Consider the following 40,656-nt stretch of genomic DNA (forward strand, 5'->3'; position numbering starts at 1 on the left):
GGCTATGTAATTCCCGCTATTAGGGCTTACTCGGGACTTCCACCCGTTAGAAAATGCTCATGCCGAGCGTACAATAATAAATGAGGCACATTAGTATAAAAAATAATGTGCCTCATTTTTTTTATGTGAACTTGTTTATAGATAGAATTTCATAGCAGTACATATAAAAAACATATATACAGGAAAGTATTAGTTTATAGTATAACGGTAAACAAAGGCTTTTTTGATAAATAAAAATAGTCGTTGATAGAAGGATAAAGAATGTATAAGGACTAAAAATAAATTATTTTTAGTCCGTTTTTAATTTATTTTTGTATTAAAAATAAATTATTTTTATTTTAAGTAGGTGTTATTTTCCCTTTTTATATATGATGTATCTTAACCCTAAAACTTATTGTTTCTTTTTAATAGTGTATATATCTTTCATATTACTCAAGAGATTTCCTAAGAGTAACAATTCTATATGTGTTAATTTAATAGATGTGTTATTAAAATCTTAAATGCCTTTTGCACAGGATTAAGCAAGATAAATATATTTAAAATTAAAACTCACTGGTAAAATGGAACTTGATATGTTCAAAGTCTTGCTGTGCCATGCTAAGAACATAGCCGGAGTCTGCTAAGAAGACATCTCGTCCCTCTGTATCTTTTGCCATGTATTGATATTTGCGCTTTTTGAAGTTTTCAAGTTCTTTTTCATCGTCAGCTTCTACCCAACATGCTTTATATAGGTGGACAGGTTCCCAACGACATTTTGCGTTATATTCGTGTTCTAAGCGGTATTGTATAACTTCAAACTGTAGCTGACCCACTGTGCCTATGATGCGACGGTTGTTAAACTGGTTAACAAACAGCTGTGCCACACCCTCATTCATAAGCTGCTCAATGCCTTTTAAGAACTGTTTAGACTTCATAGGGTCGTCGTTTTCTATGTATTTGAAAAGCTCAGGAGAAAAACTTGGTAAGCCTTTAAAATGTATGCGTTCGCCCTCTGTGAGCGTATCGCCAATTTTAAACACTCCACCATTATCGGGCAAGCCTACAATATCTCCGGGATAAGCCTCTTCTACTGTGTTTTTACGTTGTGCCATAAACTGTGTTGGCGAAGAGAAGCGCATAGTCTTATTATTGCGGACATGTAGGTAAGGCTGATTTCGTTGAAACTTACCAGAGCATACTTTGCAAAAAGCTATGCAAGAACGGTGGTTAGGATCGATATTGGCAGTTATCTTAAATATGAAACCAGTAAACCGCTCTTCTTTAGGGTCTACTATTCTTTCTTCGGCTTTAACAGGTCGTGGGCTTGGAGCTATCTCTACAAAGCAGTTAAGCAACTCTTGTACACCAAAATTGTTTAGTGCAGAGCCAAAAAACACAGGTGCTACTTCTGCTTTACGATAGCTTTCTTTTTCAAACAGAGGGTATACTCCTTCTACAAGTACTAATTCTTCACGTAGCTTTTCTGCAAAATCGGTTCCCACCTGCAAGTCGAGCTCTTCAGAATTGATGTCCACTTCCACTTTTTGTGTAACACGTTGTTTGTTAGGTGTGAAGAGATTAAGCTGCTTTTCGTAAATGTTATATACTCCTTGAAATCGTTGTCCTTGTCCAATGGGCCATGACAGCGGGCGCACTTTAATGTGTAGTTCTTGTTCTAACTCGTCAAGGATATCGAAAGGATCGCGCCCTTCACGATCCATTTTGTTAATGAATATTATAACGGGAGTGTTGCGCATACGGCATACTTCCATGAGCTTTCGTGTTTGTGTTTCTACACCTTTTGCAGCATCGACAACGATAATGGCAGAGTCGACAGCGGTGAGAGTACGATAAGTGTCTTCAGCAAAATCTTGGTGACCGGGGGTATCAAGTATGTTTACTTTATAGTTGTTATAATCGAACTCCATTACAGATGTCGACACAGAGATGCCACGTTGTTTTTCTATATCCATCCAGTCCGATGTAGCACTCTTCCTTATTTTATTACTTTTAACAGCTCCTGCTACTTGTATTTGTCCTCCAAAGAGTAAAAACTTTTCAGTAAGTGTGGTCTTTCCAGCATCAGGGTGAGAAATAATAGCAAAAGTGCGCCTACGTTGTATTTCGTTCATATTGTTATCTAATATGTTCTTATAGTTTTTATATATATGTTTTATATTATATATCTTGTATTCTTTGTGGCAAGTTTATATGCCTTATAGCAAGAATAAATGTTATAATTCTGAGATACATTTTTTAAGTGAGCTAACCCAGTATGGTATCTTTAAGCCAAATGTATCTTTTATTTTTGTTTTATCCAGTACAGAATATGCAGGACGTTTTACATTAGAGGGAAACTCATTGCTATGGCATGGAAGTATTTCACAAGCAGTATTACCCGAGAGCTCGGCTATTTTTATGGCAAAGTCGTACCAGCTGCAAACACCTTCATTAGAATAGTTGTATATTCCTGTATGGTTTTCATAGAGTCTATGTTCTATGATATTAAAAATAGCTTCAGCCAAATCGCCTGCATAGGTAGGTGTGCCACATTGGTCGAACACTACTTTTATTTGTGGTTTATTAGCTGTAAGATTAATCATAGTCTTTACAAAGTTATGTCCAAACTTGCTGTAAAGCCATGCTGTACGTATGATGATATGTTTTACCTTAGTGAGTTTTATTTTTTCTTCCCCATGCAGCTTAGTGAGCCCATATACTCCTGTTGGCGTACCTTCTTGGTTCTCGAGGCATGGAGTGTTGTAAGGGTCGGCACCAAAAACATAGTCGGTACTTATATGTATGAGTAGCCCCTCTACCTCTTTCATAGCTTTAGCAAGGTTTTCAGGGGCAGTGGCGTTGAGTGCTTCTACTATGGGTCCTGCAGTTTCGGCAGAATCTACATTAGTCCATGCAGCACAATTTATTATGCACCTTATGTCTTTTTCTTTTACTATTTTACGGATAGCATCAATATTTGTAATATCCAGATGGATGTAACCTTCACATATATCAGTAAAGATATAGTTGTCTTTACTTTTTTTAGATATTAATTGTATTTCGTTACCAAGCTGTCCATTAGCTCCTGTTACAAGAATATTCATGTTGTGTGTGTTTTTAGTTTTGCTGACCAAAGTCTATTCCTTCTGTTTTGTCTTTTATATAATAGTCGGATAACATTCCTATGAAAGTAGTTATCTCTTTAAGTGCAATATTAGTTTCTGAGGTAATTTCCTTTTTTTGCAAACGAAGCATCATCACGCCATATAATAGGTCAAAGCATGTTTCTATTTCGCTATGAGATAAAGTAGCAGCAATTGGTTTTAGGTTTTCATCACCTTTGCGTGCCATAGTGTCGGCTACTCTCTTTGTTTTTCCTCTGAGCTCTACAATAAAGGGCAATACGCGATAATATTCTGCTGAATAGAAAGGAAATTTAGAAGAGTGTAATAGCTCAAAGTGAAGCTCTGTGAGTGCTTGCATAACAACTTTGTTTATTTGTAAGTGTCCAGATTTTGTGCAGCCTTCTTGCTTCATCATGCGCACTAAATTGCCAAACCAGTCTTCCTCATCTTCTTTTTGCTCTTCTGTATAGTTAAAGCTTTCTATATATTCTTTACGGATGCGTGTGAGAGAGCAGTCGTATGCTCGTATAACATCTTCTATTTGCCACATATATAGCAAATACTCTGCAATGCTTTTTTTACGTAATTGTTTAGCAACAAACATAATTTATTTTGCTTTGAAAGTGTAGTTTTTAATAAAAGGAAGGAAGATGATATAGATTGAATATTATTCCAAACAATATAATTAAAGAGAATAATATAACTATAGCTCCAATAATCTTGTTTATTATGATAATTCCTTTTTTGTTAAACTTTCCTTTAATTTTACTAATAATCCATGTAAGACCATACCACCACATCATAGCCCCTATGGGTATGGCTATAAAACCTGCTATCATCTCAAAAGTGTGTGCAGGCTGTATAAAGGCAAATTGTGCAAAGGTGGCCATGAAAAGAAATATAATAAGTGGATTAGAAAAGGTTACAGCAAAGGCTGTTAAGCCGTTATGAATAATACTTCCTTTACTTTTGCCAGACTTGTGCATGTTCTTAGTAGGGTCTGAAATGAAGCAATAAATGCCAAATAAGAGCAGCAGTATGCTGCCTACCATCTGTAATATGAATTGGTACGAGGGATTAGATAAAGGTTTCATTATAAAGCTCATGCCAAAACCTACTATGAGCGCGTATATAACATCGCTTAGGGTAGCTCCTAAGCCTGTAATAAAACCATACCAACGCCCTTTGTTAAGTGTACGCTGTATACAAAGTATACCAACTGGCCCCATAGGAGCTGAGGCTATAATACCTATAAGAAGACCTTTAAAAATAAAATCTAATATATCTAACTGAACAGGAAAATCCATTATTGTTATTATAATTGAACTGCAAAATTGCGAAAAATATGTGAGATAGGCAAAAATAAGCATTAAAAGTTTGTAGACTTAGGCTTTTTTTCTACCTTTGCGAAAAGATTTTTTTGAACTAAAAACTACAGCAATATGGAAATGCAAGAACAAAAACCTTTTGTAATAGGGTTAGATTTAGGCGGTACTAATGCCGTTTTTGGTATTGTTGATCAGCGTGGTCATGTGTTAGCTACCAATTCTATCAAGACTCAGGCATATAAGACAGTAAACGATTTTGTTGACGCTGGTATAGAAGCTCTAAAGCCTATTATAGCTAAGGTGGGAGGTATAGACAGCATCAAAGCTATGGGAATAGGTGCTCCTAATGGTAATTTTTATCGTGGTACAATAGAGTTTGCACCTAATTTGTCATGGGGTCATACAGGAATAGTTCCTTTAGCAGATATGTTTGCTAAACGGCTGAATATTAAGGTAGGCTTAACTAACGATGCTAACGCTGCGGCTATTGGTGAGATGCAGTACGGAGTGGCTCGTGGTATGAAGAATTTTATTATGATTACTCTTGGAACAGGGGTAGGCTCTGGTATTGTTGTTGATGGTAAGATAGTATATGGTTCTGATGGTTTTGCAGGCGAATTAGGTCATGTTATCATGGTGCGCGGGAAGGAAGGCCGTAGCTGTGGTTGTGGTCGTTTGGGCTGTTTAGAGGCTTATTGTTCGGCTACAGGTGTGGCACGTACAGCTCGTGAGTTTTTAAAGAAGTCGGAAGAATATTCTCTCTTACGTGAGATGAATCCTGAAGACATTACTTCTCTTGATGTTTCTATTGCAGCAGGTAAGGGCGATAAGATAGCTCTTGAGGTATATTCTTTTACGGGTAAGATGCTTGGTGAGGCTTGTGCTGACTTTGCTAACTTCTCTTCTCCAGAAGCATTCATCTTCTTTGGTGGGTTAACAAAAGCTGGCGATCTTATTATGAAGCCTATAGTAGATACTTATAGAAAGAGTGCTTTGCTTATCTTTAGAGATAAGCCAAAGTTTTTAGTAAGCTCACTTGATGACGCTGCAGCAGCTGTATTAGGTGCTTCTGCTATAGGTTGGGAGCTTTAAGAAATTTGTTTATTTTCATTCATAGTAAGCCTCTTTGATGAGAGGTATATTTTTAAAAGCGAAAAGTATATACTTATAAAAGTATTTTCTTTTCGCTTTTTTTATTTTGCTCTTTCGTTTTGCTCTTTCGCTTTTTTATTTTATCTTTGCGTGTATTTATATTTTTAAGAGTATGAAAAGAGAAGATGATATAAAGAAAGCAATAGAAGTAATGCGAAAAGGTGGCATAATCCTTTATCCTACTGACACTGTTTGGGGTATCGGTTGTGATGCTACTAATGCTGATGCAGTGGCAAAGGTTTATAAATTAAAACGTAGAGACGATTCGAAAGCTCTGATTTGTCTTGTCGATTCGGAAGATCGTTTGCAAAGATATGTAAGAAATGTTCCTCAGGTGGCATGGCAACTTTTAGAAGCTGTTACAAAGCCTACAACACTTATACTTGATAATGCAGTCAATTTAGCATCTAACCTTATAGCTGAAGATGGATCTATAGGTATGCGTATTACTAACGAGCCTTTCTCAAAAGAGCTTTGTTACCGTTTTCAGAAAGCCATAGTAAGTACTTCTGCAAATATTAGTGGTGAGCCAGCAGCGCAAAATTATCGTGATATTTCACAAGAGGTATTAAATGGAGTAGATTACGTTTGTTTTGCACATCGTCAGGAACATGAGCCCCACACACCTTCAAGTATTATAAAATTGAGTAAAGATGGTACTGTAAATATCATTCGTAAGTAAAACATAAACTTCCACATCCAAATGGATATTTTGGAAAATAGTAGTACTTCAAAGCATTTAGGCATAATAGAACGTTTTGATAAATGGCGGTCAGACTTTATCTCTGATAAGCAGTTTGTATATATTCTTGCGTTTTGTGTAGGCTTTTTAGCTTCTGTGGCAGCATACGTTCTGCACACGATGATACGTGAAATAGAAGCTCTTCTTACTTCAGGCTTTAAGATTACCAATGTTAACTGGCTTTATTTACTTTATCCGGTTATAGGTATATGGCTTACTTCTTTGTTTATAAAATATGTGGTTAGAGATAGCATTTCTCATGGTATTACGAGAGTGCTTTATGCTTTAGCTACTAATAAATCGAAGATAAAAGGTCATAATACATGGTCTTCTATAGTAGCATCTGCAATAACAATAGGGTTTGGAGGGTCTGTAGGAACAGAAGCTCCTATTGTTCTTACAGGTTCAGCTATAGGTAGTAACTTGGGAAAGTTATTTAAGTTAGAAGATAGAACCTTAATGCTGCTTGTTGGCTGTGGTGGTGCAGCTGCCGTTTCAGGCATATTTAAAGCTCCTATAGCAGGTCTTGTTTTTACGCTTGAAATACTTATGGTAGATCTTACAATGGCTTCGCTATTACCAATATTGATAGCTACTGTAACGGCTACATGCTTTTCTTATCTTTTTACAGGAACTTCTCCTATGTATGCCTTTCATGTAGATTATGAATGGCAGCTTAACCGCATTCCTGCAACAATACTATTTGGTGTTTTTTGTGGCTTTTTATCGCTTTATTTTATACGCGTGATGACATGGTGTGAAAACTGTTTTGGCAAGCTTTCTAAATATCCTTACACCAAGCTCCTTGTTGGTGCTTTGATATTGTCGTCTTTAATATTCTTATTTCCATCTCTTTATGGTGAGGGATATAACTGTTTGCGTGTGTTTATAGAAGGTAAGACTATAGAAGAGTGGCAAACTGTTATGCGAGGGTCTTTGTTTTCAGGCCATTCGCAGCTATTAGTATTGTATGTAGGGTTAGTTATGATGACAAAAGTGTTTGCCACAAGTGCTACTAATGGTTCGGGAGGCTGTGGAGGAACGTTTGCTCCTACACTTTTCATAGGTGGTTTTGCAGGATTTTTCTTTTCTCGTATATGGAATATGCAATTGATAGGTTTGTATGTTCCTGAAAAGAATTTTGCTCTTTATGGCATGGCAGCCTTAATGTCGGGGGTGATGCATGCTCCGCTAACTGGTATTTTTTTGATAGCTGAGCTAACTGGTGGCTACCAGCTTTTTATACCATTACTAATAGTAAGCATTAGTTCTTACCTAACTATAAACCTATTTGAGCATCATAGTATTTATGCTATGCGTTTAGCAAGGCAAGGTAAGCTGCTTACCCATCATACCGATCGTTCAGTGCTGACACTTATGACAATGGATAAGATGTTAGACCGTAGCTATACCCCTGTTCACCCAGACATGGATATGGGTAAGCTAATACAAGTTATAAGTGGTAGCTATACAGATTATGTCCCAGTATTAAATGATAGTGGGGTGCTAGTGGGGGAAATAGATATAGTAAAGATACGTCATGTATTGTTTCGTACAGAGCTATACCATCGTTTTATAGTAAGCCAACTGATGACACCGCCTTTAGCTACGCTTGGCGTAAACGATCCTATGAAAGATGTAATGAAAGTGTTTGAAAAAACAGGTGCCATCGCCCTGCCGGTGGTAGATGTAAATAATTGCTTGGTAGGCTATATATCGCGAGTAAAACTCTTTGATAATTATCGTAAGCTTGTGGCTGATTATAGTACAGAATAGTAAGAAAGAAACTGTTATTTAACAATTTTATTAATATAGACATTGATGAGAAAAGAAGATCTTCGTATTGTTTTTATGGGTACTCCAGAGTTTGCTGTAGAGTCGTTGAAATCATTGGTAGAAAACAATTTTAATGTTGTAGCAGTGGTAACACAGCCAGACAAACCTGTAGGTAGGCATCAGGACCATTTACAGTCTTCACCTGTAAAACAATATGCCTTAGCTCATAATTTGCCAGTATTGCAGGCAGAAAAGCTAAAAGAAGAGCAGTTCCTTTCTACGTTAAGAGCTTATAAAGCCGATATACAAATAGTAGTAGCATTCAGAATGTTACCAGAGGTAGTATGGGCTATGCCTCGTTTGGGTACGTTTAATGTTCATGCTGCTCTTTTACCACAATATCGTGGAGCAGCACCGATAAATTGGGCAATTATAAATGGAGAGAAAAAGACAGGTGTTACTACGTTTTTTTTAGATAAGAATATAGATACAGGTAGAATGATACTTCAGCGTGAGTTTCCTATACCTGATGAGGCTGATGTAGAATATGTTTATAATGGATTAATGCGCTTGGGGGCAGAAATAGCAATAGACACGGTTAGTTATATTTTAAAACAACTTCCAGATAACTGTTTGGAAGGTATAAACTTTTCTAAAGTACTTGATAAGATAAGTACTCCTCAGGTTAATGAAGAATCTCTTCATAAAGCTCCAAAAATATTTAAGGAAACATGTCGTATTTGTTGGAATGCAGAAGCAAAGAAGATTTATGATTTTGTGCGTGGTTTAAGTCCATATCCGGGTACTTGGACTACGATGCTATTACTTGATGATGATCTTAAAACATCTAAGAATAATATTGTTTTAAAGGTGTTTAAAACGTCAAAGACAATGCGTATAGCAGAGTCCGAGCCAGGTACCTTGTTAGTAGAGAAGGGCCATTTGTATGTAAATACTACCGATTATCTTTTAGAACTGCTTGATATGCAGCTACCAGGCAAAAAGCGCATGGATGTAAAATCGTTTTTAAATGGTTTTAAGATGATAGATCACTACAAGTTAGAGTAATGGCTTAAGTTATCTTTTTATTATATATTAACTGCGCTAAAAGATAGTTGTCCTTGTAATTTACAATGTGATCTGGAATAAAATTTAAATAGCAAGTTTAAGAATATTGTCCTCCAAAAAACAGCAAGTTTACTATTTTTATTTTACTTAGTATTAATACAAAGCTATAGCTTATTAACAAACCTACAATACCTATAAGTGGGCTTACTATATAATCATATAAAGGGAAATCGGCTCTTGAGATAGGTGTTATTTTAAAAAACATTCTTCCTATTTGTTCTATTAAGAAAAATTGCATTACAAATATTCCTAAAGTATATTTTCCTATATCACCAAGTTTTGTTAAAATATAATTATTTCCATATTTTTTTGAAAAGAACATAACTATTCCTATGATGGTAAAAGAACCTGTTAAACCTATTAAATATTCATATGCTATAAGTAAAGGATAATTTATTAAAAGTTTATATGTAAAAGGCATATATAGAGTAGGATTTTTAAAATAGAACAAAGTGCAAAAGCCAAAAATAACGCTACTCAGCGGTGTTATCCACCACTTAAAGCTCCCCCCCTCTATAATGTATTTTCTACAGAAATATCCTGTCCAAAACATCGGTAGAAGGCTGTTTATGCTCATGATGTAGCCTTTAGGAATTATTATAAAAAGTAAGGAGGTTGTTATGGCAAGATATATATCTGGAATATTCTTTAGTCGTTTAAATAAATATACAATAAGATAGCATATAAATAAAGTTTTTAAAAACCATAGTAAAGCAATAGCTATCTCTATAAGCATATTTATATCAATAACAAAATGGCATATTATTATATGATATAATGATAGTATAACATAAAATGTTATAAATGGTAAAAGTAGTTGTTTTGCTTTTGCTTTTATAAAAGGTATAAAAGGCAATTTAAAGGAATTTATAGAAAAGAAGCCACTTATAATCATAAAAAGAGGCATATGGAACAAGTATATTATGCTGCGCACATTGCTTTCTGTTCCAATAGTAAGGTAATAAGCGTGTCCTATACATACTAAGCATATAGCAACAAATTTAGTAATATCTAAGTATAATATACGTTCTTGTTTCATTATTTGACAAAAAAAATTATATAGTACTAACTTTCATTAGCATTTTTGTAGCTGTAATAGAAAAAGTTATTTACTATTTTATAAGATACATAATTGTATAGAGTGCTATTTTAAGAGTTGTAGATATTATTACTCTTATTGCAAAGGTACAAATAATATAAGTAATAATAGGCTTTACCCTAAAAGAAAGTTTGTTTTTATTTCTCTTTCTTTTTTTATTTATATAAGCAATAACAATAGTTAGTATAAATAGAGTTAGATATTTTTCTTTGTGTAATGATACCATTATACATTAGTGTAAAAGTTGTTTTTAAAGAGGGATTTACTTATTTTTAGGTATTTCCTAAAGGTTTTTGTATGCTTACCTTTACACCTTTAAAAAGGATTGGTAAATGAAACGAACAAGAATATTATTTTTTATATGTTGTATTTTTAACATACTAACTATTTATGCGCAGAATAGAATAAAAAGTCTTGTTCTTGAGGAGTCAACTAATCAGCCTGTTATAGGAGCTACGGTAATGTTAGAAGATAGCAAACGTGTACTGGCAGTAACCGATGAAAATGGGCAGTTTTATGCTGAAAATATTCAGGGTAAAACTATTCGTATAAGTTATATAGGCTATAAGCCTTTGATAGTAAAAGCAAAAAGGAATGCTACCTATTATTTAGTAGGCGATACAAGTGCATTAGCAGAGGTAGTAGTAACAGCACAAGAATCTCAAGGATTAGTAACGGCTTCTACAATAGGCAAACAAGCTATGGAGCATTTGCAGCCATCAAGTTTTACAGACTTGTTAGAATTGTTGCCGGGTGGTCGTTCTTTAGATCCTAATTTGAGTGTTCCTAATTGCATTCGTTTACGCGAAGCAATGCCTTATGGAAGTGTAAATTACAGTACATCTTCGTTAGGGACAAGTTTTGTGTTAGATGGTGCTCCTATATCAAATAATGCTGATAAGCAATATATATCAGGAGCATGGGAGCCACAAGTAACTAATAGGACATTTATAAATAAAGGAGTTGATATGCGAGCTATATCAACAGATGATATAGAAAAGGTGGAAGTGGTACGTGGAATACCTTCTGTAGAATATGGAGATCTTACATCAGGCTTGATAAAAATAGAACGTAGGCATGGGGGACATGATACTAATGCTCGCCTGAAATCAGATATGAGTAGTAAATTGTTTTATTTAGCCAAAGGTTTTGAGTTAGGAAAGCTATGGACACTTAATCTTAGTGCAGACTATTTAAAAGCTAATAACGATCCTCGTAACACCCTTGAGGGCTACTCTCGTGTAACTTTTTCTCTTAGGAGTGATGTAAAGTGGAGAAAAGAAAGCTATAATATAAGGTGGGCAAATAATTTAGATTATAGCGGTTCGTTTGATGGAGAGAAGTTAGATCCTGATCTTAACAAAGGTAAACGTGATATATATAAGTCAAGTTATAATCGTTTTGCTTTTAATACTTCATTGAACTTTATTTTACAAAAGAAGTTCTGGCTAAAAAGTGTGAACGCTGTTGTTTCAACAAGTTATCAACACAATTTTACTTCACGTTTGCGCTTAGTGCAACTATCACGTATGATGCCTGCTCTTTCTACTACAACAGAAGGAGATCATACTGTTTCTATTTTACCTTATACCTATTATGGGCAACATGACGTAGACGGGAAACCGCTTAATGTGTTTGGTAAAGTGAATGTTCATTTACAAATTCCACTTTATAGAATAAGCAATAATCTTTTATTAGGTTCTGATTTTTCCTTAGATAAAAATTATGGTAGAGGACAAGAGTTTAATCCTTTAGCTCCACTTTATACTGGTACATCTGTAAGACCACATAAGCTATCGTTAATACCTGCAATGAGCATGATAGCTTTTTATGGTGAAGAAAAATTACAGCTTCCAATTGCTCGTAATATATTCTTTTTAGAAGGAGGTGTTAGGATTAGTCAGATGCTTAATTTGTCAAGGGTATATGCTATGCATGGGCAATGGTATGCCGACCCTCGTATAAATATAGGGTGGTTATTCCCACAAATAAACATAGGAAAACGTACTATTAATATACGCTTACATGGAGGGATAGGGCAGCACACAAAGTTTCCTACTATGGATTACATATATCCAGATAAAAACTATTTAGATATTATTCAGTTAAGCTATTATCACCCTAAGGAATATTTAAGGACAATTAATGTGCGTACATTTGTACTTGATGTGACGAATAAAAATATACATCCTGCTTGTAATCTTAAATGGGAAATGGGTACAGATATAAGTTTTGCAGGTAATAAGCTGTCTGTGATATTTTTTCATGAAGACATGAAAGATGGTTTTCGTCCTAATATTATATATAGACCTTATAGGTTTAAGCAGTTTAACACATCTATAATAGATGGTAAAAATATAACAGCACCTCCAGATGTAAATAATCTTCCTTACACAATGGAACAAGAACTGTTAGGATCGACAGAATATTCAAATGGTAGCAGAACGTTAAAGAAGGGTTTGGAATATACTTTTTCTACTCGGCGCATTCCTTCTCTATATACTCGATTAACTATAAATGGAGCGTGGTTTAAAACTATTTATACCAATTCGCAATTAGTAGCTTATCGTCCATCTGAAGTTATAAATGGAAAACAAATACAGTATGTGGGCTTATATAGAGATAATGATGGTTTGAAAACAGAAATGGCAAATACTAATTTTACGTTCGATACCAATATTCCTAAGCTTAGATTGGGGTTTTCGTTGTCTGCTCAATGTCTTTGGTTTACATCTTCACAGCGTTTACCTTTAAGTAATGAGCCAGAACGATATATGGACTCTGATGGAACCTTACACGAATGGAAAACAGAAGATAAAGATAATGTTTTCTTATATTATCTTATTCGTAATCATAATGAAAAAGAATATATTAAATATACAGTGCCTTTTTCTATGAATTTAAATTTGAAGGTAACAAAGAAGTTATTGAATGATCGTTTAAACATAGCTATGTTCTGTAATAGAATGTTAGATTATACACCAGACTATAAGCAGGATAAAATAACTATTCGACGTAGTGTGCGACCTTATTTTGGATTAGAAGTGAACTTAAAGTTATGAAAAGATATTTTTTTATTATATGTTTTGCTTTTATTGCTTGCATATTAATATCGTGTGATAACAGAACAGAAGAATATATGGCTAACGTTACAATTATTGTAAATTGTGATGACGCTAAAGATATAGATAGAATTCAGGCTACAGCTACAATTACTAACTTGAATAGTAAGCAGGTATTTAGGTCAGTAAAGTTTATAAAAAATACTCTTACAGAAGTGGTTTTACGTGGTGCATATAAGATAACACTTGATGGAGTAATACGTTATATTGATAAAAATAATAAAGTTAGAGTACGAACGTTTCGTAGTACAACCAATTTTGTTAGTATAACAGGGAGTAATGATACTCATCTATTAATGCAAACTATATTTACCGACTAAATGAGACATCTTCGTTTTTTACATATTATCTTTTATATAATGTATGCAACAAGCTATAGTGTTGCACAAGATTCTGCACGTATAGAGCGGGCTACTTTAAAAGAAACAAGTTGGCAAAAGGATTGGGAAAATCCTGCAAGTTATGGAGATACATATAAATATAATCTTTCCGAACTTACACTTACAGGCAATTTTAAAAGTAGCACATCTCCTTTTATTCTTGAAAATGGAAAAGGAAATAAAGATATTGAGGCAAAAGTAATATCATATCTTCATCTTAATAAGCATATAACCGTATGGGGTAATGCTTCGTATGTTGCTGGGCATAGGTTAAATGTAAGCTGGAATTCTACTGCCGACTATAATTTGCTTGCACCATATATACTTGCCGATTCTGTAGGAGGGGATACAGAACGTGAAAGATACAATTTCTTAGGAGGGTATGCCAGAAGATCAGGGAACTGGAGAATTGGAACAGAATTACAATTTCGTGCAGAACAAGAATGGAGAAGGCAAGATCCACGTATGAGGGGGATTGTTTCAGATTTAAGTATTAAGCTGGGAGCTTCTTATTTATTAAATAATTATAGTATAGGAGTAGTAACTTTAGTAAATATCTACAAACAATCTACAGGTGTAGACTTTTATAATGAATTGGGAGGGGTGCCAGAATATATCATGACAGGATTAGGAACATATTATAAACGCTTTTCAGGTACTAATACAAATATTAGTTACAAGGGGAAAGGTGTTGCTTTCTTATTTTCAGTAACACCAGTTTTAGAAAAAGGATTTTTTAGTAAAATAAGCTATTCTAAACAAAGTTACAATGAAATATCTGATGAGTATAACTCATTACCATTGACAACATTTAACAATAACAAAGCAGTAATAATAATAGGATATAATTTTAAAAAAGCAAGAAATATGTTTTCTATATATGGATATTATAAAGATTTACAAAAGCATGGTATAGAGCATATAGCTGGCGATGCAAAATTGGGAGACTATCCCATAATAGCTAATCTTACAATGTATAAGCATTATATACGAACAGCTTATCTTGGGGCTAAATATATTGTGAGAACGCAAAGTGAGTGGACTTTTGGAGGTAAAGTGGGTTTTGTTGATAATAACTCCAAATATATATATCCGTATAGGGAAATAGGTGTTTCCCATTTCTTTAGTGAGCTTTCAGTAAATTATATATATTCTTTTGCAAAGCAATGGTTGTTAGATTGTGGAGTTACAACTATTTATTTTAGAAAAAGTAATAACAAAATAGATATGCCATACGCAGATATAGAAAAGTCTTTTGTTAAGTATATAAACTATAACTATGCTCAATTGAAGAGTAACACGGCAGAGTTAAAAGCCAATATGCGTATCGATTACAAGTTAAAAAATTCTCGCTATGGTGTTTTTGCTGATATTTATGGCGGTATAATATCTAATTCTGAACATGTGAAAGGTGTAACAACAAGTCTAACATTAGGTTTGCGGTTTTAAAATAACAAATTAATAATAATTCAAAGAAAATGAAAATGACAAAGAAAGTTTTATTTAGTATTACGTTGCTGCTTAATTTATGTTTCTTTTTAGTATCTTGTTCTACCGAGAACGAGCCTGAAACGGTATCTAAAACATCTGTAAAAATTAATCTTGAAACACCTATTAATATTCAGGTGAAAGAACTAACAAACACAGTTGTTTTGCTTACAAACAAGCAGACAAAAGAAGTTTATAGTATAAAAGATTTTAGTAAGACTGAAAAAGGTTATACAGCAGAGCTTAAGGAAATACCTGTAGGTTCTTATTCTGTTAAAGCTTCAGGGAAATTAACTTATGAGGCAAATGGAAAAGAGGCGTTTATGGAGGTAAACAGTGTAAACGAAAACGTAGAAATAGCAGGAAATAGTGCTAATGAGATAAGCCTTTTATTAAATGGGTACACCGGGAAAGAAGGTTTTGTTATATCTGAAATATTTTTCCGTGGCACACAAACTAAAGCAGGTAAACCTTATTTTGCCGATCAATATATTAAAATAGCTAACAATACAGATAAAGTAATGTATGCTGATAGCTTAGTTATAATGGAATCTATTTATACAAATGGGAACAAACATGAATATATTAAAGATTATAGAAATGAAGGTTTCGCAGCTCAAGCTATATATATGATACCGGGTAATGGTAAAGATGTTCCTGTAAAACCGGGTGAAACATTATTATTGGCTTTAAATGCTAAAAATCATAAAGCTGTAAATCCAAATTCTTTCGATTTAAGTAATGCAAACTTTGAGTTTTATGATGTTTCTACCAATATTGTTAAAGATGAGCAGAATGATAATGTAAAGGATCTTGAGCGCTTGTTTACCTATTCAGCATCTATTTTAGTATTGAATATGAGCGGTGTTAAAGCGTATGCAATAGCTAAAATACAAGGCTCAAAGGACGACTTTTTAAAAAATTATAAGTATGCAGCTCAATATCATAATGAAATCAATGGTAAGCTGATGACGCAACAGGCTTATTTCGTTCCTTCTCTTTGGGTTATTGATGCTGTTAATGTAGATATGAAGGATAATCCTCATGATTGGAATATTATACCTGTTTCTATGGATAGCGGCTATACTTATTGTAATGATAATAAAAAAGATAAGAGCGGAATAGGTACTGCTGTAGTACGTAAAAAGAAGAATGGTAAGTATGTAGATACTAATAACTCAACTGAAGATTTTATTCCTAAAGCTACACCAACTGTAAAATAGAAAATGTAACTCCTTCTCTAAAAATATAATTAGAGGAGGGTAGTTTATAAATAAAACATATTATGATAAAGTTTTTTTTAGCCTTATTTTTCTCTACGTTATTGCCATTATCCGTGTCTTCGCAAAACGTAGAGGCAGATAAGTCTTATAGAATAGGGAAATTAAGCAATGGGCTTACTTATTATTTAAAATATAATGCAAAGGAAAAAGGATTAGCCGATTTTTTCATAGCACAGCGTGTAGGGTCCATTCTTGAGGAGCCTCGACAGCGAGGATTGGCACATTTTTTAGAGCATATGGCATTTAATGGCACTAAACATTTTCAAGGAAATGGAAAATCACTTGGCATTGTGCCATGGTGTGAAACCATTGGCGTAAAATTTGGTGCGAATCTTAATGCTTATACAAGCGTAGACCAAACAGTTTACAATATTTCAGCTGTACCTATTATGCGTGAAGGAATAATAGACTCTACTTTGTTAATTCTGCATGATTGGAGTCATTTTTTATTGCTTGAAGATAATGAAATAGACAAAGAGCGTGGTGTTATTCATGAAGAATGGCGTACGCGCCGAGCAGGAATGGCTATTCAACGTATGATGGAACGTGTTATGCCTACTATATATAAAGGAACAAAATATGAAGATTGCCTCCCTATAGGGTCAATGGATATTATAGATAATTTTCCTTACAAAGACTTACGAGATTATTATCTAAAATGGTATCGACCAGATTTACAGGCTATTATTATTGTAGGAGATATTGATGTGGATAAGATGGAGCAAAAGATACATAGTGTCTTTTCTGATATTCAAAAGCCAGAAAATCCTGCTAATAGGATATATTATCCAGTACCTGATAATAAAAAAATGATAGTTGCCATTGATAAAGATAGCGAACAGCCTATAATGCTTGTTACTCTTTATATGAAACAAGAAACAACTCCTGACAGTGAAAAGGATCTTATATTAACCCAACGTAAAAAATATTTAAGTTCTTTGATTATAAAAATGCTTAATAACAGATTAAGTGATATAAGAAAACAATATAAGCCACCTTTTCATAGTGCTTCTGTAAATGATGGGAGCTTTTTTATATCAAAAACAAAAGATGCGTTTTCAGTGTCTTTCGGATGTTTACAAGAAAATGTAAAAGGCTCATTCGATGCTGTTATAGGAGAAGTGGAGCGTGCACGGCAAAACGGATTTACAATGAGCGAGCTACAACGTGCAAAAATTACTTTGCTTAAATCTGTAGAGCATAGGTATGCAGAGCGGAAGGAACAGCGTAATCGTACTTTTGTAAAAAAGGCTTTGCAAAATTTTTTGGATAACGATCCTATCATGTCCATAGAGTATTATTATAAGCTTATACAAACTTTTAATGCACAGGTAACTTTATCAGAGGTTAATAAGGAAGTAGCCGAACTTATATCAAATAAAAATCAGGTACTTACTATTTATGCCCCATTAAAAAAAGATTTTCCTATTGCAGATAAAGAAACATTTGAAAAATATGTACTTGATGCTCAATCGAGGAAATATAAGCCTTATAAAGAAAAGCCATTGCATGAAAAGCTTATAAGTTTCTTACCTAAGAAAGGAAAGATAATAAAAGAAATAGATTGGGATAAATTTGGGGTAAAAAAACTTATATTAAGTAATGGGGTGGAAGTTTATATAAAGAAAACTTCTTTCGCAAATGATGACATAAGTATGCGTTTTTATGGTGAAGGTGGTACATCTTTATATCCCGACTCAGATGCTATTAATTTTCCGATGCTTTCAAGTGCTATCGTTAATGCAGGAGTAGCTAACTTTGATAAAGTAAAATTGGATAGAATACTTAATGGAAAAAATGTTAGAGTATCTCCTAATGTTGGCGTTGAGACGCAGGCTATTAATGGAAGATCGTCGGTAAACGATGTTGAAACTATGATGCAACTAACTTATCTTTATTTTACATCCCCACGTAAAGATTTAAAGCAATTTAGAAGCAGTATAGAGACTATGCGATCTTTTTTAAAGAATCGTGAGGCTAATCCACAAGTAGCTTATAATGATTCAGTTTCGGCTATTCTTTATGGAAATAATCCACGAGTACAACCTATGAAAAGGAAAGATCTTGACCGTATTTCATATAGTAGGATATGGAAAATTTACACAGAACGTTTTAGTGATGCTTCTGCTTTTAAGATGGTTTTGGTGGGAAATGTAAGTATGGAAAAGTTGCGCCCATTGCTTTGTAAATACATTGCTACGTTACCAAGCAAATGGAAACACAGTGTGGCTAAAGATAGTTATCCTCAAGTGCGCAATGTGAATGAAACGCATATCTTTATGAAGAAAATGAATACTCCTTCTGCTTTAGTAAATGTTTTTTATACTTTTAATGAGCCTTTTAATGTTAGAACAGATGTTGCTCTTGATGTGTTAAAGCGTGTCCTTACAATAGCTTATACTGATTCTGTACGTGAAGAGAAAGGTGGAACTTATGGAGTGAGAGTGCAAAGTAGATTAGATAATACTTCGAAGCCACGTGGACTTCTTAAGATAAGTTTTCGTACAGATCCTAAAAAATACGAAATGTTGATACCCATAATATATAAACAAATAGAAAATATAGCTAAAAAAGGACCTTTAAAAGAAAGTTTGTCTAAAGTAAAAGCATATTTAATTAAAGCATATAACCAATCTATACAGACCAATGATTATTGGGATTATGTCATTTATAACCGTTTGCGTCATAATATAGATTTCTTTACTGATTATAAGAAGATAGTAAATAATATTACCTTGCAGGATATACAATTAATAGCAAAAGATATATTGAAGTCTGATCGTAGAATAGAAATTACAATGATATCTGAATAGAAAAGAAATAGAAGCAAACTTTTATACATAAAGATAGGTATAAAAATTAACTCCCTATTTCCTTTATAATTAAGAGAATAGGGAGCTAAAATATAAAAGTAAATGTAATATTTATTTAATCATACTTACCGATCGTTTTATAAAGTTGTCTAGATCTTTGCCCTGAAGCATACCATTTTGTAATAGAGCAAGATCTATAAGCTGATGAATGGCAGAATTATCTTTTGCAGCATTAGCTATAATCTGTTTTTGCTTTTCGGTTAATTCTGTGATATTCTTTCTTGTATTCTGCAAATCTTCTTTTTCTTTTTCTGGAATATCTTCTGCTTTTTTATCTTTTTGAGCTTGTTGTAAAGCAGCTTCGCGAGCTTTTTGTCCCTTTATTTCACTATTGATAGGTTTTAGCTCATTATCTGTTTTAGCAGAGATATCAGATAAAATCTGTTTTATAAGAGTATGATCGATATTTAACACAATATTGTAAGAGTCTGGCATTTGTCCATAGAAAGCCATTCCTTGTTGGAATTGACTCATTTCTTTCATACGCCGCATATACTCATTTTGAGTAATTAAAATAGGCATACAGCTATTACCCATAGCTTGTACTTCTACAGAAAAACTACGTTTTTCATTTACAGGTATCTGTGAGCTAAATGCATTTGACAACTTGTTGTTATCTTCCTTTGAAAGGTTTTCTTTATTATCATCTCCTTTAGGAATAATTCTATCTATTATATCAGAGTCTACGCGTACAAAACGACTCTTCTCCATTTTTTGCTCTAACATAGATAGAGTAGGAACATCTATTTGTCCATCTGCTAAGATAACACTATATCCTTTTTGCTTTGCAGCTTCTATATAAGAAAATTGCTCTTCTTTATTATTAGTGTAAAGATATACTAATTGCCCATCTTTATCAGTTTGGTTATCTTTAATAAGAGTTTTGTATTCGTTAAGAGAAAAATACTTACCTTCTGTATCTTTTATAAGGGTAAAGTCTTTTGCACGTTCATAGAAATCTGATTGTGATAACATACCATAATTTATAAATAATTTAAGGTCGTCCCACTTTTGTTCATACTCTTTACGGTTATCCTTAAAAATACTATTTAAACGGTCGGCAACTTTTTTCGTAATATAAGTAGAAATTTTCTTTACATTAGCATCACTTTGTAGATAAGAACGGCTAACATTTAGAGGAATGTCTGGAGAATCTATTACGCCGTGTAGTAATGTGAGGAATTCTGGTACAATCCCTTCCACTTGGTCTGTAACAAATACTTGATTACAATAAAGCTGGATCTTATTACGCTGTAACTCTATATTATTCTTTATCTTAGGGAAATAAAGAATGCCTGTTAGGTTGAAAGGGTAATCTACATTTAAATGGATCCAAAACAATGGATCGTCATTCATAGGATGTAGAGTTCGATAGAACTTTTGATAATCTTCATCTTTCAAGGTAGAAGGTGCTTTTGTCCAAAGAGGTTCTACTTTGTTTATGATATTATCCTCATTAGTTTCAATTGTTTTACCATCTTTCCATTCTGTCTTTTTACCGAAAGCTATTGGTATTGCCATGAACTTGCAGTATTTATTAAGTAATTCTTCTATTTTAGCTTTTTGCAAGAATTCCTTACAATCATCATCTATATAAAGAATAACGTCACTACCGCGGTCAGTTTTTTCTATTTCTTCTATACTAAATTCAGGACTGCCATCACAACTCCATTTTACAGCTTTAGAACCTTCTTTATAGCTTTTTGTAACTATTTCAACCTTTTTAGAAACCATAAATGTAGAGTAGAAACCTAATCCAAAGTGTCCAATTATAGCTTCTGCTTTATCTTTATATTGTTCTAAGAAATCATTTACACCAGAGAAAGCTATCTGATTAATATACTTATCTATTTCTTCAGCTGTCATGCCTATACCATGGTCGCTTATAGTTAAAGTGCCTGCTGTTTCATCAAGTTTTACATGTACAGTAAGATCGCCTTGTTCTCCTTTAAAGTCGCCAGTTGCAGCTAAAGTCTTTAATTTTTGTGTAGCATCAACAGCATTTGAAACTATTTCGCGAAGAAATATTTCATGATCTGAATATAAGAACTTCTTAATAACAGGGAAAATGTTCTCTGTGGTAACTCCGATATTTCCTTTCTGCATATTTTTATGTTTTATGTTATTTTTTATATTATGTAATTCTAAATACAAATATTGTGCCAAAATATCAAAAGAAAAAGCCCATTTAGTATATAGCCTATAATAAGGTGTAATGCTAAATGAGCTTATTTAGTTAGATTTTTTATTAAATATAATTATAATGCTATGAATAACAGATAGAAAAATAATTATTTAATATTTTGTAACACAGCGAGCAAGTGATCCCAAACCATTTGAACCGTAGGAATAAGTAAACGCTCTTCTGGTGTATGAACATATCGTAATGTAGGGCCGAAACTAACCATGTCTAAATCTGGATATTTTTCAGAGAATAATCCACATTCTAAACCAGCATGGATACCCTTTACTACAGGTTTTTTCCCAAATAGCTTCTCATATTGTTCAACAGCAACCTTTGTAAGTTTAGAATTAGGATTCATTTTCCAAGCAGGGTAACCATCGTTCTGAATTATATCAGCACCTGCCAGCTCAAAACAAGCTTTTATGCTGTTAGCCATATTTGTAAGATTACTCATAACGCTAGAACGTTGTGAGGAAACAATGACAACTTGTCCTTCTTCAGATTGGATAGAAGCTATATTACTAGACGTTTCTACTAAATCTTTTAGATCTTCATCTTGGCATGTTGTTAAAGGACCATTATCAACAGCTTGCAAAGAAAGGATTATACCACGAGAGATGTCTTTTGGCATAACTTTTTGTTCAGTGGTACTTGTTAAAGTCCATTTCATGGTAGTATCTGTTACGTGAAATTCATCTTCTACAGCTGCTGTGAAAATATTCCATTCTGCTTTCACTTCATCTTTTTTATCTGCAGGAACAGCAAAAATTATCTTACCATCTCGCGGAATAGCATTATGCATCTTGCCAGAGTTCCATTGTGCTAAGCGGAGATCCATCTTCTCTTGTAAAAGATATAAGAAACGAGAGAATATTTTTATAGCATTAGCACGCTTTTTATTAATATCATCTCCAGAATGTCCACCTGTTAAACCCTTTAAAGTAGCTTCAAAAAAGAAGTATCCAGAAGGAGCTTTTTCACGAGTAAATTTAAAAATTGCTTGTGTGTTAATTCCACCAGCACAACTTACAAACATTTCCCCTTCATCTTCAGAATCAAGATTAATTAAGTAATCGCCAGACATAAAACCAGCTTGTAACCCAAAGGCACCAGTTAGTCCTGTTTCTTCATCTACGGTAAATAAACACTCTATAGGACCATGTTTAATATCGTTAGAATCGAGTAAAGCTAATTCCATGGCACAACCTATACCGTCGTCTGCCCCGAGAGTAGTGCCCTTTGCTTTTAGCCAATCTCCATCTATATAAGTTTGGATAGGATCTGTTTCAAAATTGAAATCAACATCAACAAGCTTATCACAAACCATATCCATATGGCTTTGAAGTATTACAGTAGGAGCTGTTTCCATACCAGCAGTAGCTGGCTTACATATTAGAACATTACCTGTTTCATCTTCTTTAAAAGGTAGATTATGTTCTTTCGCAAAATTCTTAAGATAAGTTCTTATTTTTTCCTCATGTTTAGATGGTCGAGGAATTTGATTGATCTTAGCAAACTGTTCGAATACGTTTGCTGGTTTTAATTCTTGATTTGTCATTTTTATTAGTCTTTATTTTGTAATGTTACTGATTTGTATTAACTTTGTCGCTAAATATATTGCAAAGATAGCCAAAATGTTAATAACATTATTATATACTCTGTTAATTATTGCTATATCAATGGTATTATTGAGTATTCGGGTGTTGATTAAAAAGATAGATTCTTTTAAATCGCAACATATTCATGACAACGAATACCTTCAAAAAAAAGGAATACATTGTGTGTTAGATCAAGATAAAGAGGCGCGTCATACTAATAGAGCATTTTAAAATTTATAGAATATTATTATTGAAAATCAAATAAGAAATAACAATGAAAAAAGGTTTTAGAAATATTGCTTTTTGCTCATTTGCAGCATTAGCATTTACAGCTTGTAATAACCAACCAAAGTTGAATGATACTGCATCTGATAATACTTCTACAAAAACAACATCAGTAACATCATCTACACAAAAATTTGCTTATGTAGAAATAGATTCTATTATGAGTCAGTATAATTATTGGAAAGATGTAAAAAAGATGATTAAGGCCAAAGAAGCTAATATACAAAGAACATTAGCTAATAAGCAAAAAGCATTGCAAGCAGCAGCTGCCAATTTCCAACAAAATCTGCAGGCTAATAAGTATACTCAAGCGCAAGCACAACAGATACAAGCTTCTATTCAGAAGCAAGCTCAAGATGCTGAAGCCTTACAGCAACGTTTGGGAGCAGAGTATCAAAGCGAAGTTGCTAAATATAATAAAGCTTTATCTGATAGTGTACATAACTATTTAAGAGTATTCAATAAAAACAGAAAATATTCTATTGTTTTTGCAAAGAGTGGAGATAATCTTCTTTATGTTGATCCTGCTTATAATATAACTAATGATATAATAAAAGGATTAAATCAAGAATATAAAGGATTGAGTAAATAAGGTGGAAATAAGGCATTATGCTTTTATCTAAAAATATTTAAAGATTAAGTTTCGAGGATATAATAATAAAAATATTTAGGTTTATTGTAAAGGCTGTCATTAAGTAGATAGAATAAATACTTTGTTAAAGTAAGCCTATAATTTTATTTTTGTTGTGGCTATAAAATCATTTAAAGGTTATTTGTGAGAGTGCTGCAATTGAATTATTCTTTCTTTTAAGATATAAGATTTAGCGTTTCTTCTTATTATATTAATAAAGAAGGGGTACTATAGCTGATGATGAAGTTTTTTTTATTATAGAAACTTATTATGCCTTTCCTATGAATATGTATTATGTTTATAATATTCTAAAGATTAAGTTTCCGATGTTATAATGTCTTTTGTGTTACTTAATAAATGTTTACTCTTATTCTTATACTTATTAAATAAATAGTATGAAGAAATCAATTTGGCGAAAATGGCATAAATGGTTAGGTCTAATATTAGGCTTTTTCCTTATTATGTTTTGTCTTTCGGGTATATTTCTTAACCATTCTTCGTTAATAAAAAATTATAGTATAAGTAGAGCATATCTTCCCATAGAATATCAATATAAAAAATGGAACAATGGACTACTACGCGGTACTAAAAAGTGGGGCAAAAATATTATAGTTTACGGATATAGTGGATTGTGGCTTACTGATAGTTATGGTAAAAAGTATTATGATTTTAATAAAGGATTACCAGTAAATACTGATTATAGGAGTATTCGTGGAATAGTAGAAACTCCTTCACGTCAGCTTTTTATGGTTAGTCAGTACGACCTTTATACGTTAACAAAAGATACAGTATGGCAAAAGATTAATCTTCCAGGAGGAGGAAAGGAGCGTCTTAGTGATATAACAGTAAAAGGTGATAGCCTTATAATTGTGGGAAGGTCATGCATTTATTTATCAATAAAGCCTTATAATATTTATAGTAAGATAATGCTTGCTAAACCTACTAATTATGATGGTAAGGCTTCATTATTTGTTACCGTTAGGCGTTTACATACGGGTGGCTTGTTTGGATTTGTAGGTAAGATTATTGTTGATTTTATAGGTATAGTCTTGATATTTTTAACTATTTCAGGAATAGTTTATTGGTTTATAATAAGGCGACATAGTCATAATAGTAGAAATTCAGGGAAAAAATGGTTGCGATGGCATAATTATATTGGACGTATATCTATAGTATTTACCCTTTTTGTAAGTATAACAGGTTGGTTTCTTCATCCGCCTGCAGTTATAGCGATAGCTTCAGGACGGGTTCCTATAATACCATATTCATCAATGGATACTAATAATCCTTGGAAAGGTAAGTTGCGTATATTGCGATATGATAGATTATCAGGTGATTGGCTTTTGCATACCACAGAAGGCTTTTATACGATGACAAGTTTTAATGTAGCTCCAAAACCTCTTTCGTTTCAGCCACCTATTAGTGTTATGGGTATTAATGTTATGGAGCAAAAAAAAGATGGTACATGGTTAATAGGTTCTTTTAGTGGTATGTATGAATGGAATCGTAAGAAGCATACTCTTATTGATTATTTTACTCATCAGCCAGCAAAACCTGTAAAAGGAAAACCTTTTGGTGCTCATGCAGTATCAGGTTATAGCAGTGATTTTGCATGTGGCGATGTAGTAGTCGATTATAAAAAAGGTTGTAACAACCTTGTGCAACCACAGTGGATGTCAGTCTTGCCAATGTCTTTGCGTAGCATTTGTTTAGAAGTGCATACTGGACGTATTTATACCTTTTTAGGTTTAGGCACTATTTTATATATATTTATTGTGGGGCTTGGTTGTATTTGGTGTCTATGGAGTGGTTGGAAAATACGAGAAAATATGAGTAAAAGATGTAAGAAAAAACCTATAAAATAATAATATATATTTATTATCGTTAATGTTTAAGCTACTGTCTATAAAATAAATTTATGGACAGTAGCTGTGTTGTTTTTTAAGAGATGTATATTTTATAGATGATTATATAATAATTTGTTATATATTTTGATGCTCTTTTCGTAATAAATCGTTAACAGTTTTAACAGGATTAAAAGTGGAAGCAGGTACTTCTACAAAAATAGTATTCCAGTGGCTCATAGCCCCATTCCAAAGACCTGGTAGCTCTAAAGCTTTTAGAGGGCGTCCATTTTTCGACTTATTACTTATAAATCCTGTTGTTTCATCGATGTATTTTTTTAAGTTGAATCTATTATTGTGAAAATCTTTTATTCCACATACTAAATCAACAGGGTTGAAATGAGTGCCATTTTTAAAGAGCTCCATATCTTTTTTATTGTTTTTATTAATCTGTGAGCTTTCTAAAATCTGTAAACTAATATCATTAGTATCTGAAATGGTAATAAAAGGACCTCCTCCAGGTTCTCCGCTGTTACGCACCATTCCACAAACTCGTATGGGTCGATTTAGCTTATCTTTTATATATGCTACTAAAGTGTCATTGTCAATATTAGAGATGTTTATATTTTTGCAATATAATTTATTCTGTAGAAAAAGAAGCATTTCTTTAATATCTGTAGAAGAATAATCCCCAGTTTCTATAGAATGTAAATATTTAAATATTTGTTTTTGTAATTTTACTAATAATCCTGCTATTGTTTTTTTCCAAATAACAGTGTCTTTTTTTATGTTATCAGGGGAAATGTTATCTATAGTTTTTATAAATAAGATGTCAGTATCAATATCATTAAGATTTTCTATTAAGGCTCCATGCCCACCTGGACGAAACAAGAGTGAGCCATCATCATTACGAAAAGGAGTATTATCAGTGTTTACTGCTATAGTGTCTGTGCTTGATTTTTGTTCAGAGAAGCTGATATGAAAGGATATTCCAAACTTCTTTTCTAATGAAGCTGCTTTCTCTGCTACTGTTTTTTTAAATAGTGGAAGATGTTCATGTGATACAGTAAAGTGAAGTTCTGCTTTATTATTTGTAGAAGCATAGAGTGCGGCTTCTATTAAATGTTCTTCCATTGCAGTACGAGCACAGTCTTCATAATTATGAAATAATAATAGTGCTTTAGGCAACTGACCATAATTCATGCCTTTAGGTAGAAGTAAATTTCTCACTATAGTTTTGTAATTGCCTTGTTGTAATAAATTTTCTATAGTCAAAGAGTTGTTAGTCAGGCATGTTTTATTTAACTCATTATAAAATGCAAAGTTTTTTAGATGTTTGAAAAAATTCTTTTCGAAGCTGGATGTTGGTGTATCATAAGTAGCATTAATGAAAGAAAATAAGTCTTTAAACATTCTACTGGCCGCACCAGAAGCAGGGACGAATTTTACAATTTTAGCACCCTTTTGAAGATATTCTTCCCATAACGAGATAAGATGTTTTTGCTGTGTTTCATTTATTACTGTGATACCATGCCCAATGGTGGCTGCCCCTTTCAATTTTATATAAGGGAATCCAGATTTAAAACAATTTAGTTGCTTTTCTAAGGTAGCTTCGCTAATGCCTTTTTGGACTAAGAGCTTTTTGTCTTCTATTGTTAACATATTGAATTGTTTTGGTTTTTAATTAATAGCAAATATACTCATTTTATATTATATATAGTACATCTTAGGCACAAAAATAATTATGAAAGTTGAATTTACGCATGCCCCTTCCAGTTTAGTATATTTGGTATTGTGTAAATATTTTATTAAATTTGCATATTATAAGATTGGCAGATTTTATCTTTATAATGTTTTGAATAGAGAAAGATAATGTTATGTCTGCTTTAAAGAAAGAAATATCAATGCTAAATTTTATATCTTTTGGGAGTGGTAGTAGTGGTAACTGTTATCTACTTTATTCAGAGACAGATTGTTTAATGATAGATTGTGGGGTAGGAATACGTCTTTTAAAAAAGTATTTTCAAAATTATAATCTTCCAATAAGAATGATAAAGCATATTATTCTTACCCATGATCATGCAGATCATGTAAAAGCCGTAGGCTCTATTAGTAAAGATTTAAATATACCTGTTTATGCTACTGGGTTAGTTCACCAAGGAATTCGTAAAAATTTGGCTGTACATAGAAAGATAGATTCTAAACTTGTTGTAGAGATAGAAAAACAGAAAAGAATAGACATAGGTGAGTTTTCTGTAACACCATTTAGTGTTCCTCATGATAGTACAGATTGTGTAGGATATTGTATTGAACATGAAGGTGTAAGCTTTGTGTTAGTAACAGATTGTGGGCAAGTAACAGAAGAGATTTTGAAATATATAAGCAAGGCTAATTATTTAGTGTTAGAGTCTAATCATGAGCCTGAAAAGCTTATAGCCGGGTCTTATCCTGCTCACTTAAAAAAACGTATTTTAGGAGCTACTGGTCATTTAAGTAATGAAGATTGTGGTAAGGCTCTTGTTGAGGGAGCAACTTCAAAGCTTAAGCATGTATGGCTTTGTCATTTAAGTGATGAGAATAATCACCCAGAGTTAGCTCGTAAGACAATCGAGAATATCTTGCGCACCAATGGTATAATACCAAATGTAGATTTTGTTTTAGATATATTAAAACGCAAAACGCCAAGCGAAATTCAACCTCTCGTTTGATGCATTGGGCTTTTATTTAAATTAGTAAAAGTATTAAAATTCCTATTATAAAGACTATTTATAATTTCTCTTTACTTTGTTGAAAATATTAAAGTAAAATAAAAATAACAAATAGAGTATATAGAGAGCTGGTATTATGAGAATTTAGTTCTTTAATAAAGTTATTTTAAATCATAAAATATTTTCAACTTATCTAAGTTTTCTTTTGCAATTTGTCTCCCTATGTCATATGTTTGTTGCATTATCTTTGGATTATGACAAAGATGATTTATAGGTAGTTTAGTCTTAGGGCGAATAACAAATGTGTTTCCTTTTTTTTCTTCTTCTTCTAAGAAATCTAATTGTTTGTTATACATTATGTGTCGTTCTTGCATAGCACGAATTGTGCGAGGATATCGGCGTAACCATATTTTAAGTATCGGCATGAGCTTATTAGGGAGCTTTCTATAACCTTGTGGCTGTGTTGTAACTACAATATTACGGTCATATCCCTGTGTTTGAAAGAATGCTAAAGGTATGGAGTCGGCTATTCCTCCATCAAGAAATTTTTTTCCATTGATATTTACAACTTTAGCAAATAACGGCATAGAAGCCGATGCACGTATATACTCTAAGGCTGTGTCATTTATAGTATCTATGCGTTGGTAATGAGCTTTTCCAGTACCTACATTAGTACATACAACCCAAAATTCTTGTGTATTTTTATTAAAAGTTTCTATGTCAAATTTATCTAAAATGAAAGGAACATAATGATAGGCATAATCTCCCCCGAAGTAGTCGCCAGTAAATAGTAGGGAGCGATAAGAAGCATAACGCCAATTGTGTGCTAATTTCTTATTATAACGAATAACGCGACCAGGCTGCATAGAAGTAACATTACAACCAAAAGCGGCTCCTGCTGATACTCCTATAACCCCATCAGGTTTTATAGCATTCTCTAAAAGAACGTCTATAACACCTGCAGAAAATAATCCACGTAGTGCACCACCTTCTAAAACTAATCCTCTTTTCATATTTAGTTTGTTCTTTTATCTTAAAAAACTTGATATATTTTTCTTAATATCAATAGTCTTTATATTATGCAAAAATACATATAATTGTCTTATTATGGCTAAATTAAATAAAAAATATTGTGTTTTTACTATAAAAAAATAGTACCTTTGCAGCGTAAAAAAATAAAGTATGAGTAGGTGTAAATACTTGTTTTTGTTATACTTATATACAGCCTAAAGATGAAAAAAATAGTTTTTGTAACAACTTTTATATTAACGATTATTATAAATGTTTATGGGCAAACTCCTGTAGATTATGTGAACACTTTAATGGGGAGTGCTTCTAAGACTTCGCTTTCTACAGGTAATACTTATCCGGCTATAGCACGTCCATGGGGAATGAATTTTTGGACACCGCAAACAGGTAGAATGGGGAATGGCTGGATTTATACTTATGATGCTGATAAGATAAGAGGTTTTAAGCAAACTCACCAACCAAGCCCATGGATTAATGACTATGGTCAGTTTGCTGTAATGCCTGTTGTCGATATAAAACATTTTGACGAGGAGCATAGGGCAAGTTGGTTTTCTCATAAAGCGGAGGTAGCTACACCTTATTATTATAAGGTGTATCTTGCCGATTATGATGTAACGACAGAAATAGCACCTACATCGCGTGCTGCAGCTTTTCGTATAAGTTATCCTAAGAGTAATAAAGCTTATTTCGTAGTAGATGCTTTTGATAAAGGCTCGTATGTTAAAATATTACCTGAGCGGCGTATGATATTAGGGTATTCTACTAAGAATAGTGGAGGAGTGCCCACTAACTTTAAAAATTATTTTGTTTTACAGTTTGATCGTCCGTTTGAATATATATCAGTGCAACATGATAGTATGTTAGTGGAAGGAAAGCTTGAGTTAGCAGCAGATCATGCTATGGCTATTGTAGGTTTTAAGTTAGATAGTAGAGACAAAGTAAATGTAAAAGTAGCATCCTCGTTTATAAGCTATTCTCAAGCTATACAAAATCTTAATGAAATAAAATCGAAGAGTTTTGATGAAGTGAAAAAAGAAGGTAAGGTAGAATGGAATGATGTGTTAGGGCGTATATCTATAAAGGATAAGAATACAGATCATTTGCGCACATTTTACACTTGCTTGTATCGATCAACGTTATTTCCTCGTTCTTTATATGAGATAGATAAGAATGGCAACCCCATTCATTATAGTCCTTATAATGGGAAGGTGTTAACAGGGTATATGTTTACAGATACGGGTTTTTGGGATACTTTTCGTTCACTTTTCCCTTTGCTTAATCTTGTTTATCCATCTATGAGTGTTAAAATGCAGAAAGGCTTAGTTAATGCTTATAAAGAGAGTGGATTTTTGCCAGAGTGGGCTAGTCCGGGGCATCGTGATTGTATGGTAGGTAATAATTCTGCTTCTATAGTGGCTGACGCCTATCTAAAAGGTCTGCGCGGTTATGATATAGAAACTCTTTGGAAGGCTGTTGTGCATGGAGCTAATGCTGAGCATCCTACTATAACATCATCGGGAAGGAAGGGCTTTGCGTATTATAATAAATTTGGTTATGTACCTTATGATGTAGGAATTAAAGAAAGCGTTGCTCGTACTTTGGAGTATTCTTATGATGATTGGTGTATTTACCAGTTGGGGTTAGCTCTTGGTAAGTCTGGAAAGGAGTTGGCTGCTTTTAAGAAGCATTCAATGAATTATCAGAATGTATTTGACAGAGGAACTAACTTAATGCGTGGAAGAAATGAAGATGGAACCTTTCAGAAACCTTTTAACCCTTTTAAGTGGGGTGATGCTTTTACAGAAGGTAATAGCTGGCATTATACATGGAGTGTTTTTCATGATCCTGCTGGTTTAGCTAAATTAATGGGGGGAGAGAGGAATATGGCTCAAATGTTAGACAGTGTGTTCATATTGCCTCCTATTTTTGATGATAGCTATTATGGTTTTACAATACATGAGATTCGTGAAATGCAAATTATGAATATGGGTAATTATGCTCATGGTAATCAGCCTATTCAGCATATGATATATTTATACGACTATGTAGGTCAGCCTTGGAAAACGCAATATTGGGTAAAAGAAGTGATGGATCGTCTTTATTTACCTACTCCTGCTGGTTATTGTGGAGACGAAGATAATGGTCAGACTTCGGCATGGTATGTGTTTTCTGCGCTTGGTTTTTATCCTGTTTGTCCGGGTAGTAATGAGTATGCTTTAGGTATACCTTATTTTGATAAGATAAGAATAAAGTTAGAAAATGGTAAAATAATATCTATTAAAGCTAATAACCTTAATAGTAGTAATAGATATATTAAAAGATTATCTGTAAATGGGGTGCCTTATACTAAGAATTACCTTAACCATAAATGTTTGGTGAAAGGAGCTACGCTTATTTTTGATATGACTCAACAGCCTAATAAGAAGCGTGGTATCTTAACATCAGATGCGCCTTATAGTTTCTCAAGAATGAAATAAGAGATAGCCATAGTTCTTTATATTAGTATAAAGATTATTATAATATTATTTTTTTTTATTTTAATAACAAATGTAATTATAACACTTAGATGAAAAAGTTATTTTCTCTTGTAATTGCTTTAATGGCAATGACAGCAAGTTCGCAAGCTCAAAATGTTCAGTTACACTATGATCTTGGTCATAGTTTATGTGGTGATTTATCTTCTAGACAGAGCGTAACAACTACTGTAGAAATGTTTAAGCCCGATAATTTAGGGTCTACATTTTTATTTACCGATATTTATTATAAGGAAGATGGCGTAACAGGATCTTATTGGGAGATAGCTCGTGAGTTTGATATTACAAAGAATAAGCAGTGGGCTGCTCATATAGAGTATAATGGTGGAGTAGCTACCTTAAAAGAAGAAAAGGCTTATTCTGGTATTCGTTTTCAACATTCTGTTTTGTTAGGTGGTGCTTGGAACTGGCATTCAAAAGATTTTTCAAAAGTTTTTAGTGCACAGCTTATGTATAAATATAATTTTACTAACCACCATACAAGAGAACGTCCTTTTAGTGGATTTCAGTTAACTGAGGTTTGGAGTACTACCTTTGCACATGGATTATGTACTTTTGATGGCTTTTGTGATCTTTGGTATGATCCTAAAGTAAATGGTAAATTAGTATTAGTTAGTCAGCCACAGTTTTGGTTTAATTTAAATAGAATAAAAGGTTGGAGTAATATTAATTTGTCTGTAGGTACTGAATGGGAAATAAGTAATAACTTTATTCAAAATAATAAGTTTTATGCTATTCCTACTATTGCTACAAAATGGACTTTTTAAGGTATAAAATATAATTATTATGAGACCTCTGCAAAACTCTTAGTTTAGAAATTTGTTTATATCATTATTTTTTGTCATATAACCCAAATTTTTCCTATAAACAATGGTTTTGCAGAGGTTTCATATAGTTAATACTACTGCAAATATACTGACAACACTAATAAAATAAAAATAAAAAAAAGAAAACTTTGTATTAAACAATAATGTTTGTATATTTGCAAACGATATATTATCTACAACACATAAAAATGTTAGGTTATAAAAAAAGATGTAAGAAGTATGAAAGAAAGTAATTATAATATAGTCTTTAAAACGAATAGCGAGCAGTCTGTTCTTTTTAATTCTTTAACTAAGAAATACATCTTAATATCTACAAAATATTTAAATAATTATCTCAGCCTTATAAAAGAACCAAACAAATATTGTAATATAACAGAGTTACAGCCCTTATTAAACAAGTGCAAGGATTGTGGTCTTATTATAGAAGATAAAATGGATGAGCTTAGATTAATTCAAGATTTTTTCTATGCCCAAGTAAACGCTCCTTCTTATTCCTTGTTAATAATGACTACTTATGCATGCAACTTCCGATGTTGGTATTGTATCCAACGCCATCAAGATGTTACTCTTAACAGTATAGTAGAAAAAAGAATTAAAAAACATATTGAAAAATATCTATCTGAAAACAAAATTAAGAATTTTGAACTTTCTTGGTTTGGTGGGGAGCCTTTGTTAAATTTTGAATCAATAGATTCAATATCTATGTTTGCTAAGTCTTTTTGCAAACAGCATGGGATTTCCTTTTCTTGTGGTATTACCACAAATGGTTCTCTTCTTTCAGAATACATAATTGACAGAATGGTAGATTTGGGCTTTAAAGACTATCAAATAACTTTGGATGGAGATAAGCGAAACCACAACAAGACAAAATACAACGACAAGATTGATAACTCTTTTGATTTGATATTAGAAAATATAAAGATGTTAGTGGAAAAACACCCAAAAGCTGAGGTTACCTTGCGTATTAATTATACTCACAAAAATTTTACAGAGGAGTTACCAGATCATATAGATAAAGTACTCCATTCTGTAAGGAATAAAGTGGCAATTCTCTTCCGTCAGGTTTGGCAGGAAAGAGATGACGATACATTAATAAGTAAAGTCACTCCTATAATGCTTAGGTTAAAAGAAATGGGCTATGGGGGAATTGATGATTTTGGTAATTTTTCAATGTTATCTTGTTATGTAGAAAAAAAGCACTATTTATCTGTATTTCCTGATGGATCGATAGATAATTGTAATAATAAACCTTTGCAGAAAGCAAGAGGAAATCTTAATGATAAAGGAGAAATAATATGGAAAGAGGATCCAAAAGAACGTGTAAATAATATTTTTACGATAAAATCTGATTGCATATTATGCAAGTACCTTCCTATTTGCATGGGACCTTGCCCTGCCTCCCGTGAAGGAAGTATAACAAATATAAAATGCCAATTTAAGAATCCTGAGGAGTATTTTAAGAATGAAATAAAACAATATGTAATTTCAACATCAAAATAAATGCGTAGAACCATAGTTATAGTCGTCATAATGCTATTTTATACTATTACTAATATTTTTGGACAAATAGCTAATAATAATACAGGAAATAGTGATAGTATTGTTGACACAATATCCCTTGATGAAGTTTTAATACTTCAAAAGTTAGTTAAACATTCCATACAAAAGGATGTCTATACGGTTTCATCACGAATACGGGAACGTTCGTATGACGTATTAGATGTACTAAAGAATTTACCTGGTGTAAACATAGACAATTTTAGTCAACAAATCACTGTAAAGATGGATAATAGAGTAATCGTATTAGTGGATGGAATGGAACGTCCCAAAGAATATATACGGTCGCTAACATCCGATCAGATAGCAAAAATCGAGATATTGAATGTTCTTCCACAAAAATATAGTATAGCTGGGATGAGGTATGGTATAAATATTATCACTAAGAATATTATGGGATATAATGTGAATCTACAAAATCTCATGATGTTTTCGCCTGGTAATAATGGGAGTAATGATGTAGCAAACATACAACCTCACGCAAACTATATATTCGTTGGAAAAAAAATAAAGTTTAATATGGGATATGGCTATGCAGATATTCATTGGAATTATCCAATTTATTACGAAAGAAGTATCATTGGAGATGTTGATAAAATCTCTCAAAACGCATCACCACAATTTCCTAATGAATATAGTAGCCAAAGGACAAATAATGTGAATATCGGATTTGACTATTCTTTAAACAAGAATAATCTAATTTATTCACGTTCAAGTTTCTTGCATGTTGATGAAGGACTGTTTGACAAAGTTTTATTTTACAACGCTCCTTTGACAAACTCATCGTTGTTAGAGTGTGAATACTATGGCAATGCAAATAAGTATAACGATTTCAAACAAACATTAGGATATAATAGTAGGTTTAATGAAAATTTCAACTTTTCTGTAGATTTGAATTACAATTGTAGACGTGCTATAAAAGATGTCTATAAAGATCAAAAATATAGTGCATTGAACGAATATATAAATAATAAAGAATTTTTGCAAGGAAATGCTAATGTTGATTATCTACTCAATAACTGGATAACTCTCAATGGTGGATATACCTTTATGTGGAATAAGTATTCGTCTTCTCTATCAAATGGAGTCCTCTCATGCAATATCTTTAGGCGTCATGATATTTTTTCATATATTGATGTAAACCTAAAAGAGATTCTATCGATTCACACAGGTTTAAAATTTGAATGCTTTGCTAATCAAAGTCTATCCCAAAATATTCATTATACTGAATTCCTACCCACTGTTCAAGTTTCGTATATTCCGAAGGAAAATATTCAGATAGTAGGAATTTTCGATATGAGGATGACTTATCCAATACAAAACCAATTATCGGAGATAAAATATCAGATCGGAGATAAAATCTGGTCAAGAGGTGTGTCCACATTAAAACCAATAAAGGTTTCCACATATTCTTTACAATTAACTCTCTGGGATAATTTTATGTTTGGTGTAGGATATGAATATAACAAAAATTTCATATCTGATGTGTATATACAAGAATCAACAGGGGTAAGTAGAACTATGGTGAATGAAAACTTGCACAAATGGTCATTTATGGCTATGTACGACTGGCAAATATCAAACAGCCTGTCTTTTGAAAATAGTGTCAATGTAGAACTGTCCAATCTTCATTCTGACTTTGGGTCTCAAAAATATACCAATGTTATCTTAGATAGTCAATTAAATTGGTTTGTCAAAAAGATAAATTTTACGGCATCACTTGGGTACTCTAAAGGGTTAGTTCGCAATCCATTGTCGCAGGGATATAACGAAATTGGGCAGGATTTATGGGAAGTTTCCTTGCAGAAGAGTTTCTTTAAAAAGCGCCTAAACGTATCCTTGAATTACTATCCACCCATCAGATTTCTTATACATGATGTGCAGCGGACTATTATTGATACTCCTTTTTACAAGGAAATGCAAAGCTTAAATTTACACACATACGATAACTTGCTTATGTTGCGAGTTATTTTTAATCTTCACCGGGGTGCAAAAGGTAAAATTAGAAATATTGGAGAGAAGTTTATTAATGAAGATAAAAGAAAAAGAGGCTTATTATAGTCCTCAATTATTTATATTATTAATTTAAAAATAAAAGTTATGTTTAAACCAGAATTTCTTACAGAAACTGAACAGCTTAAAGTAATGGGAGGAACTCATACAGATTTCCATGAAGAAAGTGAGCTTACAATATGGATTGGTTGTGGAAAGTATAAATGGAAAAACTGTCGTAAGTATTGTACTACATCTATGGAGTAAATGTGCTAAGAGGGAATACCAAAGATATTCCCTCTCTTACAAACAAACCTTTAGCTAGTCTTATTTCAATATTTATGGCGTGTTTATGACTATATTTCATGTTTGACACAATACAATTTTATACAATGTTGAATTTGCTGACGAATGAAATGTCATCATTATTATCGATGTGAGCCTCTGCAAAACCTTCATTTATAGAAAAAATTGGGCTTATATGACAAAAAATTCCATTTGGTTGTGTTTAGAAGTATATTGCAATGTATATAGTCCTCCCTTAAAAACTATATTTCAGCATAAAGTTTTACAGGACAGCAATATTTTCGATAGTATGCCCATGATTTCTTTGGCTTTAACTTTATATATTTTCCATTTTGATAAAATATTTCTTTATATCTATAGGCTAAAAGTAAAAAAAGGCTGACTTCACAGCCAGCCTATTTCCAATACAAAAACATTATGAAATAATTTATTATTTCGCGAACAAGATTTTCTTTACTAAATCATTAAAAATGAAGGCTAAATATATTATTTTATGTGGTATGTTGGCAAGCGTGACATTTGCGTTTACAGAATCGTTCGCATTGTACGCGTATATCATAGCCTAACACAGCACCTAAAATAAAGTCTTCCTCTGGAGTAAGTTTGTTAAGAGGTTTCGTTACTATAAGCCGAATAGCATCTAAACATTCTTGTTTACCAAAGAATAAGTTTATATTATTATTGCCAACGCTTTGTATGATATATGGTATATTATGCTTTTCTAAGCGTGTAACAGCAAACATCTCATACTTTTTATTAAAAGTATAAAGTACCATTTGTCTAACTCCTTTCTGATACTCATAGATATGGTTCATCAGCACTTTTATGTCTGCTGCTACAACGTTTTTCATAAGCAGTCTTGTTTGTCTATACTATATTTATAGATATGGTTTAATACTTTCTATCCATGCATCGATACGACTTTCAGTCTTATCATCTTCATTGACATCATCAAGTGCTAAGCCTACAAAGTTCCCATTAATTACAGCTTCGCTGTCATCGTATGTATAGTCACTTGCTGGAACACCAGGAAGGATATTAGCACCTTCTACTGCATCATATAGTTCTTTCATTCCGCCACAGAACGTATCACAATATGATTCTGAATCACCACAACCAAATAAAGCTACTGTTTTTCCAGATAAGTCAGCATTTTTTAGTATCTTTACACCATCATACCAGTCGTCTTGAAGTTCGCCTGCACCCCAAGTAGATGTACCTAAGATAAGATTATCATTAGCAGCAATAGTATCTTCGGTCATTTTAGCAACTTCGATAACCTCTGCACCTAACTTCTCACCAATGGTGTTTGCTATTGCTTCACAAACACCTGTAGATGATCCATATACTACAATTGTCTTTTTCATTGTTTTATATTCTTTATTTTAATATTTTACATTTGCAAAAGTATATACTTTTTAGATAAGCCGCAATACCTAAAAATTATGGTTTTTAAGTAAGCTATTAGCTGTGTTGCTCAATAATTTTAGGTATCATGCTTAGTAAAGAAATGGTTTATATTAATGTTTTTATATATGTATAATGTTGAAACAAAAGTATTTATAGGGTTATTTGTGTTATTGTTTATAGTAAAAGCATTAAAGTCTACATCATCTTGTAAAGTTTCATATTTATATATTACCTTTGCACTAAGAGAAAAGTAAAGGAGGTCAATTCCTTTTATTAAAATCGTATTACACATTATTATAATATATAATATAGAGAATTATGGAAAATAACGTTCACCGTCTTATAGCAGCTTCTTATGAATTGTATGCAGTAGAAAATGGTAAGGAAACTTTTATAGAGAAAACTGAAGAAAACAAGCCGATGACTTTTTATACTGGTTGTGAGATGGTTATAAAGGCTTTTGAAAAAGAGATAGTAAAGTATGGTGATGATACCGATTTTGAGTTGTTTTTAAGTAAGGAGCAGGCTTATGGGGAATATGATATTAAAAGTTTAATGGCTTTTGATAAATCTATGTTTGAATACGAGGGGCAGATAGATGAGCAAAAAGTGTTTGTAGGTGCTGTTATTCCTTTAGAAAACGAAAATGGTCAACGCTTTTTAGGTAAGATAACAAGTATTACCGAAGATAAGGTTACTGTAGATTTAAATCATCCTTTAGCAGGAAAAGATTTAAAATTTAAAGGTCATATATTGGTTAATCGTGAAGCAACGCAGGAGGAAGTAAACAATTTCTTTGCACAGATGAGTAACCATTCGTGTGGTAAAGGCTGTGGAGGCTGTTGCGGCAAAGAAGAAGGCGGTAGTTGTGGTTGCGGAAGTAATGATGGTAACTGTGGCTGTGGCTGTGGTTGTAATTGTAACTAATAGGTAAAAAGGTGTAAGTATGAGGAATACATTTGGTAATCTTTATACCTTAACAACTTTTGGTGAAAGTCATGGGGCAGCTGTAGGTGGTATTGTCGATGGTATGCCATCAGGAATATTTATAGATGTTGATTATATTCAGAGAGAGGTAGACCGACGTTGCCCAGGGCAAAGCATAATAACAACAGAGCGTAAAGAGGCCGACCAAGTAGAGTTTCTTAGTGGTATTTTTGAAGGTAAATCGACAGGTGCCCCTATATGTTTTGTTGTTCGTAATACTAATCAGCAGTCAAAAGACTATGATAATATTAGCCAGTTATTTCGCCCATCACATGCCGATTATACTTATTATAAGAAATATGGCAATTATGATTATCGTGGTGGCGGTCGTGCTTCGGCTCGTATTACTGTGGCACGTGTTGTAGCAGGAGCATTAGCAAAGATAGTTTTAAAAACCTATAAGATAGATATTACGGCATATACTTCACAAGTAGGTAATATTGCTATTGGTAAAGATTATAGTCAGTTAGATTTTGCTGAGATAGAGAGAAATCCTGTGCGATGTCCAGACCCGATGAAAGCTAAAGATATGGAGCATCTTATAAGGAACGTAAAAAAGGTAGGCGATACTATAGGCGGTGTAATATCTTGTGTTATAAAAGGCTGCCCAGTTGGCTTAGGAGAACCTGAGTTTGGTAAGTTGCAGGCATTATTAGGTAGTGCTATGTTAACTATTAATGCAGTTAAAGGTTTTGAATATGGAGAAGGCTTTGAAGGAAGCTCATGGCGAGGTAGTCAGCAAAACGATGTGTTTATAATGTCTAATAATAAGGTGAGTACCATTACTAATCATAGCGGAGGTATACAGGGAGGAATAAGTAATGGTCAAGATATCTTTTTCAGAGTAGCCTTCAAGCCTGTTTCTACTATCCTTATGGAGCAGCAAACTATTAATAAACAGGGTGAGGTTGTTAAGGTAAAGGTAAAAGGTAGGCACGATTCCTGCGTAGTTCCACGAGCAGTACCTATTGTCGAAGCTATGGCTGCAATGGTTATATTAGATGCTATTCTTTACCAACAAGCAAACGTGCATAAGATTTAATGATAGTTATCCTAAAAAAATGAGGATAAAAACATGAAAAAGTATTTGAATATTCAGATACTTTTTTTTTAATTTTGTGAAATGATCAATCCTAATTAGTTTAATATATACTAGGGTTCTTTTATAAGTGATTCGGAAATAAAAATATTCTGAAGATATAGAGATCTATATAGTCCACCCTTAAAAGCCTAATATTCATCTGATTCATAGTATATTATGCTATAAATTATTTGCAAATATCTGCAA

General features: G+C 32.9%; 31 protein-coding genes. 20 read left to right on the forward strand and 11 right to left on the reverse strand.

All coding sequences use genetic code 11. From position 1 onward, the window contains the following. Positions 1-542: 542 nt before the first annotated feature. The 4 genes from AC1DCD_RS06965 to AC1DCD_RS06980 form a co-directional block, all read right to left on the reverse strand. Entirely contained in the window at positions 543-2,111 is a 1,569-nt protein-coding gene (locus AC1DCD_RS06965) for a peptide chain release factor 3 (RefSeq protein WP_036856668.1), read from the reverse strand. 102 nt (positions 2,112-2,213) lie between these two features. Next, positions 2,214-3,083, reverse strand: coding sequence for a dTDP-4-dehydrorhamnose reductase (rfbD, locus tag AC1DCD_RS06970; protein ID WP_036856667.1), 870 nt, complete (start codon positions 3,081-3,083; stop codon positions 2,214-2,216). A 13-nt stretch (positions 3,084-3,096) separates the two neighbouring features. Next, entirely contained in the window at positions 3,097-3,708 is a 612-nt protein-coding gene (locus AC1DCD_RS06975; protein WP_036856666.1) for a DUF4924 family protein, read from the reverse strand. A gap of 28 nt (positions 3,709-3,736) precedes the next feature. Beyond that, entirely contained in the window at positions 3,737-4,411 is a 675-nt protein-coding gene (locus AC1DCD_RS06980; protein ID WP_036856664.1) for a LysE family translocator, read from the reverse strand. A 135-nt stretch (positions 4,412-4,546) separates the two neighbouring features. Between AC1DCD_RS06980 and AC1DCD_RS06985 the strand changes: the two genes are divergently transcribed. The 4 genes from AC1DCD_RS06985 to fmt all read left to right on the forward strand — a co-directional run bounded on the left by AC1DCD_RS06985 (position 4,547) and on the right by fmt (position 9,170). Further along, positions 4,547-5,524, forward strand: a complete 978-nt coding sequence (locus AC1DCD_RS06985; RefSeq protein WP_019036145.1) for an ROK family protein — start codon at positions 4,547-4,549, stop codon at positions 5,522-5,524. A 172-nt stretch (positions 5,525-5,696) separates the two neighbouring features. Further along, positions 5,697-6,266, forward strand: coding sequence for an L-threonylcarbamoyladenylate synthase (locus AC1DCD_RS06990; RefSeq protein WP_464640953.1), 570 nt, complete (start codon positions 5,697-5,699; stop codon positions 6,264-6,266). 21 nt (positions 6,267-6,287) lie between these two features. Then, positions 6,288-8,102 (forward strand): chloride channel protein, encoded by a 1,815-nt coding sequence (locus AC1DCD_RS06995; RefSeq protein WP_464640955.1) that lies wholly within the window; start codon positions 6,288-6,290, stop codon positions 8,100-8,102. 45 nt (positions 8,103-8,147) lie between these two features. Further along, positions 8,148-9,170, forward strand: a complete 1,023-nt coding sequence (gene fmt / locus AC1DCD_RS07000) for a methionyl-tRNA formyltransferase (protein ID WP_036856663.1) — start codon at positions 8,148-8,150, stop codon at positions 9,168-9,170. Between the two features lie 97 nt (positions 9,171-9,267). On the opposite strand, the gene AC1DCD_RS07005 is transcribed toward fmt, so the two are convergent. Then, a complete protein-coding gene (locus AC1DCD_RS07005; protein WP_464640957.1) occupies positions 9,268-10,269 on the reverse strand; it encodes an acyltransferase family protein in 1,002 nt (333 codons plus the stop codon). 392 nt (positions 10,270-10,661) lie between these two features. Here AC1DCD_RS07005 and AC1DCD_RS07010 point away from each other — a divergent pair, with 392 nt between their 5' ends. From AC1DCD_RS07010 to AC1DCD_RS07030, 5 genes are all read left to right on the forward strand, one after another. Continuing rightward, entirely contained in the window at positions 10,662-13,391 is a 2,730-nt protein-coding gene (locus tag AC1DCD_RS07010) for a carboxypeptidase-like regulatory domain-containing protein (RefSeq protein ID WP_464640959.1), read from the forward strand. Continuing rightward, positions 13,388-13,771, forward strand: coding sequence for a hypothetical protein (locus AC1DCD_RS07015; protein WP_019036149.1), 384 nt, complete (start codon positions 13,388-13,390; stop codon positions 13,769-13,771). The genes AC1DCD_RS07010 and AC1DCD_RS07015 overlap by 4 nt, the downstream gene beginning before the upstream one ends. 39 nt (positions 13,772-13,810) lie before the next feature. Continuing rightward, on the forward strand, positions 13,811-15,280 hold the full coding sequence (locus tag AC1DCD_RS07020; protein WP_464640961.1) for a DUF6850 family outer membrane beta-barrel protein: 1,470 nt from the start codon (positions 13,811-13,813) through the stop codon (positions 15,278-15,280). 35 nt (positions 15,281-15,315) lie between these two features. Beyond that, positions 15,316-16,542, forward strand: a complete 1,227-nt coding sequence (locus tag AC1DCD_RS07025) for a DUF4876 domain-containing protein (protein WP_464643467.1) — start codon at positions 15,316-15,318, stop codon at positions 16,540-16,542. A 62-nt stretch (positions 16,543-16,604) separates the two neighbouring features. Next, positions 16,605-19,415, forward strand: a complete 2,811-nt coding sequence (locus tag AC1DCD_RS07030; protein ID WP_464640965.1) for a M16 family metallopeptidase — start codon at positions 16,605-16,607, stop codon at positions 19,413-19,415. Positions 19,416-19,526: 111 nt separating this feature from the next. On the opposite strand, the gene htpG is transcribed toward AC1DCD_RS07030, so the two are convergent. Further along, a complete protein-coding gene (gene htpG / locus AC1DCD_RS07035; protein WP_464640967.1) occupies positions 19,527-21,581 on the reverse strand; it encodes a molecular chaperone HtpG in 2,055 nt (684 codons plus the stop codon). Positions 21,582-21,766: 185 nt separating this feature from the next. Further along, positions 21,767-23,218: an aminoacyl-histidine dipeptidase gene (locus tag AC1DCD_RS07040; RefSeq protein ID WP_464640969.1), complete on the reverse strand. Its 1,452-nt coding sequence runs from the start codon at positions 23,216-23,218 to the stop codon at positions 21,767-21,769. A gap of 76 nt (positions 23,219-23,294) precedes the next feature. Between AC1DCD_RS07040 and AC1DCD_RS07045 the strand changes: the two genes are divergently transcribed. From AC1DCD_RS07045 to AC1DCD_RS07055, 3 genes are all read left to right on the forward strand, one after another. Further along, positions 23,295-23,489, forward strand: a complete 195-nt coding sequence (locus AC1DCD_RS07045; RefSeq protein ID WP_464640971.1) for a hypothetical protein — start codon at positions 23,295-23,297, stop codon at positions 23,487-23,489. Positions 23,490-23,532: 43 nt separating this feature from the next. Continuing rightward, positions 23,533-24,135: an OmpH/Skp family outer membrane protein gene (locus tag AC1DCD_RS07050; protein ID WP_036856376.1), complete on the forward strand. Its 603-nt coding sequence runs from the start codon at positions 23,533-23,535 to the stop codon at positions 24,133-24,135. 434 nt (positions 24,136-24,569) lie between these two features. Then, a complete protein-coding gene (locus tag AC1DCD_RS07055; protein ID WP_464640973.1) occupies positions 24,570-26,039 on the forward strand; it encodes a PepSY-associated TM helix domain-containing protein in 1,470 nt (489 codons plus the stop codon). A gap of 117 nt (positions 26,040-26,156) precedes the next feature. Here the strand turns inward: AC1DCD_RS07055 and AC1DCD_RS07060 are convergent, their stop codons facing one another. After that, positions 26,157-27,680 carry a DUF4301 family protein gene (locus tag AC1DCD_RS07060; RefSeq protein WP_464640975.1) on the reverse strand — a complete coding sequence of 508 codons (1,524 nt, stop codon included), beginning with the start codon at positions 27,678-27,680 and terminating at the stop codon, positions 26,157-26,159. A 242-nt stretch (positions 27,681-27,922) separates the two neighbouring features. On the opposite strand from AC1DCD_RS07060, the gene AC1DCD_RS07065 reads away from it, so the two are divergent. Continuing rightward, positions 27,923-28,726, forward strand: a complete 804-nt coding sequence (locus AC1DCD_RS07065) for an MBL fold metallo-hydrolase (RefSeq protein WP_464640977.1) — start codon at positions 27,923-27,925, stop codon at positions 28,724-28,726. A 161-nt stretch (positions 28,727-28,887) separates the two neighbouring features. On the opposite strand, the gene AC1DCD_RS07070 is transcribed toward AC1DCD_RS07065, so the two are convergent. Then, a complete protein-coding gene (locus tag AC1DCD_RS07070) occupies positions 28,888-29,739 on the reverse strand; it encodes a patatin-like phospholipase family protein (protein WP_008450945.1) in 852 nt (283 codons plus the stop codon). Between the two features lie 219 nt (positions 29,740-29,958). Here AC1DCD_RS07070 and AC1DCD_RS07075 point away from each other — a divergent pair, with 219 nt between their 5' ends. From AC1DCD_RS07075 to AC1DCD_RS07095, 5 genes are all read left to right on the forward strand, one after another. Further along, complete coding sequence (locus AC1DCD_RS07075) at positions 29,959-32,232, forward strand: GH92 family glycosyl hydrolase (RefSeq protein WP_008450954.1); 2,274 nt, start codon at positions 29,959-29,961, stop codon at positions 32,230-32,232. 89 nt (positions 32,233-32,321) lie between these two features. Beyond that, a complete protein-coding gene (locus AC1DCD_RS07080; RefSeq protein WP_008450936.1) occupies positions 32,322-33,056 on the forward strand; it encodes a nucleoside-specific channel-forming Tsx family protein in 735 nt (244 codons plus the stop codon). A gap of 279 nt (positions 33,057-33,335) precedes the next feature. Then, the gene (locus AC1DCD_RS07085; protein WP_008450961.1) at positions 33,336-34,616 is read left to right on the forward strand and encodes a radical SAM/SPASM domain-containing protein; all 1,281 of its coding nucleotides are present in this window, start codon (positions 33,336-33,338) and stop codon (positions 34,614-34,616) included. Next, positions 34,617-36,734 carry a TonB-dependent receptor plug domain-containing protein gene (locus AC1DCD_RS07090; RefSeq protein ID WP_008450926.1) on the forward strand — a complete coding sequence of 706 codons (2,118 nt, stop codon included), beginning with the start codon at positions 34,617-34,619 and terminating at the stop codon, positions 36,732-36,734. Positions 36,735-36,773: 39 nt separating this feature from the next. After that, entirely contained in the window at positions 36,774-36,932 is a 159-nt protein-coding gene (locus AC1DCD_RS07095; RefSeq protein ID WP_157794598.1) for a hypothetical protein, read from the forward strand. 530 nt (positions 36,933-37,462) lie between these two features. Here AC1DCD_RS07095 and AC1DCD_RS07100 read toward each other — a convergent pair. Both AC1DCD_RS07100 and fldA read right to left on the reverse strand, forming a co-directional pair. Beyond that, the gene (locus AC1DCD_RS07100) at positions 37,463-37,822 is read right to left on the reverse strand and encodes a DUF2023 family protein (protein WP_008450934.1); all 360 of its coding nucleotides are present in this window, start codon (positions 37,820-37,822) and stop codon (positions 37,463-37,465) included. Between the two features lie 27 nt (positions 37,823-37,849). Then, positions 37,850-38,338: a flavodoxin FldA gene (fldA, locus tag AC1DCD_RS07105; RefSeq protein ID WP_308532912.1), complete on the reverse strand. Its 489-nt coding sequence runs from the start codon at positions 38,336-38,338 to the stop codon at positions 37,850-37,852. A 361-nt stretch (positions 38,339-38,699) separates the two neighbouring features. Between fldA and AC1DCD_RS07110 the strand changes: the two genes are divergently transcribed. Together AC1DCD_RS07110 and aroC are read left to right on the forward strand one after the other, a co-directional pair. After that, positions 38,700-39,308 (forward strand): FKBP-type peptidyl-prolyl cis-trans isomerase, encoded by a 609-nt coding sequence (locus AC1DCD_RS07110; RefSeq protein ID WP_008451349.1) that lies wholly within the window; start codon positions 38,700-38,702, stop codon positions 39,306-39,308. A gap of 19 nt (positions 39,309-39,327) precedes the next feature. Continuing rightward, complete coding sequence (aroC, locus tag AC1DCD_RS07115) at positions 39,328-40,410, forward strand: chorismate synthase (RefSeq protein ID WP_464640982.1); 1,083 nt, start codon at positions 39,328-39,330, stop codon at positions 40,408-40,410. Positions 40,411-40,656: the final 246 nt, after the last annotated feature.

This window comes from Prevotella sp. C0209C1, from assembly GCF_056583855.1.

Coding starts and splice junctions, on each gene's coding strand:
- AC1DCD_RS07030 (WP_464640965.1), top strand. CDS start 16,605: ATGATAAAGTTTTTTTTAGCCTTATTTTTCTCTACGTTATTGCCATTA.
- aroC (WP_464640982.1), top strand. CDS start 39,328: ATGAGGAATACATTTGGTAATCTTTATACCTTAACAACTTTTGGTGAA.
- AC1DCD_RS07050 (WP_036856376.1), top strand. CDS start 23,533: ATGAAAAAAGGTTTTAGAAATATTGCTTTTTGCTCATTTGCAGCATTA.
- fldA (WP_308532912.1), bottom strand. CDS start 38,338: ATGAAAAAGACAATTGTAGTATATGGATCATCTACAGGTGTTTGTGAA.
- AC1DCD_RS06990 (WP_464640953.1), top strand. CDS start 5,697: ATGAAAAGAGAAGATGATATAAAGAAAGCAATAGAAGTAATGCGAAAA.
- AC1DCD_RS07065 (WP_464640977.1), top strand. CDS start 27,923: ATGCTAAATTTTATATCTTTTGGGAGTGGTAGTAGTGGTAACTGTTAT.
- AC1DCD_RS07080 (WP_008450936.1), top strand. CDS start 32,322: ATGAAAAAGTTATTTTCTCTTGTAATTGCTTTAATGGCAATGACAGCA.
- AC1DCD_RS07100 (WP_008450934.1), bottom strand. CDS start 37,822: ATGAAAAACGTTGTAGCAGCAGACATAAAAGTGCTGATGAACCATATC.
- AC1DCD_RS07085 (WP_008450961.1), top strand. CDS start 33,336: ATGAAAGAAAGTAATTATAATATAGTCTTTAAAACGAATAGCGAGCAG.
- fmt (WP_036856663.1), top strand. CDS start 8,148: ATGAGAAAAGAAGATCTTCGTATTGTTTTTATGGGTACTCCAGAGTTT.
- AC1DCD_RS07005 (WP_464640957.1), bottom strand. CDS start 10,269: ATGAAACAAGAACGTATATTATACTTAGATATTACTAAATTTGTTGCT.
- AC1DCD_RS06985 (WP_019036145.1), top strand. CDS start 4,547: ATGGAAATGCAAGAACAAAAACCTTTTGTAATAGGGTTAGATTTAGGC.
- AC1DCD_RS06995 (WP_464640955.1), top strand. CDS start 6,288: ATGGATATTTTGGAAAATAGTAGTACTTCAAAGCATTTAGGCATAATA.
- AC1DCD_RS06965 (WP_036856668.1), bottom strand. CDS start 2,111: ATGAACGAAATACAACGTAGGCGCACTTTTGCTATTATTTCTCACCCT.
- AC1DCD_RS07020 (WP_464640961.1), top strand. CDS start 13,811: ATGTATGCAACAAGCTATAGTGTTGCACAAGATTCTGCACGTATAGAG.
- AC1DCD_RS06980 (WP_036856664.1), bottom strand. CDS start 4,411: ATGGATTTTCCTGTTCAGTTAGATATATTAGATTTTATTTTTAAAGGT.
- AC1DCD_RS07060 (WP_464640975.1), bottom strand. CDS start 27,680: ATGTTAACAATAGAAGACAAAAAGCTCTTAGTCCAAAAAGGCATTAGC.
- AC1DCD_RS07070 (WP_008450945.1), bottom strand. CDS start 29,739: ATGAAAAGAGGATTAGTTTTAGAAGGTGGTGCACTACGTGGATTATTT.
- AC1DCD_RS07025 (WP_464643467.1), top strand. CDS start 15,316: ATGACAAAGAAAGTTTTATTTAGTATTACGTTGCTGCTTAATTTATGT.
- AC1DCD_RS07110 (WP_008451349.1), top strand. CDS start 38,700: ATGGAAAATAACGTTCACCGTCTTATAGCAGCTTCTTATGAATTGTAT.
- AC1DCD_RS07015 (WP_019036149.1), top strand. CDS start 13,388: ATGAAAAGATATTTTTTTATTATATGTTTTGCTTTTATTGCTTGCATA.
- AC1DCD_RS07075 (WP_008450954.1), top strand. CDS start 29,959: ATGAAAAAAATAGTTTTTGTAACAACTTTTATATTAACGATTATTATA.
- AC1DCD_RS07045 (WP_464640971.1), top strand. CDS start 23,295: ATGTTAATAACATTATTATATACTCTGTTAATTATTGCTATATCAATG.
- rfbD (WP_036856667.1), bottom strand. CDS start 3,083: ATGAATATTCTTGTAACAGGAGCTAATGGACAGCTTGGTAACGAAATA.
- AC1DCD_RS07090 (WP_008450926.1), top strand. CDS start 34,617: ATGCGTAGAACCATAGTTATAGTCGTCATAATGCTATTTTATACTATT.
- AC1DCD_RS07040 (WP_464640969.1), bottom strand. CDS start 23,218: ATGACAAATCAAGAATTAAAACCAGCAAACGTATTCGAACAGTTTGCT.
- AC1DCD_RS06975 (WP_036856666.1), bottom strand. CDS start 3,708: ATGTTTGTTGCTAAACAATTACGTAAAAAAAGCATTGCAGAGTATTTG.
- AC1DCD_RS07010 (WP_464640959.1), top strand. CDS start 10,662: ATGAAACGAACAAGAATATTATTTTTTATATGTTGTATTTTTAACATA.
- htpG (WP_464640967.1), bottom strand. CDS start 21,581: ATGCAGAAAGGAAATATCGGAGTTACCACAGAGAACATTTTCCCTGTT.
- AC1DCD_RS07055 (WP_464640973.1), top strand. CDS start 24,570: ATGAAGAAATCAATTTGGCGAAAATGGCATAAATGGTTAGGTCTAATA.
- AC1DCD_RS07095 (WP_157794598.1), top strand. CDS start 36,774: ATGTTTAAACCAGAATTTCTTACAGAAACTGAACAGCTTAAAGTAATG.